Annotated in this window: 53 protein-coding genes and 1 pseudogene (2 of these 54 cut by a window edge); 47 read left to right on the top strand and 7 right to left on the bottom strand. The window is 61.0% G+C overall.

Annotation, left to right across the window (positions count from 1 at the left end):
* On the bottom strand, positions 1-217 hold the 5' portion of the coding sequence (locus AC07R1_RS14785) for an ArsC family reductase (protein ID WP_011059519.1). Its footprint begins 146 nt before the window's first position; only the first 217 of its 363 coding nucleotides appear in the window; the start codon lies at positions 215-217; its stop codon lies off the left edge, out of view.
* 237 nt (positions 218-454) lie between these two features.
* Here AC07R1_RS14785 and AC07R1_RS14790 point away from each other — a divergent pair, with 237 nt between their 5' ends.
* Entirely contained in the window at positions 455-2101 is a 1647-nt protein-coding gene (locus AC07R1_RS14790) for a Na+/H+ antiporter (protein WP_495110647.1), read from the top strand.
* Between the two features lie 55 nt (positions 2102-2156).
* On the opposite strand, the gene dapC is transcribed toward AC07R1_RS14790, so the two are convergent.
* The 3 genes from dapC to map are packed head-to-tail and all read right to left on the bottom strand — an operon-like array spanning position 2157 to position 6928.
* Positions 2157-3356 carry a succinyldiaminopimelate transaminase gene (gene dapC, locus AC07R1_RS14795; protein WP_495110648.1) on the bottom strand — a complete coding sequence of 400 codons (1200 nt, stop codon included), beginning with the start codon at positions 3354-3356 and terminating at the stop codon, positions 2157-2159.
* A gap of 38 nt (positions 3357-3394) precedes the next feature.
* Entirely contained in the window at positions 3395-6097 is a 2703-nt protein-coding gene (locus tag AC07R1_RS14800; protein WP_011059522.1) for a [protein-PII] uridylyltransferase, read from the bottom strand.
* Positions 6098-6145: 48 nt separating this feature from the next.
* Complete coding sequence (gene map / locus AC07R1_RS14805; RefSeq protein ID WP_011059523.1) at positions 6146-6928, bottom strand: type I methionyl aminopeptidase; 783 nt, start codon at positions 6926-6928, stop codon at positions 6146-6148.
* A gap of 407 nt (positions 6929-7335) precedes the next feature.
* Between map and rpsB the strand changes: the two genes are divergently transcribed.
* From rpsB to ispD, 23 genes are all read left to right on the top strand, one after another.
* Complete coding sequence (rpsB, locus tag AC07R1_RS14810) at positions 7336-8073, top strand: 30S ribosomal protein S2 (RefSeq protein ID WP_011059524.1); 738 nt, start codon at positions 7336-7338, stop codon at positions 8071-8073.
* A 203-nt stretch (positions 8074-8276) separates the two neighbouring features.
* Entirely contained in the window at positions 8277-9143 is an 867-nt protein-coding gene (gene tsf, locus AC07R1_RS14815) for a translation elongation factor Ts (RefSeq protein ID WP_011059525.1), read from the top strand.
* Between the two features lie 209 nt (positions 9144-9352).
* Positions 9353-10096, top strand: coding sequence for a UMP kinase (gene pyrH, locus AC07R1_RS14820; RefSeq protein WP_011059526.1), 744 nt, complete (start codon positions 9353-9355; stop codon positions 10094-10096).
* Positions 10093-10650: a ribosome recycling factor gene (gene frr / locus AC07R1_RS14825; RefSeq protein ID WP_011059527.1), complete on the top strand. Its 558-nt coding sequence runs from the start codon at positions 10093-10095 to the stop codon at positions 10648-10650. The genes pyrH and frr overlap by 4 nt, the downstream gene beginning before the upstream one ends.
* Positions 10651-10665: 15 nt before the next feature.
* Positions 10666-11421, top strand: coding sequence for a polyprenyl diphosphate synthase (uppS, locus tag AC07R1_RS14830; protein WP_011059528.1), 756 nt, complete (start codon positions 10666-10668; stop codon positions 11419-11421).
* The gene (locus tag AC07R1_RS14835) at positions 11421-12227 is read left to right on the top strand and encodes a phosphatidate cytidylyltransferase (protein ID WP_011059529.1); all 807 of its coding nucleotides are present in this window, start codon (positions 11421-11423) and stop codon (positions 12225-12227) included. Before uppS ends, AC07R1_RS14835 begins: the two co-directional genes overlap by 1 nt.
* A complete protein-coding gene (gene ispC, locus AC07R1_RS14840; protein WP_125062630.1) occupies positions 12224-13414 on the top strand; it encodes a 1-deoxy-D-xylulose-5-phosphate reductoisomerase in 1191 nt (396 codons plus the stop codon). The genes AC07R1_RS14835 and ispC overlap by 4 nt, the downstream gene beginning before the upstream one ends.
* Positions 13415-13463: 49 nt before the next feature.
* Positions 13464-14816 carry a sigma E protease regulator RseP gene (gene rseP, locus AC07R1_RS14845; RefSeq protein ID WP_495110649.1) on the top strand — a complete coding sequence of 451 codons (1353 nt, stop codon included), beginning with the start codon at positions 13464-13466 and terminating at the stop codon, positions 14814-14816.
* A 74-nt stretch (positions 14817-14890) separates the two neighbouring features.
* Positions 14891-17281 carry an outer membrane protein assembly factor BamA gene (gene bamA, locus AC07R1_RS14850; RefSeq protein WP_495110650.1) on the top strand — a complete coding sequence of 797 codons (2391 nt, stop codon included), beginning with the start codon at positions 14891-14893 and terminating at the stop codon, positions 17279-17281.
* 45 nt (positions 17282-17326) lie between these two features.
* Complete coding sequence (locus AC07R1_RS14855) at positions 17327-17830, top strand: OmpH/Skp family outer membrane protein (protein WP_011059533.1); 504 nt, start codon at positions 17327-17329, stop codon at positions 17828-17830.
* Positions 17831-17833: 3 nt separating this feature from the next.
* Positions 17834-18889, top strand: coding sequence for a UDP-3-O-(3-hydroxymyristoyl)glucosamine N-acyltransferase (gene lpxD, locus AC07R1_RS14860; protein ID WP_495110651.1), 1056 nt, complete (start codon positions 17834-17836; stop codon positions 18887-18889).
* 109 nt (positions 18890-18998) lie between these two features.
* Positions 18999-19439, top strand: a complete 441-nt coding sequence (gene fabZ / locus AC07R1_RS14865; RefSeq protein ID WP_007924058.1) for a 3-hydroxyacyl-ACP dehydratase FabZ — start codon at positions 18999-19001, stop codon at positions 19437-19439.
* Entirely contained in the window at positions 19436-20212 is a 777-nt protein-coding gene (gene lpxA / locus AC07R1_RS14870; RefSeq protein WP_011059535.1) for an acyl-ACP--UDP-N-acetylglucosamine O-acyltransferase, read from the top strand. The genes fabZ and lpxA overlap by 4 nt, the downstream gene beginning before the upstream one ends.
* Before the next feature lie 2 nt (positions 20213-20214).
* Positions 20215-21339: a lipid-A-disaccharide synthase gene (lpxB, locus tag AC07R1_RS14875; RefSeq protein WP_065364546.1), complete on the top strand. Its 1125-nt coding sequence runs from the start codon at positions 20215-20217 to the stop codon at positions 21337-21339.
* A 17-nt stretch (positions 21340-21356) separates the two neighbouring features.
* Complete coding sequence (gene rnhB / locus AC07R1_RS14880) at positions 21357-21989, top strand: ribonuclease HII (RefSeq protein ID WP_015634336.1); 633 nt, start codon at positions 21357-21359, stop codon at positions 21987-21989.
* 69 nt (positions 21990-22058) lie between these two features.
* Positions 22059-25580, top strand: coding sequence for a DNA polymerase III subunit alpha (gene dnaE, locus AC07R1_RS14885; RefSeq protein WP_053149264.1), 3522 nt, complete (start codon positions 22059-22061; stop codon positions 25578-25580).
* A 139-nt stretch (positions 25581-25719) separates the two neighbouring features.
* A complete protein-coding gene (locus AC07R1_RS14890; protein WP_011059539.1) occupies positions 25720-26667 on the top strand; it encodes an acetyl-CoA carboxylase carboxyltransferase subunit alpha in 948 nt (315 codons plus the stop codon).
* Positions 26668-26800: 133 nt separating this feature from the next.
* Positions 26801-28117 carry a tRNA lysidine(34) synthetase TilS gene (gene tilS / locus AC07R1_RS14895; protein ID WP_495110652.1) on the top strand — a complete coding sequence of 439 codons (1317 nt, stop codon included), beginning with the start codon at positions 26801-26803 and terminating at the stop codon, positions 28115-28117.
* 274 nt (positions 28118-28391) lie between these two features.
* On the top strand, positions 28392-30023 hold the full coding sequence (gene pyrG, locus AC07R1_RS14900; RefSeq protein ID WP_011059541.1) for a CTP synthase: 1632 nt from the start codon (positions 28392-28394) through the stop codon (positions 30021-30023).
* Positions 30024-30028: 5 nt separating this feature from the next.
* Positions 30029-30874: a 3-deoxy-8-phosphooctulonate synthase gene (gene kdsA / locus AC07R1_RS14905; protein ID WP_011059542.1), complete on the top strand. Its 846-nt coding sequence runs from the start codon at positions 30029-30031 to the stop codon at positions 30872-30874.
* Positions 30875-31029: 155 nt separating this feature from the next.
* Positions 31030-32319 carry a phosphopyruvate hydratase gene (gene eno, locus AC07R1_RS14910; RefSeq protein ID WP_011059543.1) on the top strand — a complete coding sequence of 430 codons (1290 nt, stop codon included), beginning with the start codon at positions 31030-31032 and terminating at the stop codon, positions 32317-32319.
* Between the two features lie 172 nt (positions 32320-32491).
* Entirely contained in the window at positions 32492-32770 is a 279-nt protein-coding gene (gene ftsB / locus AC07R1_RS14915; RefSeq protein WP_011059544.1) for a cell division protein FtsB, read from the top strand.
* On the top strand, positions 32767-33474 hold the full coding sequence (gene ispD, locus AC07R1_RS14920) for a 2-C-methyl-D-erythritol 4-phosphate cytidylyltransferase (protein WP_404673838.1): 708 nt from the start codon (positions 32767-32769) through the stop codon (positions 33472-33474). Before ftsB ends, ispD begins: the two co-directional genes overlap by 4 nt.
* A gap of 117 nt (positions 33475-33591) precedes the next feature.
* On the opposite strand, the gene AC07R1_RS14925 is transcribed toward ispD, so the two are convergent.
* A complete protein-coding gene (locus AC07R1_RS14925) occupies positions 33592-34491 on the bottom strand; it encodes a LysR substrate-binding domain-containing protein (protein WP_011059546.1) in 900 nt (299 codons plus the stop codon).
* Positions 34492-34595: 104 nt separating this feature from the next.
* Here AC07R1_RS14925 and AC07R1_RS14930 point away from each other — a divergent pair, with 104 nt between their 5' ends.
* From AC07R1_RS14930 to rpoS, 8 genes are all read left to right on the top strand, one after another.
* On the top strand, positions 34596-35708 hold the full coding sequence (locus AC07R1_RS14930; RefSeq protein WP_011059547.1) for an S-(hydroxymethyl)glutathione dehydrogenase/class III alcohol dehydrogenase: 1113 nt from the start codon (positions 34596-34598) through the stop codon (positions 35706-35708).
* Between the two features lie 86 nt (positions 35709-35794).
* Positions 35795-36640, top strand: a complete 846-nt coding sequence (gene fghA, locus AC07R1_RS14935; RefSeq protein ID WP_041116226.1) for an S-formylglutathione hydrolase — start codon at positions 35795-35797, stop codon at positions 36638-36640.
* Between the two features lie 52 nt (positions 36641-36692).
* Entirely contained in the window at positions 36693-37166 is a 474-nt protein-coding gene (ispF, locus tag AC07R1_RS14940) for a 2-C-methyl-D-erythritol 2,4-cyclodiphosphate synthase (RefSeq protein ID WP_011059549.1), read from the top strand.
* The gene (gene truD / locus AC07R1_RS14945) at positions 37163-38221 is read left to right on the top strand and encodes a tRNA pseudouridine(13) synthase TruD (RefSeq protein WP_011059550.1); all 1059 of its coding nucleotides are present in this window, start codon (positions 37163-37165) and stop codon (positions 38219-38221) included. Before ispF ends, truD begins: the two co-directional genes overlap by 4 nt.
* Positions 38209-38958 carry a 5'/3'-nucleotidase SurE gene (gene surE, locus AC07R1_RS14950; RefSeq protein WP_011059551.1) on the top strand — a complete coding sequence of 250 codons (750 nt, stop codon included), beginning with the start codon at positions 38209-38211 and terminating at the stop codon, positions 38956-38958. The genes truD and surE overlap by 13 nt, the downstream gene beginning before the upstream one ends.
* 41 nt (positions 38959-38999) lie before the next feature.
* Entirely contained in the window at positions 39000-39635 is a 636-nt protein-coding gene (locus AC07R1_RS14955; RefSeq protein WP_169892832.1) for a protein-L-isoaspartate(D-aspartate) O-methyltransferase, read from the top strand.
* Between the two features lie 212 nt (positions 39636-39847).
* Positions 39848-40708, top strand: a complete 861-nt coding sequence (locus tag AC07R1_RS14960; protein ID WP_041116230.1) for a peptidoglycan DD-metalloendopeptidase family protein — start codon at positions 39848-39850, stop codon at positions 40706-40708.
* 106 nt (positions 40709-40814) lie between these two features.
* Entirely contained in the window at positions 40815-41822 is a 1008-nt protein-coding gene (gene rpoS, locus AC07R1_RS14965; RefSeq protein ID WP_011059554.1) for an RNA polymerase sigma factor RpoS, read from the top strand.
* A gap of 511 nt (positions 41823-42333) precedes the next feature.
* Here rpoS and fdxA read toward each other — a convergent pair.
* A complete protein-coding gene (fdxA, locus tag AC07R1_RS14970) occupies positions 42334-42657 on the bottom strand; it encodes a ferredoxin FdxA (RefSeq protein ID WP_011059555.1) in 324 nt (107 codons plus the stop codon).
* Positions 42658-42800: 143 nt separating this feature from the next.
* Positions 42801-45380: a DNA mismatch repair protein MutS gene (gene mutS / locus AC07R1_RS14975; RefSeq protein ID WP_495110653.1), complete on the bottom strand. Its 2580-nt coding sequence runs from the start codon at positions 45378-45380 to the stop codon at positions 42801-42803.
* 186 nt (positions 45381-45566) lie between these two features.
* Here mutS and AC07R1_RS14980 point away from each other — a divergent pair, with 186 nt between their 5' ends.
* From AC07R1_RS14980 to AC07R1_RS15050, 15 genes and pseudogenes are all read left to right on the top strand, one after another.
* Positions 45567-46313 (top strand): LexA family transcriptional regulator, encoded by a 747-nt coding sequence (locus AC07R1_RS14980; RefSeq protein WP_495110654.1) that lies wholly within the window; start codon positions 45567-45569, stop codon positions 46311-46313.
* A gap of 517 nt (positions 46314-46830) precedes the next feature.
* Positions 46831-47181, top strand: coding sequence for a phage holin family protein (locus tag AC07R1_RS14985; protein WP_011059558.1), 351 nt, complete (start codon positions 46831-46833; stop codon positions 47179-47181).
* Between the two features lie 88 nt (positions 47182-47269).
* The gene (locus AC07R1_RS14990) at positions 47270-47791 is read left to right on the top strand and encodes a hypothetical protein (protein ID WP_495110655.1); all 522 of its coding nucleotides are present in this window, start codon (positions 47270-47272) and stop codon (positions 47789-47791) included.
* Positions 47788-48378 carry a phage baseplate assembly protein V gene (locus tag AC07R1_RS14995; RefSeq protein ID WP_495110656.1) on the top strand — a complete coding sequence of 197 codons (591 nt, stop codon included), beginning with the start codon at positions 47788-47790 and terminating at the stop codon, positions 48376-48378. Before AC07R1_RS14990 ends, AC07R1_RS14995 begins: the two co-directional genes overlap by 4 nt.
* A 92-nt stretch (positions 48379-48470) precedes the next feature.
* Positions 48471-48674, top strand: a complete 204-nt coding sequence (locus AC07R1_RS15000) for a hypothetical protein (RefSeq protein WP_125062637.1) — start codon at positions 48471-48473, stop codon at positions 48672-48674.
* A gap of 4 nt (positions 48675-48678) precedes the next feature.
* On the top strand, positions 48679-49005 hold the full coding sequence (locus tag AC07R1_RS15005; protein WP_015634349.1) for a GPW/gp25 family protein: 327 nt from the start codon (positions 48679-48681) through the stop codon (positions 49003-49005).
* Positions 49002-49883, top strand: a complete 882-nt coding sequence (locus AC07R1_RS15010) for a baseplate assembly protein (protein ID WP_053156560.1) — start codon at positions 49002-49004, stop codon at positions 49881-49883. Before AC07R1_RS15005 ends, AC07R1_RS15010 begins: the two co-directional genes overlap by 4 nt.
* Before the next feature lies 1 nt (position 49884).
* Entirely contained in the window at positions 49885-50490 is a 606-nt protein-coding gene (locus AC07R1_RS15015) for a phage tail protein I (RefSeq protein ID WP_019093190.1), read from the top strand.
* Positions 50487-50975, top strand: a pseudogene (locus tag AC07R1_RS15020) (phage tail protein); the annotation flags it as partial. The gene AC07R1_RS15015 and the pseudogene AC07R1_RS15020, both read left to right, overlap by 4 nt.
* A 737-nt stretch (positions 50976-51712) precedes the next feature.
* A complete protein-coding gene (locus tag AC07R1_RS15025; RefSeq protein WP_342401250.1) occupies positions 51713-52483 on the top strand; it encodes a hypothetical protein in 771 nt (256 codons plus the stop codon).
* Complete coding sequence (locus AC07R1_RS15030; RefSeq protein ID WP_141323252.1) at positions 52480-52932, top strand: phage tail assembly chaperone; 453 nt, start codon at positions 52480-52482, stop codon at positions 52930-52932. The genes AC07R1_RS15025 and AC07R1_RS15030 overlap by 4 nt, the downstream gene beginning before the upstream one ends.
* A 101-nt stretch (positions 52933-53033) precedes the next feature.
* A complete protein-coding gene (locus AC07R1_RS15035) occupies positions 53034-54200 on the top strand; it encodes a phage tail sheath subtilisin-like domain-containing protein (RefSeq protein WP_015634354.1) in 1167 nt (388 codons plus the stop codon).
* Between the two features lie 12 nt (positions 54201-54212).
* A complete protein-coding gene (locus tag AC07R1_RS15040; RefSeq protein ID WP_015634355.1) occupies positions 54213-54722 on the top strand; it encodes a phage major tail tube protein in 510 nt (169 codons plus the stop codon).
* Positions 54723-54731: 9 nt separating this feature from the next.
* Entirely contained in the window at positions 54732-55037 is a 306-nt protein-coding gene (locus tag AC07R1_RS15045; protein ID WP_015634356.1) for a phage tail assembly protein, read from the top strand.
* Between the two features lie 141 nt (positions 55038-55178).
* Positions 55179-57062, top strand: the 5' portion of a protein-coding gene (locus AC07R1_RS15050; RefSeq protein ID WP_495110657.1) for a phage tail tape measure protein. The gene runs 663 nt beyond the window's last position; only the first 1884 of its 2547 coding nucleotides appear in the window; its start codon is at positions 55179-55181; its stop codon lies beyond the right edge, outside the window.

Raw genomic sequence — 57062 nt, forward strand, 5'->3', positions numbered from 1 at the left:
CATCGAGTTTGCGAAAGGTCGTGCCCGCGCGGTTCAACACCACCTGCCAGCCGTGCTCGTCGCACCACTGATTCAGGTGCTCACGGTCAATGCCGGAGGTTTTGTAATCATGGAAGTCATAGCTGACAGCGTGTTCATCGAGCCAGGTGCGCGCCTTTTTCATGGTGTCACAGGCTTTGATGCCGAAAAGGTGCAACGTTTTGCTTGAAGCGGTCAAGGAATTGCCCCCTTTGGAGATGCTGGAGATGAAAGGTCACGGATTATGCCACGACCGCGCCGATTCGGCGTCGGCTGCTGCGGGGCTTTGTCGCATTGTGTTTCCACGCCCGGGCGCCGTTGCGACTTTTGTGCAGCGGCGTAAACGCAGCTTAAGCGGCTAATATGGCACTTCTGCGGTGAATTCCTGCCGCTGTTGTGTGTCTGCTTTGAAGTTTCAGATCGGGAAGCCCGCTTTATGCAAACCGCCTATACCGTCCTCATCCTGCTGATGCTGGTGAGCCTCTCGCGTCTTGTCGGACGGGTGATTCCACTGCCGCTGCCCCTGGTGCAGATTGCCGCCGGCGCCTTGCTGGCCTGGCCGACCCTGGGGTTGCACGTGGCCCTGGACCCGGAGCTGTTTCTCTTCCTGTTCTTGCCGCCGCTGTTGTTTTCCGATGGCTGGCGCATGCCCAAGCGCGAATTCTGGCGCCTGCGCGGGCCGATCCTGACCCTGGCAGTAGGGCTGGTGCTGTTCACCGTGGTGGGCGCCGGCTACTTCATCCATTGGCTGCTGCCGAGCATTCCGTTGCCGGTGGCCTTTGCCCTGGCCGCCGTGCTTTCGCCCACCGACGCCGTGGCGGTATCGGCGATTTCCCAGAACCGCTTGCCCACGCCCCTGATGCACATGCTCCAGGGGGAGGCGCTGATGAATGACGCCTCGGGCCTGGTGACCTTCAAGTTCGCCCTGGCAGCGGCGGTGACCGGGGTGTTCTCCCTGGCCAACGCCAGCCTGACCTTCGTCCTGGTGGCGGTGGGCGGCCTGGCGGTCGGGGTGGCACTGAGCTGGCTGGTGGGGCGCCTGCGGGCCTGGATGATCGCCCGAGGCTGGGATGACCCGGCGACCCACGTGGTGTTCATGCTGCTTTTGCCGTTCGCCGCCTATGTGCTGGCTGAGCGCCTGGGGGCCTCGGGCATTCTCTCGGCGGTGGCGGCGGGGATGATGCAGAGCTGGCTCGACCTGCTGCCGCGCCAGACCAGCACCCGGCTGCTCAATCGCAGCGTCTGGTCACTGCTGGAGTTCGCCTTCAATGGCCTGATCTTCCTGCTCCTGGGGTTGCAGCTGCCGGACATCATCAAGGCCGTGGTCAGTCACGAGACCTCGCTGTGGCCGACCCTGTTCTACCGTTGCCTGGATGTGGTGGCGATTTTCCTGGTGCTGCTGGTGTTGCGTTTCATCTGGGTGCAGAGCATCTGGCGCCTGTCCGGCCTGCTGCGGCGCTGGCGCGGCAAGGGCGAGTTGACCCTGGTGCCGACCGCCCGTTCCTGCTGGTTGCTGACGGTGGGGGGAGTGCGCGGGGCGGTAACCTTGGCCGGTGTGATGTCGGTACCGTTGTTTCTCGGTGCCGGCCAAGCCTTTCCGGAGCGCGACCTGCTGATCTTCATCGCGGCCGGGGTGATCCTGCTGTCCCTGGTGGCGGCCTGCATTGCCCTGCCGCTGCTGCTGCGTGGCATTGTGAAGAGCCCTGACGACAAGCGCCGTGGGGAAGTGCGGGATGCCTGGCGCAAAACTGCCGAAGCGGCGATCCATGCCCTGGAAGCCGAAGAGGTGGCTGACACCGGTGAAACCCCGGATGCCGCCCAGGCGGCCCTGGCCACCGAGCTCAAGGGGCGCTTGATGGCCGAGTACCGGCATCAGTTGGAGGTCTACAACGATTCCGCCGAGGCCCAGGCCCTGGCGTTCCAGATGGACTTGCTGGAGCGCCGCCTGCGGCTCAAGGCCCTGCGTGCGCAACGGCTGGAGCTGTATCGGCTGAGCCGCCTGCATCAGATTGGCGACGATGTGCTACGCGAAGTGCTGGCCGACCTGGATATGAGCGAGGCCAATCTGGGGCCGGTGAAGTGAGGCGTTCGCCAGCAGCCGACTCCTGTTGTGGGAGCCGGCTTGCCGGCGAAAGGCCTCAAGCGCGACGCAACACGAAATCGCGAATCCGTTCCGCGGCTTCCACGCACTCCGCCAGCGGCGCAACCAGCGCCATGCGTACACGTCCGGCACCGGGGTTGGTGCCGTCCACATCCCGCGACAGATAAGAGCCTGGAACCACGGTCACATGCTCCTGCTCGAACAGGTCGCGGCAGAAGGCGGCGTCATCCCCGGCCACGTTCGGCCACAGGTAGAAGCTGCCGTCCGGGCGCTGCACATCCATCACAGGCGCGAGGATCGCCAGCACCGCGTCGAACTTCTCGCGGTACAGGGCGCGGTTGGCGCGCACGTGCACTTCGTCGTTCCAGGCGGCGACGCTGGCCAGTTGGGTCTGCACCGGCATGGCGCAGCCGTGGTAGGTACGGTACAGCAGGAAGCCCTTGAGAATCTCGGCGTCACCGGCGACGAAGCCCGAGCGCAGGCCCGGCAGGTTGGAGCGCTTGGACAGGCTATGGAACACCACGCAGCGCTTGAAGTCCTTGCGGCCCAGTTCGACGCAGGCGCTGAGCAGGCCCGGCGGCGGGGTCTGTTCGTCGAAGTACAGCTCGCTGTAGCACTCGTCGGCGGCGATCACGAAGTCGTGCTCGTCGGCCAGGGCGATCAGCTTCTTCAGGGTGTCCAGTGGGATCAGTGCGCCGGTGGGGTTGCCCGGCGAGCACAGGAAGAGGATCTGGCAGCGCTGCCAGATCTCCTCCGGCACGGCGTCGAAATCCGGGTTGAAGCCGTTTTCGTCGAGGCACGGCAGGTAGTGCGGCTTGGCCCCGGCGAGGAAGGCCGCGCCTTCGTAGATCTGATAGAAGGGGTTGGGGCTGACCACCAGGGCGTCTTCGCCGCGGTTGACCACGGTCTGGGTGAAGGCGAACAGCGCCTCGCGGGTGCCGTTGACCGGCAGCACATTGCGCGCCGGGTCGAGCCAGCCCGCGGGCACGCCAAAGCGCCGTTCGCACCAGCCGGCGATGGCTTCGCGCAGGGCCGGGATGCCCAGGGTGGTGGGGTAGACCGCCATCTGATCGAGGTTGCTGGCCAGGGCTTCGGCGACAAAGCTTGGCGAGCGGTGCTTGGGTTCGCCGATGGACAGGGCGATGGCGCGCTTGTCCGGGTTGGGCGTCACGGTGCCGAGCAAGGCGCGCAGCTTTTCGAACGGGTAGGGCTGCAACTGGTTCAGAGCGTGGTTCATGGAGGCGGTATCTCACTCAAAGCGGTGGTTCGGACCCGTCAGATGCTCAGGCGGGTCATTTCGATAGTCGGTTCGTGGCTGACGCTCAACTGCTCGACGATCGCATCCTGCAAGCGGCTGCACAGCTGGGGGTCGGACAGGGGCTGGTTGTGCGCGTCGGTGATGAAGAACACGTCCTCCACGCGCTCGCCCAGGGTAGCGATCTTGGCGTTCTGCAACGACAGGTCGAACTCCAGGAAGATCTTGCCGATTCGCGCCAGCAGGCCCGGGCGATCTGGGGCGCTGAGTTCCAGCACGGTCACCGGGCGTTGGGCGTCGTTGTGGATAGTCACCTCGGGGGCGAAGGCAAAATGCTTGAGCTGGCGCGGCACCCGGCGCTGGATGATGGTCGGGTAGTCGTCGGGGTTGCGCAGGGCGTCGGTCAGGCCCTTGCGGATCTGCTCGACTCGCTGCGGGTTGTTGCCGATGGATTCGCCGTCGTTGTCCAGGACGATGTAGGTGTCGAGGGTGAACTGGCTGCTGGAGGTGATGATGCGCGCGTCATGGATGTTCAGGTTGAGCTGGTCCATGGCGGCCACGGTCACCGCGAAGAAGTCGTGCTGGTCCGGGGCGTAGATGAAGATCTGGGTGCCGCCCTCGAACTCGCGCTGGGTGATTTCCTTGATCAGCACCAGTGGCCCGCCGTCGGCCGGCTGCTGGAGGATCGCGTCGCTGTGCCAGGCCACGTCGCCGGCGGTGTGGCGCAGGAAGTAGTCGTCCCCCAGTTGGGACCAGAGTTGTTCCACTTCGTCCGGGTCGGTGCCGTTGCGCACCAGGATGTCCAGGGCGGCGCTCTGGGTCTGGCGGATCTGCTCTTCGCGGTCCACCGGGTTTTCCAGGCCGCGGCGCAGGGCTCGCTTGGTCTCGGTGTAGAGCTGGCGCAACAGGCTGGCGCGCCAGGAGTTCCACAGCGTCGGGTTGGTGGCGTAGATATCGGCGACGGTCAGTACGTAGAGGTAGTCGAGGCGGGTCTGGTCGACCACGATCTGTGCGAAATCGTGAATCACCTGCGGGTCGGACAGGTCCTTGCGCTGAGCCGTGGTGGACATCACCAGGTGGTTCTGCACCAGCCAGACGATCAGCCGGGTATCCCACTGCGGCAACTGGTGGCGCACGCAGAAGGCTTCGGCATCCACGGCGCCGATTTCCGAGTGATCGCCATGACGGCCCTTGCCGATGTCGTGGTACAGACCGGCCAGGTAGATCAGCTCGGGCTTGGGCAGCTTGCCCATGAGCTTGCTGGCCAGCGGGAATTTCTCGGAGATCGGCGTGTACTGCATTTTGCGCAGGTGCTTGATCAGGTTCAGCGTGTGGGCGTCCACGGTATAGATGTGGAACAGGTCGTGCTGCATCTGCCCGACGATGAAGCCGAACTCCGGCAGGTAGCGTCCGAGAATGCCGTAGCGGTTCATCCGCCGCAGGTTGCGGTGGATGCCGATTTCGCACTTGAACAGCTCGATGAACAGGCTGGTGTTGCGGATATCGTGGCGGAAGTCGTCATCGATCAGGTGCCGGTGTTCGCGCAGCAGGCGGATGGTGTCGGCGCGCACGCCCTTGATTTCCGGGTGCTGGGCCATCAGCACGAAGATCTCCAGCATGGCGAACGGCGTGCGCTTGAATACGTTGTCGTTGATCGCCTCGATGTAGCCGTCGTGCAGTTGGAAGCGCGCATTGATCGGCTGTGGCGGTGCCTCGTCCTCGGGGGCGAGGATCACCTCCTCGAAGTGCTGGATGATCAGGTCGCTCAACTGGGCGATGCTCATCACCACCCGGTAGTACTGCTGCATGAAGCTTTCGATGCTCTGTTTCGCATCTTCGCCCTCGAAGCCCAGCAGGGTGGCGATGGAGCGCTGGTGGTCGAGCAGCAGGCGGTCCTCGGCGCGCCCCGCGAGCATGTGCAGCGCGTAGCGGACCTTCCACAGGAACTCCTGGGACGAGGCCAGGAGCGCGTTTTCGCTTTCCACCAGGAAGCCTTCGCCGGCCAGGGCCCGCAGGTTCAGGGTGCCGTACTGGCGGCGCGCGACCCAGAGGATGGTCTGGATGTCCCGCAACCCACCCGGCGAGCCTTTGACGTTGGGCTCCAGGTTGTATTCGGTGTCGTTGTACTTGTGATGGCGGGCCTTCTGCTCGGCCCGCTTGGCCAGGAAGAAATCCTTGCTCGGCCACATGTGCTCGGTGCTGGTCACTTGCAGCATGCGCTGGCGCAGGTGCTCGGGGCCGGCAATGGTGCGGCTTTCCATCAGGTTGGTGATCACCGTCAGGTCGGCCCGCGCCTGTTCGGCGCATTCGTCCACCGAGCGCACGCTTTGCCCGACTTCCAGGCCAATGTCCCAGAGCAGGGTAAGAAAGCGTTCGATGGAGTCGCGGAAAATTTCGTGGTCGGCGCTGTCCAGGAGGATCAGCAGGTCGATGTCGGAATAGGGGTGCAGCTCGCCGCGACCGTAGCCGCCGACCGCCACCAGGGCGATGTCGGCGTCTTCGCTCCAGCTGAACTGGTCCCAGGCCTTTTGCAGGATGTTATCGATGAACCAGGCGCGGTCTTCGATCAGCCGGCGGATCTCCCGCCCACTGCGAAAGCGCGTATCGAGCACTTCCCGTGCCTGGCGGATGGCCTTCTTGAAGGCGGCGATAGGGCTGGCCTTCAGCGCCAGTTCCGCCTGGAACTGGCCGCGGTCGAAGAGTTCGGGGTCCACCTGCGGCATCGATTGGCTTTCCTTTCTATCTATAAGGTCGGGACGCAGCGTTGTGGATCAGGCAGATACCCGGGCGATGGTGTCATCGCTGCGCAGGGTGAAGATCTCGTAACCGGTTTCGGTCACCAGCAGGGTGTGTTCCCACTGCGCGGAGAGCTTGCGGTCCTTGGTGATGGCGGTCCAGCCGTCGCCCAGGACCTTGGTGTCGGCCTTGCCCTGGTTGATCATCGGCTCGATGGTGAAGGTCATGCCGGCCTTGAGTTCCATGCCGGTACCGGCACGGCCGTAGTGCAGGATCTGCGGCTCTTCGTGGAACACCTTGCCGATGCCGTGGCCGCAGAACTCGCGTACCACCGAGAAACCGTTCTTTTCCGCGTGCTTCTGGATCACTTCGCCGATGTCGCCCAGGCGGCAGCCCGGTTTCACCAGTTCAATGGCCTTGTACATGCATTCCTGGGTGATCTGCGACAGGCGCTCGGCCCAGACCGGCACGGTGCCGACGTGGAACATGCGGCTGGTGTCGCCGTGGTAGCCGTCCTTGATGACGGTCACATCGATGTTCAGGGTGTCGCCATCCTTCAGCGGCTTCTCGTTGGGAATGCCGTGGCACACCACGTGGTTGATCGAGGTGCAGATGGATTTGGGGAAGCCCTTGTAGTTCAGCGGGGCAGGGATCGCACCCTGCACATTGACGATGTAGTCATGGCAGATGCGGTCCAGTTCTTCGGTGGTGACACCGGGTTTGACATGCTCGGCAATCATTTCCAGCACGTCGGCGGCCAGTTTGCCGGCGACACGCATTTTGGCGATGTCCTCGGGAGTTTTGAGGGTGACGGTCATACAGGCTCTCTTGACGCCCAGGGGCGCGATAAACACGGAAATGGCTCGAAAACCCGCATGCGCAAGGCTTGGCCTACGATGGGCCAGCAAGGTTTTCAAAAGCCGCAAAGGTGCGATTCTAACAGAGGCTCAGCGCAAATCTGAGGTTCTGCTGGCGCTTCTCTCTATACAATGGTGCATTCTGGACCGATTCCAAGAGGCGGGCAAAATGCCTGCGGATCGTCAAGTGTGAATCCGGGTTCCGTTTTTGCCCTTGCTGTGGTATAAAATGCGCCGCTTTCCGGGGATGCCCCGAAAAGCTCAAACCCACACACGTGTCGACACGATGACCTGGGTGCCCTCAGCACAAGCTGTTGGTTGGTCATTGGGATACGTGGAGGCCTAACCCGACTTATTAAGGAACTATCATGTCCCAAGTCAACATGCGCGATATGCTGAAGGCCGGTGTGCACTTCGGTCACCAAACCCGTTACTGGAATCCGAAAATGGGCAAGTACATTTTCGGCGCGCGCAACAAGATCCACATCATCAACCTTGAAAAAACCCTGCCAATGTTCAACGAAGCTCTGACTTTCGTAGAGCGTCTGGCCCAGGGCAAAAACAAGATTCTGTTCGTCGGCACCAAGCGTTCCGCTGGCAAGATCGTTGCTGAAGAAGCAGCACGTTGCGGTTCGCCGTACGTCGATCACCGCTGGTTGGGTGGCATGCTGACCAACTACAAAACCATCCGTGCTTCCATCAAGCGTCTGCGTGACCTTGAAGTGCAAGCAGAAGACGGCACCTTCGCCAAGCTGACCAAGAAAGAGGCGCTGATGCGCACTCGCGATCTGGAAAAGCTGGATCGTTCCCTGGGTGGTATCAAGGACATGGGCGGCCTGCCTGACGCACTGTTCGTGATCGACGTTGACCACGAGCGCATCGCGATCACCGAAGCCAACAAGCTGGGCATCCCGGTCATCGGCGTTGTCGATACCAACAGCAGCCCGGAAGGCGTTGACTACATCATCCCAGGCAACGATGACGCCATTCGCGCCATCCAGCTGTACATGGGTTCGATGGCTGACGCCGTGATCCGTGGTCGCAACAACGTTGCTGGCGGCACCGAAGTGTTCGAAGAAGCTGCAGCACCGGCGGCTGAAGCCTGAGTAACTGACGCGTAGCGTTGACTCAGCACGCAAAAAGGGGGCTTGGCCCCCTTTTTGCCAACTCGAAAATCATTTCGTCGTCGCGCCCCGACAGTTTCTGTAATGCGGGGCTGTTATGAAGTGGTTTCGGGGCAATGCCCAAGAATTGAGCGCCCGTTCGATCGGGTGGAATGGTTGAAAACCTATCCAAGAGGATTTTGAAAATGGCAGAGATTACTGCAGCGTTGGTCAAAGAACTGCGCGAGCGTACCGGCGAAGGCATGATGGACTGCAAAAAGGCCTTGACCAAGGCCGGCGGCGACATCGAAAAAGCCATTGATGACATGCGTGCTTCCGGCGCCATCAAGGCTGCCAAGAAAGCAGGCAACGTTGCTGCTGAAGGCGCTATCGCCATCAAGGACGACGGTAAAGCCGCTGTCCTGCTGGAAGTCAACTCGCAGACCGACTTCCTGGCTCTGCAGGACGATTTCAAGGCATTCGTTGCCGCTAGCGTGGAAAAGGCTTTCGCTGACAAGCTGACCGACGCCGCTCCGCTGATCGAAGCTCAAGAAGCTGCCCGCCTGATCCTGGTTGGCAAGACTGGCGAGAACGTCAACATCCGTCGTCTGGCTCGCGTTGAAGGCGACGTGGTCGGCACCTACCTGCACGGCAACAAGATCGGTGTTGCGGTTGTTCTGAAAGGCGGTTCCGTTGAACTGGCCAAAGACATCGCCATGCACGTAGCGGCCAGCAACCCTGAGTTCCTGCTGCCATCGCAAGTTTCGGCTGAAGCGATCGAGCGTGAAAAGGCTGTGTTCCTGCAGCTGAACGAAGACAAGATGAAAGGCAAGCCAGCCGAAATCGTTGAGAAAATGATCGCTGGCCGTATCAGCAAGTTCCTGGCCGAAGCCAGCCTGGTTGAGCAAGCTTTCGTCAAGGATCCAGAAATCACCGTAGGTGCTCTGGCCAAGAAAGGCGGCGCTGAAATCGTTTCCTTCACCCGTTTCGCGGTAGGTGAAGGCATCGAGAAGAAAGAAGACAACTTCGCCGAAGAAGTTGCTGCACAACTGGCTGCTGCCAAGCAACAGTAAGACGGTTTTTTCAACTGTCGCCCAGAAGAGGCTGCCCGCTCACGCGCGCAGCCTCTTTTCAAATGGGCAGGGTAATTTAGTTGTTTATCCTCGGAACCGCCTTACAAAGTCGTGTTCTGATGGCGCTGTGACAGCGTCAAGCTAGAGTGAACGCAGGCTGTAAACAGCCCGCAAAGAATTTTTTAAATACGCCGCAGGAGAGATTCGCAATGGCTCAGCAGGGCAGTGGTTATCAAGCTCGCTATAAACGCATTCTACTCAAGCTTAGCGGCGAGGCCCTGATGGGCTCGGAAGAGTTCGGGATCGATCCCAAGGTGCTGGATCGCATGGCGCTGGAAGTCGGCCAACTGGTTGGTATCGGCGTCCAGGTAGGCTTGGTGATCGGTGGTGGCAACCTGTTTCGCGGCGCTGCATTGAGCGCGGCCGGGATGGATCGGGTCACGGGCGACCACATGGGCATGCTGGCCACTGTGATGAACGCCCTGGCCATGCGTGATGCACTGGAACGTGCGAATATCTCGGCCATCGTGATGTCGGCTATTTCCATGGTCGGCGTGACCGATCACTATGACCGTCGCAAGGCGATGCGCCACCTGAACTCCAAAGAGGTGGTGATCTTCGCGGCCGGTACCGGCAACCCGTTCTTCACCACCGACTCCGCAGCCTGCCTGCGCGCTATCGAGATCGATGCCGACGTGGTGCTCAAGGCAACCAAGGTCGATGGTGTTTACACTGCAGACCCGTTCAAGGACCCGCATGCCGAGAAGTTCGATCATCTGACTTACGATGAAGTGCTGGATCGCAAGCTGGGAGTGATGGACCTGACGGCAATCTGCCTGTGCCGCGACCACAAGATGCCGCTGCGGGTATTTAACATGAACAAGCCCGGCGCCCTGCTGAATATCGTGCATGGTGGCGCTGAAGGAACCCTGATCGAGGAAGGCGAGCAATGATCAACGAAATCAAGAAAGACGCTCAAGAGCGCATGAAGAAATCCCTGGAGTCCCTGGCCCATGCATTCGGCCAGATTCGCACCGGCAAGGCTCACCCCAGCATCCTGGGCAGTGTGATGGTGCCTTACTACGGTACCGACACACCGTTGAGTGGCGTTGCCAACGTTACCGTGAAGGACTCCCAGACCCTGCAGGTAGTGCCGTTCGAGCGCAATATGCTCGGAGCCATCGACAAGGCCATCGGCAGTGCCGGTCTTAACCTCAATCCGACCAACCTGGGTGAGCTGCTGCTGATCAAGATGGCACCGCTGACCGAGGAAACCCGCAAGGGCTTCACCAAGCAGGCGCGTGCTGCCGCCGAGGATGCGCGGGTTGCAGTGCGCAATATTCGCCGCGATGCCCTGGGTGAGTTGAAGAAGCTGACCAAGGACAAGGAAATCAGCGAAGACGAAGAGCGCCGTGGCAGCGCCGAAATCGATAAGCTGATCAAGGACTTTGAAGCTCAGATCGCCAAGGCGACTGAGGAAAAAGAAAAGGACTTGATGGCCGTATAAGGGTCAGGCGTTTTCATGGAAAAGACCAAGCAGTCCGTGTTGTCCTCGGTGCCGCGTCATGTGGCAATCATCATGGATGGTAATAACCGCTGGGCAAAAAAACGCTTTATGCCGGGTGTCGCCGGGCATAAGGCGGGTGTTGATGCGGTACGTGCAGTGATCGAAGTGTGCGCTGAGGCCAAGGTCGAGGTGCTGACCCTGTTTGCCTTTTCCAGTGAGAACTGGCAGCGCCCGGCTGACGAAGTCAGTGCCTTGATGGATCTGTTCTTCAAGGCCCTGCGTCGTGAAGCCAAGCGCCTCAACGAGAACAACATCAGCCTGCGGATCATTGGCGATCGTTCACGCTTCCATCCCGAGTTGCAGGCGGCGATGCGCGAAGCGGAAGCCATTACCGCGGGCAGTGATCGTTTCATCCTGCAGATCGCCGCCAACTATGGCGGCCAGTGGGATATCGCTCAGGCCGCCCAGCGCCTGGCACGCGAAGTCCAGGCCGGGCATCTGCGGCCCGAGGACATCACTCCGGGCCTGCTGCAGACCTGCCTGGCGACCGGCGACCTGCCGCTGCCGGACCTGTGCATCCGGACCGGTGGCGAGCATCGCATCAGCAATTTCCTGTTGTGGCAGCTGGCCTATGCCGAGCTGTATTTCTCCGACCTGTTCTGGCCGGACTTCAAACACGAAGCCATGCGTAACGCATTGGCCGATTACGCATCTCGCCAGCGGCGCTTCGGTAAGACGAGCGAGCAGGTCGAGGCTGGAGCCCGGGTTTAATGCTTAAACAACGAATCATTACTGCGCTGATCCTGCTGCCGATCGCCTTGTGCGGGTTCTTCCTCCTCGAAGGCTCGGGGTTCGCCCTGTTCATCGGTCTGGTGGTAAGCCTCGGTGCCTGGGAGTGGGCGCGCCTGGCGGGCTTCGAGGCGCAGCCGGCTCGGGTGGCCTTCGCCGTGGTGGTGGCGGCGCTGTTGTTCCTGATGCATCTGGTTCCGGGCGTTGCGCCCTGGGTGCTGGGTGCTGCGGTGCTGTGGTGGGCGCTGGCGACCTACCTGGTGCTGACCTATCCGCGTTCCAGCGAGCAATGGTCCGGTGCCGCACCCAAATTGTTGATCGGCCTGCTGATCCTGCTGCCGGCCTGGCAAGGGCTGGTGTTCATCAAGCAACTGCCACTGGGCAACTGGTTGATCATGGCGGTGATGGTGCTGGTGTGGGGTGCGGATATCGGTGCCTACTTCTCCGGCAAGGCCTTCGGCAAGCGCAAGCTGGCGCCCCAGGTCAGCCCGGGCAAGAGCTGGGAGGGCGTGTACGGCGGCCTGGCGTTGAGCCTGGTGATCACCGCGGTGGTGGGGCTGGTGCGTGACTGGACCCTGGGGCAGATGATCCTGGGGCTGCTGGGTGCAGCGATCGTTGTATTCATTTCGGTGGTCGGCGACCTGACCGAGAGCATGTTCAAGCGCCAGTCGGGTATCAAGGACAGTAGCAACCTGTTGCCCGGTCATGGTGGGGTGCTGGATCGCATCGACAGCCTGACCGCGGCCATTCCGGTGTTTGCCGTGCTGTTGTGGATGGCTGCGCTGTGACTGCTGTACAGCAGATCACGGTTCTGGGGGCTACCGGCTCTATCGGTCTGAGCACCCTGGATGTGATTGCCCGTCATCCGGATCGTTATCAAGTGTTTGCCCTGACGGGCTTCACGCGTCTGGCCGAGTTGCTGGCGTTGTGCGTAAAGCATGAGCCCCGTTTTGCGGTGGTGCCCGAGGCCGCGGCCGCCAGCCGCCTTCAGCAAGATTTGCGCGCCGCCGGCCTGGCTACCCAGGTGCTGGTGGGGGAGCAGGGGTTGTGCGAGGTGGCCTCGGCTCCGGAAGTCGATGCCGTGATGGCGGCGATTGTCGGTGCGGCGGGGTTGCGCCCGACTCTGGCGGCGGTTGAGGCCGGCAAGAAGATCCTGTTGGCCAACAAGGAAGCGCTGGTGATGTCTGGCGCGCTGTTCATGGAGGCAGTGGGCAAGAGTGGTTCCGTGCTGTTGCCTATCGACAGTGAACACAATGCGATCTTTCAATGCATGCCCGCGGATTTTTCCCGCGGGCTGAGTCGGGTCGGTGTGCGACGTATTCTTCTGACGGCTTCGGGCGGTCCTTTCCGTCAGACGCCTCTGGAAGAGCTTGAGCATGTTTCCCCCGAACAGGCCTGTGCCCATCCGAACTGGTCCATGGGGCGCAAGATCTCCGTGGACTCGGCAAGCATGATGAACAAGGGGCTGGAACTGATCGAGGCCTGCTGGCTATTTGATGCCAGGCCTTCCCAGGTCGAAGTGGTGGTGCACCCGCAAAGCGTGATCCACTCGCTGGTGGATTACGTCGACGGCTCGGTCCTGGCGCAGTTGGGTAATCCGGATATGCGCACCCCGATCGCCAATGCCCTGGCCTGGCCGGAGCGCATTGATTCCGGTGTAGCGCCGCTGGATCTGTTCGCCATTGCTCGCCTGGATTTCCAGGCACCCGACGAGCAGCGGTTCCCTTGCCTGCGCCTGGCACGGCAAGCTGCCGAGGCGGGTAACAGCGCTCCGGCCATGCTGAATGCGGCCAATGAGGTGGCGGTATCGGCGTTTCTCGAGCGGCGCATCCGCTACCCGGAGATCGCGAGTATCATCGATGAGGTTTTAACCCGTGAGCCTGTGGTCGCAGTCAATGAACTCGACGCAGTGTTTGCGGCAGACGCCAGGGCTCGAGTCCTGGCGCAACAATGGTTGCAGCGTAACGGGCGATAGGATTCGCGACCGGGGCGAGTGGCGGCGAATAGGATTGCGGAGAAAGTAGATGAGCGCGCTCTATATGATTGTCGGCACCCTGGTAGCCCTGGGTGTGCTGGTCACCTTCCATGAATTCGGTCACTTCTGGGTCGCCCGTCGTTGTGGCGTCAAGGTTCTGCGCTTCTCCGTGGGCTTTGGCATGCCCTTGCTGCGCTGGCATGATCGTCGCGGCACCGAGTTCGTCATCGCCGCTATCCCGCTGGGCGGCTACGTGAAGATGCTGGATGAGCGTGAAGGCGAGGTAGCTACCGAGGAGCTCGATCAGTCCTTCAACCGCAAGTCGGTTCGCCAGCGTATCGCGATTGTTGCTGCCGGTCCGATTGCCAACTTCCTCCTCGCACTGGTGTTTTTCTGGGCCCTGGCGATGCTGGGCAGCCAGCAGGTGCGACCGGTCATCGGTGATGTAGAGGCTGGCAGTATTGCTGCCAAGGCCGGGCTCAGTGCCGGCCAGGAAATCGTCGCCATCGACGGCGAGCCGACTACCGGCTGGGCGGCCGTGAACCTGCAACTGGTGCGGCGCCTGGGTGAAAGCGGTGCGCTGCAGGTGCTGGTGCGTGAGCAGGGCGCCACTGTGGATTCGCCACGCCAGCTGGAATTGGATAAATGGTTGAAAGGGGCTGATGAGCCGGATCCGATTCGCTCCCTGGGCATTCGTCCGTGGCGTCCGGCCCTGCCGCCGGTGCTGGCTGAACTTGACCCCAAGGGCCCGGCCCAGGCCGCTGGCCTGAAGACCGGCGATCGTCTGTTGGCCCTTGATGGCCAGCCCCTCAATGACTGGCAGCAAGTGGTGGATTGGGTCCGTGTGCACCCTGATACGAAAATTGTGCTGCATGTCGAGCGCGATGGTGCTCAAATCGACGTCCCCGTGACCTTGGCCAGCCGCGGCGAAAGCAAAGCGCCAAATGGCTACCTGGGGGCCGGGGTGAAAGCGGTAGATTGGCCGCCGCAGATGCTTCGCGAGGTCAGCTACGGGCCGTTGGAGGCGATTGGTGAAGGGGCCCGACGGACCTGGACCATGAGCGTCCTGACCCTCGAATCGCTGAAGAAAATGTTGTTCGGCGAGCTCTCGGTAAAAAACTTGAGTGGACCGATAACCATTGCTAAAGTGGCGGGCGCTTCTGCCCAGTCGGGCATTGCTGATTTCTTGAATTTCCTTGCTTATCTGAGTATTAGCCTGGGTGTTCTGAATTTGTTGCCCATCCCAGTGCTGGATGGGGGGCATTTGCTGTTTTATCTGATCGAGTGGGCGCGTGGTCGTCCCTTGTCGGATCGGGTGCAAGGTTGGGGGATACAGATCGGTATCAGCTTGGTGGTCGGAGTCATGTTGCTTGCTCTGGTCAACGATCTGGGTCGTCTGTAACGCTTCGCTGAATTGCGAATCTGCCGCATTTTGCGGCAGTTTGTTTATTGCCAGTTGGAATAAGAAAGGACTTCATGAAACGTCTGCTGCTAACTGCGGTTCTCACCGTATTGATGATCGCCGAAGTTCACGCCGAGTCCTTCACTATCTCCGATATCCGCGTCAACGGCCTCCAGCGCGTTTCCGCGGGTAGCGTCTTTGGTGCCTTGCCGTTGAACGTCGGCGAGCAGGCGGACGACCGTCGCCTGGTGGAATCCACTCGTGCGCTGTTCAAAACCGGTTTCTTTCAAGACATCCAGCTGGGCCGCGATGGCAACGTCCTGGTCATCACGGTAGTCGAACGGCCGTCGGTTGCCAGTATCGAGATCGAAGGCAACAAGGCGATCTCTACTGAAGACCTGATGAAAGGGCTCAAGCAGTCCGGTCTGGCGGAAGGTGAAATCTTCCAGCGCGCGACCCTCGAAGGCGTGCGCAACGAGCTGCAGCGTCAATATGTCGCTCAGGGTCGTTACTCGGCCAGCGTTGAAACCGAAGTCGTGCCGCAGCCACGTAACCGGGTTGGCCTGAAGGTCAAGATCAACGAAGGCACAGTCGCAGCCATCCAGCACATCAACGTGGTAGGCAACACCGTCTTCCCCGATGAAGACCTGATCGGCCTGTTCGAACTCAAGACCACCAACTGGCTGTCGTTCTTCAAGAACGACGACAAGTACGCCCGTGAAAAACTCTCCGGTGACCTGGAGCGCCTGCGTTCCTACTACCTGGACCGTGGCTATATCAACATGGATATCGCCTCGACCCAGGTGTCCATCACCCCGGACAAGAAGCATGTCTACATCACCGTCAACGTCAACGAAGGCGAGAAGTACAGCGTTCGTGACGTGAAGCTCAGCGGTGACCTGAAAGTCCCTGAAGACCAGGTCAAGGCGCTGCTGCTGGTGGAGAAGGGCCAGGTGTTCTCGCGCAAGCTGATGACCACCACTTCCGAACTCATCACTCGCCGCCTGGGCAACGAGGGTTATACCTTCGCCAACGTCAACGGCGTGCCTCAGCCTCACGATGAAGACCACACCGTGGACATCACCTTTGTGGTGGACCCGGGCAAGCGTGCCTACGTCAACCGCATCAACTTCCGTGGCAACACCAAGTCCGAGGACGAAGTGCTGCGCCGCGAGATGCGCCAGATGGAAGGCGGCTGGGCTTCGACCTACCTGATCGATCAATCCAAGACCCGTCTTGAGCGCCTGGGCTTCTTCAAGGAAGTCAACGTCGAGACCCCGGCCGTGCCGGGTGTGGATGACCAGGTAGACGTGAACTACGCGGTTGAAGAGCAAGCATCCGGTTCGATCACCGCCAGCGTCGGCTTTGCCCAGAGCGCGGGCCTGATCCTCGGTGGTTCGATCACCCAGAACAACTTCCTGGGTACCGGTAACAAGGTCAGCATCGGCCTGACACGCAGCGAATACCAGAGCCGCTACAACTTCGGCTACGTAGACCCCTACTGGACCGCCGATGGCGTGAGCCTGGGCTACAACGCCTTCTATCGCACCACTGACTACAAAGACCTCGACGTCGACGTGGCCAGCTATGCGGTGGACAGCCTGGGTGCCGGCGTCAGCGTGGGCTACCCGATCAGCGAGACCTCGCGTCTGACCTTCGGTCTGACCGCGCAGCAGGACAAGATCAAGACCGGCCTGTACACCGTCGACGAAATCTTCGACTTCGTGAACAAGCAGGGCGACAGCTACCTGAACTTCAAGGCCTCGGCCGGCTGGTCCGAGTCGACCCTGAACAAAGGCGTATTGGCGACCCGCGGTCACTCGCAAAGCCTGGTGCTGGAAACCACTACCCCGGGCAGCGACCTGTCGTTCTTCAAGCTCGACTACCGTGGCCAGTTGTTCACGCCGTTGAGTGAGAACTACACCATGCGCTTCCATACCGAGCTGGGTTATGGCGACGGCTTTGGCGATACCAAGGGCTTGCCGTTCTACGAGAACTACTATGCTGGTGGCTTCAACTCGGTACGTGGCTTCAAGGACAGCACTCTGGGCCCACGCAGTACTCCTAGTCGTGGTGTTGGTGTAACCGGTAACGTCGGTACGGCTGAAGACCCGGATCGGGATCCACTGCCATTCGGCGGTAACGTATTGATCCAGGGTGGTGCCGAGTTGCTGTTCCCGTTGCCTTTCGTCAAGGATCAGCGCTCGCTGCGTACTTCCTTGTTCTGGGATGTGGGTAACGTCTTCAACTCTCGCTGTGAAAGCACGTCCAACACCATTGCGGCGTCGAACGTGAAAACGCAGTGCAACGATATCAGCCTGAGCAATCTGGCCAGTTCGGTTGGTGTCGGTGTGACTTGGGTCACCGCTCTGGGGCCATTGAGCTTCGCCCTGGCGATGCCGATCAAGAAACCGGATGACGCTGAAACTCAGGTGTTCCAATTCTCTCTCGGTCAGACTTTCTAATAGCCTGATCCAAGATAACGACAATGGATTTTGTAGGAGTGCATCGTGCGTAAGTTGACTCAATTGGTTCTCCTGGCCACCGTTCTGGTCGCGAGCCCGGCATTTGCCGAAATGAAAATCGCCGTCCTGAACTATCAGATGGCCCTGCTGGAATCTGACGCAGCCAAGAAGTACGCCGTGGATGCCGAGAAAAAGTTCGGCCCTCAGTTGACCAAGCTGAAGACTCTGGAAAGCAGCGCCAAAGGCATCCAGGACCGTCTGGTGGCCGGTGGCGACAAGATGCAGCAGGGCGAGCGTGAACGCCTGGAGCTTGAGTTCAAGCAAAAGGCCCGTGACTTCCAGTTCCAGTCCAAGGAGCTGAACGAAGCCAAAGCCGTTGCCGACCGCGAAATGCTCAAGCAGCTGAAGCCGAAGCTGGACAGCGCTGTGGAAGAAGTCATCAAGAAAGGCGGTTTCGACCTGGTCTTCGAGCGTGGCGCAGTGATTGATGTCAAACCTCAGTACGACATCACTCGCCAGGTTATCGAGCGTATGAATCAGCTGAAGTAAGCCATGACCGCGACCATAAAGCTCGGCCAGTTGGCCGAGTTCCTCGGCGCCACCTTGAGTGGCGACGGGGAGAAGGAAATCACTGGGCTAGCCACCTTGCAGGAGGCTGGCCCAGCTCAGTTGAGCTTTTTGGCAAATCCCCAGTACCGCAAGTACCTGGTGGATTGTCATGCCGGCGCGGTGCTGTTGAAGGCCGCGGATGCCGAAGCCTATGCCGGTGATGCACTGGTAGTGGCCGATCCCTACCTGGCCTATGCGCGCATTTCCCATTTGTTCGATCCCAAGCCAAAGGCACAGGCAGGTGTTCATCCTTCTGCGGTGATTGCCGCTGATGCGCAGGTAGATCCTGCGGCCAGCATTGGCCCCTTTGCCGTGATCGAGAGCGGTGCGCGGATTGCTGCAGGTGTGACCATCGGCGCTCACTGCTTTATCGGCGCCCGCTGCGAAATCGGCGAAGGTGGCTGGTTGGCACCACGGGTGACCCTGTATCACGACGTGCGTATCGGCAAGCGTGTGGTCATTCAGTCAGGTGCTGTGCTGGGGGGGGAAGGCTTTGGTTTTGCCAATGAAAAAGGCGTCTGGCAGAAAATCGCCCAGATTGGCGGCGTGACCATCGGTGACGATGTGGAAATCGGCGTCAACACGGCGATCGACCGCGGTGCCCTGGCCGATACCGTCATTGGCAATGGCGTGAAGCTGGACAACCAGATCCAGATCGCCCACAACGTCCAGGTCGGTGATCACACCGCCATGGCTGCTTGTGTGGGGATCTCCGGCAGTACCAAGATCGGCAAGCACTGTATGCTCGCCGGTGGCGTGGGCCTGGTTGGGCATATCGATATTTGCGACAACGTATTCCTCACCGGGATGACCATGGTGACCCACTCGATTACCGAGCCGGGCGCCTACTCTTCCGGTACGGCCATGCAGCCTGCTGCCGAGTGGCGCAAAAGCGCGGCACGCATCCGCCAGCTGGATGACCTTGCACGGCGCTTGCGTCAGTTGGAAAAGCGCGTTGGGGACGTGACCCCCGGCGGCAATGCTTCATCTGATGGCTGATACCATTTCCATATCAAGTGTGCACAGCCGCTAGACTGCCTCCTTGATTTGCTAGAGGAGCGTGCGTTAGTCGCGCGCTCCCACTCTTTACTACAGGCTTCCCCCCGAAATGATGGACATCAACGAGATTCGCGAATACTTGCCTCACCGTTACCCTTTCCTGTTGGTGGATCGGGTAGTGGACCTGGATGTTGAAGGCAAGTGCATTCGTGCCTACAAGAATGTCAGCATCAATGAACCGTTCTTCAATGGTCACTTCCCTGCGCACCCGATCATGCCGGGCGTGCTGATCATCGAGGCCATGGCTCAGGCTGCGGGCATTCTCGGTTTCAAGATGCTCGACGTGAAGCCCGCCGACGGCACCCTCTATTACTTCGTCGGTTCCGACAAGCTGCGCTTCCGCCAGCCGGTGCTGCCGGGCGACCAGTTGATCCTTGAAGCCAAGTTCATCAGCTGCAAGCGCCAGATCTGGAAGTTCGAATGCCAGGCTTCGGTCGACGGCAAGCCGGTGTGCTCTGCCGAGATCATCTGTGCGGAACGCAAACTATGAGTTTGATTGACCCTCGCGCAATCATCGATCCGACGGCCGTCCTGGCCGACGACGTTGAGGTTGGCCCGTGGTCGATCGTCGGCGCTGGTGTGGAAATCGGCGAGGGTACAGTGATCGGGCCCCATGTGATTCTCAAGGGCCCTACCCGGATCGGTAAGCACAACCGCATCTACCAGTTTTCGTCGGTAGGTGAGGACACGCCTGATCTGAAATACAAGGGCGAGGAAACCCGCCTGGTGATCGGTGACCACAACGTGATCCGCGAAGGCGTGACCATTCACCGTGGCACCGTCCAGGATCGTTCCGAAACCACTCTGGGTGATCACAACCTGGTCATGGCCTATGCCCACATCGGCCATGACAGTGTTATCGGCAACCACTGCATCCTGGTCAACAACACCGCCTTGGCCGGCCATGTGCATGTGGATGACTGGGCGATTCTCTCCGGTTTCACCCTGGTGCATCAGTATTGCCATATCGGCGCCCACAGCTTTTCCGGCATGGGCACCGCCATCGGCAAGGACGTGCCGGCATTCGTCACCGTATTCGGCAACCCCGCCGAAGCCCGCAGCATGAACTTCGAAGGCATGCGCCGTCGCGGCTTCAGCGAAGATGCGATCCACGCGCTGCGTCGTGCCTACAAGACGGTCTATCGCCAGGGGCTGACGGTTGATCAGGCCTTGGCCGAGCTGGCCGAGCCGGCTGCACAGTTTCCTGAAGTCGCGGTCTTTCGTGACTCGATCCAGTCCTCGACTCGCGGCATCACCCGTTAATCATGAGCACTCTGCGTATTGCGCTGGTGGCTGGCGAAGCCTCCGGCGACATTCTCGGCGCCGGTTTGATGCGAGCTCTCAAGGTTCAGCACCCGGCCGTCGAATTCATAGGGGTCGGTGGTCCGCTGATGGAGGCCGAAGGCCTTGTTTCCTACTTCCCCATGGAGCGCCTGGCGGTCATGGGGCTGGTAGAGGTGCTTGGGCGCCTGCGTGAGCTTCTGGCTCGACGCAAGAAGCTGATCCAGACCCTGATTGCTGAAAAGCCGGATGTGTTTATCGGTATCGATGCCCCGGATTTCACCCTGAATATCGAACTCAAGCTGCGTCAGGCCGGGATCAAGACCGTGCACTACGTCAGTCCTTCGGTCTGGGCCTGGCGGCAGAAGCGGGTGCTGAAGATCCGCGAAGGCTGCGACCTGATGCTGACCCTGTTCCCCTTCGAAGCCCGCTTCTATGAAGAGAAGGGGGTACCGGTGAAGTTCGTCGGTCACTCTCTGGCCGATGCCATTCCGCTGGAGGCCGACCGAGCCGCTGCACGCGCGGAGCTGGGGTTGCCAGAAGGGCCGTTGGTGGCCTTGATGCCCGGTAGTCGCGGTGGCGAAGTAGGGCGCCTGGGCGCCTTGTTCCTCGATGCCGCTCAGCGCCTGCGGGCCATGCGCCCCGGCGTGCGTTTCATCATGCCTTGCGCCAGCCCGGAGCGGCGGGTCCAGCTGGAGCAGTTGCTGGCCAATCGTGATCTGCCACTGACGTTGCTCGATGGCCAGTCCCACAAGGCGCTGGCTGCTTGCGATGCGGTGTTGATCGCCTCCGGTACCGCGACCCTGGAAGCCTTGCTCTACAAGCGCCCGATGGTCGTGGCTTATCGCCTGGCGCCGCTGACCTTCTGGATTCTCAAGCGCATGGTCAAGAGCCCGTACATTTCCCTGCCGAACCTGCTGGCCCAGCGCCTCCTGGTGCCTGAGCTGCTGCAGGACGATGCCACGGCCGATGCTCTGGCCCAGACTTTGTCGCCGCTGATCGAAGGTGGTGAGGAGCAGACTCGCGGCTTTGACGAGATCCACCGAACCTTGCGTCGCGACGCATCCAACCAGGCCGCGCAAGCCGTGCTTGGTCTGATCGGTAAATGACTGTGAGTAATCCGAAAATGCAAATGGGCCTGGATTTCACCCTGGTGGCGGACGCCGAGGACCTGGTGGCCGGGGTCGATGAGGTCGGCCGTGGCCCTTTGTGTGGTGCAGTGGTCACCGCGGCAGTGATTCTCGACCCGACGCGGCCGATTCTCGGCCTCAACGACTCGAAGAAGCTCACCGAAGCCCGGCGCGAGAAGCTGTTCGACGAAATCTGCGAGAAAGCCCTGAGCTGGTGCATCGCCCGGGCTGAGGTCGAGGAAATCGACGAGCTGAATATCCTCCATGCCACCATGTTGGCCATGCAGCGCGCGGTGGAGGGGCTGAGTGTGACCCCGAAGCTGGCGATGATCGATGGCAACCGTTGCCCGAAGCTGGCGATGCCGGCTGAAGCGGTGGTCAAGGGCGATAGCAAGGTTCCGGCGATTGCCGCGGCATCGATCCTGGCCAAGGTCAGCCGTGACCGAGAAATGGCCGCTTTCGAGCTGATCTATCCGGGATATGGCATCGGTGGCCACAAGGGCTACCCGACCCCGGTGCATCTGGAGGCCCTGGCCCGCCTGGGGCCGACACCGATTCACCGGCGCTCTTTCGCTCCGGTGCGGCAAGCCTACGAAGCCCGCGAGGCGCTGGGCGAGATTCAGTCCTGAGGCTGATGTTTTAGTCGAGGCCCGGTACAATCCGGGCCTTGTTGTTTTCGCGCTTAATACAGGATCACTATGCCGGCTTCATTCGTTCACCTGCGCCTGCACACTGAATATTCCCTGGTCGACGGTCTGGTGCGGATCAAGCCGCTGGTCAAGGCGCTGGCCGGCATGGGCATGCCGGCGGTGGCGGTCACCGACCAGAACAACATGTGTTCCCTGGTCAAGTTCTATAAAACCAGCATGGGGGCGGGGATCAAGCCGATCTGCGGCGCCGACCTGTGGCTGTCGAACAAGGACCCGGATAACCCCCTGAGCCGCATCAGCCTGCTGGTGATGAACGCCGTGGGTTATCGCAACCTGACCGAGCTGATTTCCCGCGGCTTCATCGATGGCCAGCGCAACGGCCAGATCATCATCGAGCGTGAGTGGGTGGCGGAGGCCGCGGAAGGCCTGATCATGCTCTCGGCGGCCAAGGAGGGCGAGATCGGCATGGCCCTGATTGCCGGCGATCTCGAGGTTGCCGAGACCCTGGCCCGGGAGTGGATGGCCGTATTCCCCGAGCGCTTCTACCTGGAAGTGCAGCGTACCAACCGCCCCAACGACGAAGAGCAATTGCACGCTGCGGTGGCCCTGGCCGACAAGATCGGCGCGCCGCTGGTGGCTACCAACGACGTGCGTTTCATCAAGCAGGAAGACTTCGAAGCCCACGAAACCCGGGTTTGCATCGGTGAAGGCCGGGCCCTGGACGATCCGCGTCGCTCAAAGAACTACAGCGACCAGCAGTACCTGAAAAGCGCCGAAGAAATGGCCGAGCTGTTCAGTGACCTGCCCGAGGCGCTGGAAAACACTGTCGAGATCGCCAAACGCTGCAACATCGAGGTCAAGCTGGGCAAGCACTTCTTGCCTGACTACCCGATTCCCGATGGCATGACCATCGATGAGTATTTTCGCAAGGTTTCCTTCGACGGCCTGGAAGAGCGCCTCAGCGTGCTGCTGCCCAAGGACACCACCGAGGACTACGAGGCCAAGCGTCAGGTCTACGTCGACCGGCTGAATTTCGAACTGGATATCATCATCCAGATGGGCTTCCCCGGTTACTTCCTGATCGTTATGGACTTTATCCAGTGGGCCAAGAGCAACGGCGTACCGGTAGGTCCGGGCCGGGGGTCGGGTGCCGGTTCCCTGGTGGCCTATGTGCAGAAGATCACTGACCTCGATCCGCTGGAATACGACCTGCTGTTCGAACGTTTCCTTAATCCGGAACGGGTCTCCATGCCCGACTTCGACGTCGACTTCTGCATGGACGGTCGCGACCGGGTGATCGACTACGTGGCCGAGAAATACGGCCGCAACGCGGTGAGCCAGATCATCACCTTCGGTTCCATGGCGGCCAAGGCGGTGGTCCGTGACGTGGCGCGGGTGCAGGGCAAGTCCTACGGCCTGGCCGACCGTCTGTCGAAGATGATCCCCTTCGAAGTCGGCATGACCCTGGAAAAAGCCTACGAGCAAGAGGAGATCCTGCGGGACTTCATCAAGGTCGATGAAGAGGCGGCGGAAATCTGGGAGATGGCGCGCAAGCTCGAGGGCGTGGTGCGTAACGTCGGTAAACACGCCGGGGGCGTGGTGATCGCGCCCACCAAGCTTACCGACTTCTCGCCGATCTACTGCGACGAAGAAGGCGGCGGCCTGGTGACCCAGTTCGACAAGGATGACGTCGAGGCTGCTGGCCTGGTGAAGTTCGACTTCCTCGGTCTGCGGACCCTGACCATCATCGACTGGGCGCTGAAAACCATTAACCGCGACCGCGCCAAGGTCGGCGAGGAACCGCTGGATATCGCCTTTATCCCGCTGGACGACAAGCCGACCTACAGCCTGTTGCAGAAAGCAGAAACCACCGCGGTATTCCAGCTTGAATCCCGGGGCATGAAGGAGCTGATCAAGAAGCTCAAGCCCGACTGCCTGGAAGACCTGATCGCACTGGTGGCCCTGTTCCGTCCGGGGCCGCTGCAATCGGGCATGGTGGATGACTTCATCAACCGCAAGCACGGCCGCGCCGAGCTGGCCTACCCGCACCCGGACTATCAGTACGACGGCCTGCAGCCGGTACTGGCGCCGACCTACGGCATCATCCTGTACCAGGAACAGGTGATGCAGATCGCCCAGGTCATGGCCGGCTACACCCTGGGCGGTGCGGACATGCTGCGCCGGGCCATGGGTAAGAAAAAGCCCGAGGAGATGGCCAAGCAGCGTGGCGGCTTCATTGAGGGTTGCGCCAGCAACAACATCGATGCGGACCTGGCGGGCAACATCTTCGACCTGGTGGAAAAGTTCGCCGGCTACGGCTTCAACAAATCCCACTCCGCCGCCTACGGCCTGGTGTCGTACCAGACCGCCTGGCTCAAGGCGCACTACCCGGCGCCGTTCATGGCGGCGGTACTCTCCGCGGATATGCACAACACCGACAAGGTCGTGACCTTGATCGAGGAAGTGCGGATCATGAAGTTGCGCCTCGACGCGCCGGACGTGAACACCTCCGAGTTCAAGTTCACGGTGAACGACGAAGGTCGCATCGTCTACGGCCTGGGGGCGATCAAGGGCGTCGGCGAGGGGCCGGTGGAAGCCATCACCGAAGCCCGCGAGGAAGGCCCTTTCAAGGATCTGTTCGATTTCTGCGCCAGGGTCGACCTCAAGCGCATCAACAAGCGGACCCTGGACGGCTTGATTCGAAGCGGCGCCCTGGACCGCCTGGGGCCGCACTTCTTCGATGAGCCCAAGGCCTACCAGGCCAATATCGACCAGAACCGCGCCGTGCTGCTGGCGGCCATGGAAGAAGCGATCAAGGCTGCGGAGCAGACCGCCCGTACCCACGACAGTGGCCACGCCGACCTGTTCGGCGGGGTCTTCGTCGATGAGGATGCGGATGTCTACGCCAACCATCGCAAGGCCAAGGAACTGACCCTCAAGGAACGCCTGAAAGGCGAGAAAGACACCCTGGGGCTGTACCTGACCGGGCACCCGATCGACGAATACGAAGGCGAGATCCGTCGTTTCGCCCGCCAGCGCATCATCGACCTGAAGCCGGCCCGGGATACCCAGACCGTGGCCGGCATGATCATCGCCCTGCGGGTGATGAAGAACAAAAAGGGCGACAAGATGGGCTTCATCACCCTCGACGACCGCTCGGGGCGGATCGAAGCTTCGCTGTTTGCCGATGCGTTCCATTCGGCGCAGTCGCTGCTGCAGACCGACGCCATGGTGGTGGTGGAGGGCGAGGTCAGCAACGACGACTTCTCCGGCGGCCTGCGCCTGCGGGTCAAGCGGGTGATGAGCATGGAGGATGCGCGGACCAACCTGGCGGAAAGCCTGCGCCTGAAGATCCACAGCGATGCCCTGAAGGGCGATCAGCTACGCTGGCTGGGTGATCTGTTCAAGCGCCACCGCGGCGCATGCCCGATCACCATGGAGTACACCCGGGATGACGCCAAGGCCCTGCTGCAGTTTGGCGAGAACTGGCGGATCGATCCGGCGGACAGCTTGATTCAAGCCCTGCGTGACCAGTTCGGGCGAGACAACGTCTTCCTCCAATACCGTTGACGGTGAGGTGCCATCATTGCGCCTCATCGTCACTTGAATTTTTAATCTCGACCTCAACGCGTCCGTCCCTTAAGGTAGGGCGCGAATAGACAACCGGCCGGCCCAAGCTCCCTTGGACGTCGAGCCCAGACGGACGCCTATGAACCCGAATTTTCTTGATTTCGAACAGCCGATCGCCGACCTGCAAGCCAAGATCGAAGAGTTGCGCTTGGTCGGTAATGACAATTCGCTGAATATCGGCGATGAGATTTCCCGCCTGCAGGACAAGAGCAACACCCTGACCGAGGACATCTTCGGCAAGCTCACCAGCTGGCAGATCGCACGTCTGGCGCGGCACCCGCGTCGCCCGTACACCCTGGACTACATCCAGCACATCTTCACCGAGTTCGACGAGCTGCATGGCGATCGCCACTTCTCTGACGACGCCGCCATCGTAGGCGGCGTTGCTCGCCTGGACGAGCAGCCGGTAATGATCATCGGGCACCAGAAAGGCCGTGAAGTACGCGAGAAGGTCCGCCGCAACTTCGGCATGCCGCGTCCGGAAGGCTACCGCAAGGCCTGCCGCCTGATGGAGATGGCCGAGCGCTTCAAGATGCCGATCCTGACCTTCATCGACACACCCGGCGCCTATCCGGGCATCGATGCTGAAGAGCGCAACCAGAGCGAGGCCATTGCCTGGAACCTGCGGGTCATGGCGCGCCTGAAGACCCCGATCATCGCCACCGTGATTGGTGAAGGTGGTTCTGGCGGTGCCTTGGCCATCGGTGTCTGTGACCAGTTGAACATGCTGCAGTACTCCACCTACGCGGTGATCTCGCCGGAAGGCTGCGCCTCGATCCTGTGGAAAACCTCGGAAAAGGCTGCCGATGCCGCCGAAGCCATGGGCATTACCGCCGAGCGCCTCAAAGGCCTGGGTATTGTCGACAAGGTCATCGGCGAGCCATTGGGCGGTGCCCATCGGGATCCGGCTGCCGCGGCGGCCTCGATCCGTGCCGAGCTCAGCACGCAGCTGGCCATGCTCAAGGAAATGGACAACGACACCTTGCTGGCCCGTCGCTATGACCGCCTGATGAGCTACGGTCTCTGATCGAGCACTGCCTCCCCTTGTAGGGGCACGCTCGTTCGCGACCCAGGCGCCGCCATCGATTCGATGGCGGCGTTGTTGCTTATGCGGGCAAGCAGTACGCCACCCGGCCGCTCCTACAGGTCTTGAACACGTCATGAACGCTCTCTCCGCCAAACTACTGCACAGCCTCGCGCCCTGGCGCGACTCCAGGAGTTGGCGCGTGGCTTTCTCCGGTGGCCTGGATTCCACCGTCCTGTTGCATCTGCTCGCCGATCTGGCGCAGCACCATCGCCTTCCTCCACTTTCGGCTGTGCATATCCATCATGGGCTTCAGGCTGCGGCCGACGCCTGGCCGGAGCATTGTCAGGCCTTCTGTGATGCGCTGGGGGTGCCGCTGCAGGTGCTTCGCGTCCAGGTGCCAGCCGGTGCCAGCCTGGAGCGCGCCGCCCGCGAGGCACGCTATGGCGCTTTCGCGCGGCTTACGGCGAGCACTGAAGTGCTGCTGACGGCGCAGCATCGTGACGACCAGGCGGAAACGCTGCTGTTCCGCCTGCTGCGCGGTGCCGGAGTCAGGGGCTTGTCGGCAATGCCGTCAGCGCGGCCGTTGGGCGACGGGCACCTGCTGCGACCCTTGCTTGATGTGTCACGTGCCGAACTGCAGTGCTACGCCGCGGAGCATCAGTTGAGCTGGGTCGAAGACCCATCCAACGCCGATCATCAGTATTCGCGCAATTACCTGCGCCACCAGGTCATGCCGGCGATTACCGCGCGCTGGCCCCAGGCGGCACTCAGCATGAGCCGCAGTGCCGCGCACTTGAATGAAGCCCAGGGCCTGCTCGCTGAGCTGGCGCTCATGGACCTGGATGCAGCCCGCGGTGCTAGCGTCTGGCCCTGGCTGGATCTGCCCTCACTGGCCCTGGCACCTTTGCAGTCTTTGTCGGGCGCGCGCCAACGCAATGCCTTGAGCCATTGGTTGAGCCGGTTTGGCCGTCTGCCGGATACCGATCACTGGCGCGGCTGGGACAGCCTGCGAGACGCGGGTGCCGAAGGGCGACCGGTGTGGCGTTTGGCCGATGGCGAGTTGCATCGTGCGGCAGGGCGAGTCTGGTGGCTGTCCGGCAGCTGGCTGCAACCGGTCGACGGACGGTTGCAGTGGCTCGATCCGCAAAAGCCCTTGCATCTGCCAGGCAACGGTCAGGTGTCGTTCCCTGGGCCAGTGCCGACCGGGTCGCTGCATATCCGCTATCGCCAGGGGGGCGAGATCATGCACCTGGCCGGCCGCGGCCATCGGGACTTGAAGCGTTTGCTCAATGAAAGCGGGCTGCCGGGTTTCGTCCGTGGCAGATTGCCGCTGCTGTATCAGGACGACCGCTTGCTCGCGGTGGCGAACCTGCCGGCACTTGCGACAAACCCCCAGGGTGGCTGGCCATTGCAATGGCTGCCACCAACCAGCGATCAAGGTTTGAGCTGAAAGGGGCTTTCCGGTAGACTACGCTCCCTTCTTGATACAACTTCTGTGGATTCGCCTGAATTGCAGGAGTTGCCGATTACCAAGCAGTCTTTGCTGGGCGATTCCAAAAAATGTGTAGCGAGCAACCTACCGGTGTTTTTGCATCCGGTCTGTCACCACGCGGCGGTTTTTTTGAAAGGTGCACTGTGATTAATGCAGGTGATCGGGGGCTTCGGCCTTCCTTCGCTTTCCCCGGCGGCACTGACCGCTTTAACGCAGACTTCTAGGGTTTTTCATGACGCGCTACATATTCGTCACGGGCGGTGTTGTTTCTTCATTGGGGAAAGGCATTGCCTCGGCTTCATTGGCGGCCATCCTGGAGGCGCGGGGGCTTAAGGTCACCATGCTCAAGCTGGACCCGTACATCAACGTCGACCCGGGCACCATGAGCCCGTTCCAGCACGGTGAAGTGTTCGTCACCCACGACGGCGCCGAGACCGACCTGGACCTGGGCCACTACGAGCGGTTCATCCGCACGACCATGACCCAGAACAACAACTTCACCACCGGCCGCGTGTACGAGCACGTGCTGCGCAAGGAGCGCCGTGGTGATTATCTGGGTGCCACCATCCAGGTGATTCCGCACATCACCGACGAGATCAAGCGTCGCATCATCAAGGGCGCCGGCGATGCCGACGTGGCCCTGGTGGAAATCGGCGGTACCGTGGGTGACATCGAGTCGCAACCGTTCCTCGAAGCCATCCGTCAACTGCGTGTGGAAGTCGGTTCCAAGCGCGCGATGCTGATGCACCTGACGCTGGTTCCGTACATCGCCACCGCTGGCGAGACCAAGACCAAGCCGACCCAGCACTCGGTAAAAGAGCTGCGTTCGATCGGCTTGCAACCGGACGTGCTGATCTGCCGCTCCGACCATCCGGTGGATGTGTCGTCGCGCCGCAAGATCGCGCTGTTCACCAACGTTGAAGAGCGTGCGGTGATCTCCCTGGAAGACGTCGACACCATCTACAAGATCCCGGCCGTGCTGCACGCCCAGGGCCTGGACGATTTCGTCGTCGAGCGTTTCGGCCTGCAGTGCAACGGTGCTGACCTGTCCGAGTGGGAAAAAGTGGTGGACGCCAAGCTCAACCCAGAGCACGAAGTCACCATCGCCATGGTCGGCAAGTACATGGAACTGCTGGACGCCTACAAGTCGCTGATCGAAGCGATGAGTCATGCCGGCATTACCAACCGTACCAAGGTCAACCTGCGCTACATCGATTCCGAAGACATCGAGAACCAGGGCACCGCGCTGCTGGAAGGCGTCGACGCGATCCTGGTTCCAGGCGGTTTCGGCCTGCGCGGCGTGGAAGGCAAGATCACCGCGGTGCAATACGCTCGCGAGAACAAGGTGCCGTACCTGGGTATCTGCCTGGGCATGCAAGTGGCGGTCATCGAGTTCGCCCGTAATGTCATGGGCTGGAAAGACGCCAACTCCACCGAGTTCGATCGCACCAGCGGCCATCCGGTCGTCGGCCTGATCACCGAGTGGGAAGACGCCACCGGTGCCGTTGAAGTGCGTACCGAAGCTTCCGACCTGGGCGGCACCATGCGTCTGGGTGCTCAGGAATGCTTGCTGGAAGCGGGCTCCAAGGTCCACGACTGCTACGCCAAGGACGTGATCATCGAGCGTCACCGTCACCGCTACGAAGTGAACAACAAGCTGCTGCCGCAACTGATCGAAGCTGGCCTGAAGATCTCCGGTCGCTCGGGTGACGGCGCGCTGGTTGAAGTGGTCGAGGCCCAGGATCATCCATGGTTCGTCGCTTGCCAGTTCCATCCCGAGTTCACCTCGACTCCCCGTGACGGCCACCCACTGTTCAGCGGTTTCGTCAAAGCAGCATTGGCTCAACACCAGAAGAAGGCGTGACCCTGATGGCGCAGAAGATCATCCGCGTAGGCAACATCGAGATCGCCAACGACAAGCCGATGGTGCTGTTCGGCGGCATGAACGTGCTGGAAAGCCGCGACATGGCGATGCAGGTTTGTGAAGAATACGTGCGGGTCACCGAGAAGCTCGGTATCCCCTACGTGTTCAAGGCCAGTTTCGACAAGGCCAACCGTTCGTCTGTGACCTCCTACCGTGGCCCGGGCCTGGAAGAAGGCATGCGGATTTTCGAAGACGTGAAGCAGGCCTTTGGCGTGCCGATCATCACCGACGTCCACGAGCCGGCCCAGGCTGCCGTGGTCGCCGAAGTCTGCGACATCATCCAGCTGCCGGCCTTCCTTTCGCGGCAGACCGACCTGGTGGTGGCCATGGCCAAGACCGGCGCGGTGATCAACATCAAGAAAGCCCAGTTCCTCGCACCCCAGGAAATGAAACACATCCTGAGCAAGTGCGAAGAGGCGGGCAACGATCAGTTGATCCTCTGCGAGCGCGGTTCCAGCTTCGGCTACAACAACCTGGTCGTGGACATGCTCGGCTTCGGCATCATGAAGCAGTTCGAATACCCGGTGTTCTTCGATGTGACCCACGCCCTGCAGATGCCGGGTGGTCGCGCCGACTCCGCTGGCGGTCGCCGGGCCCAGGTCACCGACCTGGCCAAGGCCGGCATGAGCCAGTCTCTTGCCGGGCTGTTCCTCGAAGCCCATCCGGATCCGGACAACGCCAAGTGCGACGGTCCTTGCGCCCTGCGCCTGGACAAGCTCGAGCCGTTCCTGGCCCAGCTCAAGGCCCTGGACGAGCTGGTCAAGAGTTTTCCGACGGTAGAAACCGCGTAAAACCGATTTCTCCGGTAAAGTACCGCACGATTATTGCTCAGGCCCCCGGGCCTGAGCCTTATCGTCTGCAAGACTGCCCGCTTTCCCCGCCTTGCCGACGGTAAAAGATTTCCTACAGCTGCGTCGTTTTCGTCAACTTTGGAGTGTTTACAACAATGGCAAAAATCGTCGACATCAAAGGTCGTGAAGTTCTCGACTCCCGTGGCAACCCCACTGTCGAAGCGGACGTGCTTCTCGACAACGGCATCATCGGCAGTGCATGCGCGCCGTCCGGTGCTTCCACCGGCTCGCGCGAAGCGCTGGAGCTGCGTGATGGCGACAAGAGCCGTTACCTGGGCAAGGGCGTGCTCAAGGCGGTAGCCAACATCAACGGCCCGATCCGCGACCTGCTGCTGGGTAAAGACCCGATCGATCAGAAGGCCCTGGATCAGGCCATGATCAAGCTCGACGGTACCGAGAACAAGGCCACCCTGGGCGCCAACGCGATCCTCGCCGTGTCCCTGGCTGCTGCCAAGGCCGCCGCTCAGGACCAGGACCTGCCGCTGTACGCCCACATCGCCAACCTCAATGGCACTCCGGGCGTCTACTCGATGCCGGTACCGATGATGAACATCATCAACGGTGGCGAGCACGCCGATAACAACGTCGACATCCAGGAGTTCATGGTGCAGCCGGTTGGCGCCAAGTCCTTCTCGGAAGGCCTGCGCATGGGCACCGAAATCTTCCATCACCTCAAAGCCGTGCTGAAGGCCCGTGGCCTGAACACCGCAGTGGGTGACGAAGGCGGTTTTGCACCGAACCTGGCTTCCAACGAAGACGCTCTGAAAGTGATCTCCGAAGCCGTGGCCAACGCCGGTTACACCCTGGGCACCGACGTGACCCTGGCCCTGGACTGCGCTGCAAGCGAATTCTATGAAGATGGCAAGTACAACCTGTCCGGCGAAGGCCAGGTGTTCACCGCCGAAGGTTTCGCCGAGTACCTCAAAGGCCTGACCCAGCGCTACCCGATCATCTCCATCGAAGACGGCCTGGACGAGTCCGACTGGGCCGGCTGGAAAATCCTTACCGACAAGATCGGCGAGAAGGTTCAACTGGTCGGCGACGACCTGTTCGTGACCAACACCAAGATCCTGAAAGAAGGCATCGACAAGAAGATCGCCAACTCGATCCTGATCAAGTTCAACCAGATCGGCACCCTGACCGAAACCCTGGAAGCCATCCAGATGGCCAAGGCTGCCGGCTACACTGCGGTGATCTCCCACCGTTCCGGTGAAACCGAAGATTCGACCATCGCCGACCTGGCCGTGGGTACCTCGGCTGGCCAGATCAAGACCGGCTCCCTGTGCCGTTCCGACCGCGTTTCCAAGTACAACCAATTGCTGCGTATCGAAGAGCAATTGAACGGCAAGGCCAAGTACAACGGTCGCGGTGAGTTTCGCGGCTAAGCAGTAGATGGTAAAAAGACACCGGATTGTGTCGGGAAAATCGCTACAGCGAGTTTTTTGCCACTAATCTGATGCCTTAAGAGCACAAGCCTGGGTCTTCCAGGCTTCGTGCTATCAGTAGGTCCGAAGTTGTTGGCATGGCTGTCTTTTTTCACTGGATACCCGATATTCGATGCGCAGTCCCAATTGGTTGTTCCTGGTCTTGCTCTTGCTGCTGGCTGGCTTGCAGTACCGCCTGTGGGTGGGGAACGGCAGCTTGGCCCAGGTTGCTGACCTGACTCAGCAGATTGCCGACCAGCACGCTGAAAACGAGCGTTTGCTGGAACGAAATCGCGTACTCGATGCGGAAGTCATGGAGCTGAAAAAAGGCATGGAGACCGTGGAAGAACGGGCTCGCCATGAGTTGGGTATGGTCAAGGAGGGTGAAACCCTCTACCAGTTGGCCCAATGAGCGACGTATTGCCGGCCTTCTGGGCCGTGATTCCTGCCGCGGGCGTTGGTGCCCGCATGGCCGCGGACCGCCCCAAGCAGTACCTGCAACTGGGTGGACGCACAATTCTTGAACACAGCCTGGGCTGCTTTCTCGACCACCCCGCCCTCAAGGGGCTGGTGGTCAGCCTGGCGGTTGATGATCCTTACTGGCCGGCCCTGGCTTGCGCCCATGATTCGCGGATCCAGCGGGTCGAAGGTGGTGCTGAGCGTTCCGGCTCGGTGCTCAATGCCTTGCTCCATCTGCATGCCCAGGGCGCTGCCGATGACGACTGGGTGCTGGTTCACGATGCCGCCCGGCCCAATCTTTCCCGGGATGACCTGGACAAACTGTTGGGTGAGTTGGTGGATGACCCTGTGGGAGGGCTACTCGCAGTTCCGGCCCGGGACACCCTGAAACGTGTGGACAAGCACGGTCGAGTGCTGGAAACCGTTGACCGCAGTTTGATCTGGCAAGCCTACACACCGCAGATGTTCCGCCTCGGTGCCCTGCATCGTGCCCTGGCCGACAGCCTGGTGGCCGATGTGGCGATTACCGATGAAGCTTCGGCGATGGAATGGGCCGGCCAGGCGCCGCGCCTGATCGAAGGCCGCTCGGATAACCTCAAGGTCACCCGTCCCGAAGACCTGGAATGGTTGCGCCAGCGCTGGTCCAACCGCCGCTGACTGCTGGCTTGCGCTGCACCTTGTAGCTGCTGGTGCAGGCTGCGAACGACTCCGAAGGAGGCGCCGCTCTTGAGGCCCTGAAGGCCCTGCGGGCCTTGTCACAGCCTGCGGCAGCAGCTACAGGTCGCGGTATTCCGGGCGCTGCGCCAGCCCTTGTTTCAGATAATCCACCAGCTTGCGCACTTTCGGTGACAGGTGCCGTTGCTGCGGGTACAGCGCCCAGACTGCGGTGTTGGGCGGTTGGTGAGCTTCCAGCAAGGAAATCAGCGTACCGTTCTGCAAGTGCTCCAGGACGTAGTAGTCCGGCAACTGGCACAGCCCCACCCCTTGCAAGGCCGCATCCAGCACCGCCTGTCCGCTGTTGCAGCGCCAATTACCCTGCACCCGTTGCGAAAATTCGCGCCCATCCAGTTCCAATTGCCAGATATCCGAGCTGCCGATCAGGCAGTTGTGCCGGCTCAACTCCGACAGGCTGTGTGGGCGTCCATAACGTTCCAGGTAGGAGGGCGAGGCGCATAGGTACATGCGACGTGGGGCCAGGCGAGTGGCGACCAGGCGCGAGTCCTGCAGGCGCCCAAGGCGAATCGCCAGGTCCAGCCCTTCATGCACCAGGTCCAGGGGGCGGTTGCTGAGCTCTATATCCACTCGCAACTGCGGATAAAGACTCATGAACCGGGTAACCAGCGGCACGATAAAGCGCTCGCCGTAGGCCACTGCACAGGTCATGCGCAGCATGCCCTTGGGCTCGCTGGTCAGGTCGCCTACGGCCCGAAGGGCCTCCTCGCGACCATCCTGCAGACGTTGGCAATGCTGGAGAAAGGTCTGCCCGGCCTCGGTCAGGGTCACCCGGCGGGTACTGCGATACAGCAGGCGAGTCTGCAAGCGCTCCTCAAGCCGTGCCACCTGACGGCTGATATGGGACGAAGAGACCCCCAGGCGCTCGGCGGCAGCGGTGAACTGGCTGCATTCGGCGACCGCGACAAATTCGTCGATACCTTCCCAACGGTTGTCATTCATTGATTGTCCCCATACAGCAATAATGTTTTGCTTTGGCCTGGATTATTCATCGCATTGCGCTGTTTTACACTCTGTGCCTCGTTTTTATTCGCTGGAGAGTCAGGATGATCAAGTCACGTGCTGCCGTAGCCTTCGAGGCCAAGAAGCCGCTGGAAATCGTCGAAGTGGATGTCGCCATGCCCAAGGCGGGCGAGGTGCTGCTGCGGGTCGTCGCCTCCGGCGTCTGCCACACCGACGCCTACACGCTGTCTGGTGCCGACCCTGAAGGCATCTTCCCGGCGATCCTCGGTCATGAAGGCGGTGCGGTGGTTGAGGCGGTGGGCGAGGGCGTGACCTCGGTGGCTGTGGGTGACCATGTGATCCCGCTGTACACCCCGGAATGCGGCAAGTGCAAATTCTGCCTGTCGGGCAAGACCAACCTCTGTCAGGCCATTCGCGCCACCCAGGGCAAGGGCCTGATGCCTGATGGCACCACGCGTTTTTCCTACAAGGGTCAGCCGATTTTCCACTACATGGGTACCTCGACCTTTTCCGAGTACACCGTGCTCCCGGAAATCTCCGTGGCCAAGATTCCCAAGGAAGCCCCGCTGGAAAAGGTCTGCCTGCTGGGGTGCGGCGTGACCACCGGGATCGGAGCGGTGATCAACACCGCCAAGGTCAAGGCCGGTGACACCGTGGCCATCTTCGGCCTGGGCGGCATTGGCCTGTCGGCGGTCATCGGTGCGGTCAAGGCCAAGGCCGGGCGTATCATCGCCATCGATATCAACCCGGCCAAGTTCGAGATCGCCAAGCAACTGGGCGCCACCGACTGCGTCAATCCGAAGGATTTCGACCGTCCGATTCAGGAGGTCATTGTCGACATGACTGATGGCGGCGTGGATTTCTCCTTCGAGTGCATCGGCAATGTGCAACTGATGCGTGCGGCCCTGGAGTGCTGCCACAAGGGCTGGGGCGAATCGGTAATCATCGGCGTGGCCGGTGCCGGCCAGGAAATCTCCACCCGTCCCTTCCAACTGGTGACCGGCCGGGTATGGCGCGGCTCAGCCTTTGGTGGCGTGCGCGGGCGCAGCGAGCTGCCAAGCTACGTGGAAATGTCCCAGACCGGCGAGATCCCCCTGGATACCTTCATCACCCACACCATGGGCCTGGAAGATATCAACAAGGCGTTCGACCTGATGCACGAAGGCAAGAGCATTCGCTCCGTCATTCACTTCTAAGAGCAGCGGCAAGCGGCAAGCCACAGGCGCCAAGCGGGAGTTCCGCTTGCGGCCCATGGCTTGCGGCGTGCCGCTGGAGGTCTGCCATGAGTCTGGAAAACCTTTCCTGCCAGAAAAGCTTCGGCGGCTGGCATAAACGCTACAAGCATCATTCCCGGGTGCTGGGCTGTGACATGGTGTTCGCCGTGTATTTGCCGCCCCAGGCCGAACAGGGCGGCAAGCTGCCGGTGCTTTACTGGTTATCCGGCCTGACCTGTACCGACGAGAACTTCATGCACAAGGCCGGGGCTCAACGCATGGCTGCCGAGCTGGGCTTGATCATCGTCGCTCCGGATACCAGCCCGCGTGGCCCCGGCGTGCCCGGTGACCCGGACGGTGCCTGGGATTTCGGTCTGGGTGCCGGGTTCTACCTGAACGCGACGCAGGAGCCCTGGGCCCAGCATTACCGGATGCACGATTATGTGGTGAACGAGCTGCCGGAGCTGGTGGAGGCGCATTTTCCCGCTTCGCACAAGCGTGGGATCAGCGGGCACTCCATGGGCGGCCACGGGGCATTGGTGTGCGCGCTGCGTAATCCGGGGCGCTATCAGTCGGTTTCGGCCTTCGCTCCCATCAGCAACCCGATGGATTGCCCCTGGGGGCAGAAGGCGTTTTCCCGTTACCTGGGGGAGGAACGCTCACGCTGGCGCGAGTGGGATGCCAGCGTGCTGATCGCCGAAGCCACCGAGAAGCTGCCGTTGCTGGTGGATCAGGGGGATCGTGACGACTTCCTTGCCGGTCAGCTCAAGCCTGAAGTGCTGCAGCAAGCGGCAAAGAATGCCGGGCATGAGCTGACGTTGCGGATGCAGCCGGGGTACGACCACAGCTACTTCTTTATCGCCAGTTTCATAGACGACCACTTGCAGCACCATGCACGTGCTCTTAACGCCTAATACCTGCCAAAGCAGGTAGAATCACGCCCTGACTTTTTCGGGGCGTTTTTTTATGCGTATTGGCCACGGCTACGATGTGCACCGTTTCGCTGAGGGCGACTTCATCACGTTGGGGGGGGTGCGTATTGCCCACCATTTCGGGCTGCTCGCGCACTCCGATGGTGATGTGCTGTTACACGCACTCAGTGATGCCCTTCTGGGCGCTGCCGCGCTGGGTGATATCGGCAAGCACTTTCCGGACACCGATCCGCAGTTCAAGGGCGCCGACAGCCGTGTCCTGCTGCGTCATGTTGTCGCGCTGATTCATGCCAAGGGCTGGAAGATCGGCAACGTCGACAACACCATCGTCGCCCAGGCACCGAAAATGGCACCTCACATTGAAACCATGCGGGCCTTGATTGCCGAGGACCTGCAGGTCGAGCTGGACCAGGTGAACGTGAAGGCAACCACCACCGAAAAACTCGGCTTTGTCGGCCGCGAGGAAGGCATCGCCGTGCATTCCGTGGCCTTGTTGCAACGCCCATGAATGAACTGCAATTGTTGGGCCCGCGGGCCTATGGCGATGCCCTGGGCAGCGCCGTACTCAAGGCCACTGCCGAAGACTTCCAGGTTGATGAAGTACTCGATATCCCGCTGAGCGGGGAAGGCGAGCATCTGTGGCTGTGGGTGGAAAAACGCGGCTTGAACACCGAGGAAGCGGCGCGGCGGATCGCCAAGGCGGCGGGGGTGTCGTTGCGCACTGTCAGCTATGCCGGGCTCAAGGATCGCCAGGCGCTGACCCGCCAGTGGTTCAGTGTGCAACTGCCGGGCAAGGCCGATCCGGATCTTGGCGCAGCGGAAAATCACACTCTGAAGATCCTCGAGGCCACCCGCCACAAGCGCAAATTGCAGCGTGGGGCCCATGCCGCCAATGGCTTTACCTTGCGCCTGACAGAGCTCAAGGCGGATCAGGCAGCCATCGATGAGCGCCTGAAGAGAATTGCCGCTCAAGGTATTCCCAACTATTTCGGCGCCCAGCGCTTCGGCCACGACGGTGGCAACCTGGTGGACGCCCGTAGCTGGGCTGCCCGCCAGGCGCTGCCGGAGCAGCGCAATGTGCGTTCGCGCCTGTTGTCCACCGCCCGCAGCTACCTGTTCAACCAGGCACTGGCAGCGCGAGTGGCGGACGGCACTTGGCAGCAGGCGCAAGTGGGCGACTTGCTGGCATTTACCGACAGCCGCAGCTTTTTCATGGCCGGCCCGGATGAATGCACGGATCCGCGCCTGGCAATTCTTGACTTGCATCCCACAGGCCCGTTGTGGGGCGAAGGCGAGTCTCCGGCGGGTGGTGCGGTTCATGAACTTGAACAGCAGATGGCCGACCGCGAGGCGGCACTGTGCGAATGGCTGATAAAAGCCGGCATGAGCCACGAACGACGCATCCTGCGGCTGCCCATTGGCGGTTTGACGTGGCATTATCCCGAGCCTGATATTCTGCAACTGGAATTCGTCCTCCCGGCCGGATGTTTCGCCACCGCCTTGGTGCGTGAACTCGTCGATCTGGTGCCGGTGGGGCAGACGGACAGCTCATGCGCATTCTGATTTCTAACGATGATGGGGTAACTGCACCCGGTATCGCGGCGTTGCACGCTGCGCTGGCGGATTACGCCGAGTGCGTGGTTATCGCTCCGGATCAAGACAAAAGCGGCGCCAGCAGCTCGCTGACGCTCGACCGTCCGTTGCATCCGCACACCCTTGGCAACGGCTTTATCAGCATCAATGGCACCCCCACCGACTGTGTTCACCTGGGGCTCAACGGCCTGCTGGAGCATGACCCGGACATGGTGGTGTCGGGCATCAACCTGGGGGCCAACCTCGGTGATGACGTGCTGTACTCCGGGACGGTCGCCGCTGCATTGGAAGGGCGCTTCCTGCAACGCCCTGCGATCGCCTTTTCGCTGGTCTCGCGCCAGGTGGAGAACCTTGCGACCGCAGCCTATTTCGCGCGCAAGCTGGTGCAAGCCCAGGGCTTGCTGGATTTACCACCACGGACGGTGTTGAACGTGAATATTCCCAACCTGCCGCTTGATCATATTCGGGGCATCCAGTTGACCCGCCTGGGCCATCGCGCCCGTGCTGCGGCACCGATGAAGGTGGTCGACCCCCGCGGCAAGGCGGGTTACTGGATCGCTGCCGCCGGCGACGCCGAGGATGGCGGGCCCGGTACCGACTTTCATGCAGTGATGCAGGGCTACGTGTCTGTCACGCCGCTGCAGCTGGATCGCACCTTCAATGACGCGTTCAGGAGTCTGGATGGCTGGTTGGAGGGGCTGCGCTGATGGCTCGCGAGCAAGACGATCTGCTGCGGCGGGGAATCGGCATGACTTCCCAGCGTACCCGCGAACGCCTGATCCAGCGCCTGTATGACGAGGGGTTGTCCAACCCTCAGGTACTGGAAGTGATTCGGCGCACACCGCGGCATCTGTTTGTCGATGAGGCCCTGGCCCATCGTGCCTATGAAGACACGGCGCTGCCGATCGGCCACAACCAGACCATCTCCCAGCCTTATATGGTGGCCCGCATGAGTGAGCTGCTGCTGGCGGCCGGGCCGCTGGACAAGGTACTGGAGATCGGTACCGGCTCGGGCTACCAGACGGCGGTGTTGTCGCAGCTGGTGGAGCGGGTGTTTTCGGTGGAGCGGATCAAGGTCCTGCAAGACCGGGCCAAGGAGCGCCTGCAGGAATTGAACCTGCGCAACGTCGTGTTTCGCTGGGGCGACGGCTGGGAAGGCTGGCCGGCGCTGGCGCCCTATAACGGCATCATCGTCACTGCCGTCGCCACCGATATCCCCCAGGCCCTGCTCGATCAACTCGCGCCTGGCGGGCGCCTGGTGATTCCGGTGGGGGCAGGGGAGGTGCAGCAGTTGATGCTGATCATCCGTGAAGAACAGGGCTTTGCCCGGCACGTCCTGGGGGCGGTGCGTTTTGTGCCGTTGCTCAATGGTCCCCTGGCCTGAAGGCATTTATCAGGCTGGGGTGAATTCTGTCTGGCGGGCTGTGTCTTAGTGCCGTATCGATCGTCAATGAGTGATACGACGGTCAGAGGCAGGTTCTTGCGGCTGTCCTTGTGCTGGGCCAGCGGTAAAGCGCCTGTGTCCAGTTATACTTGCGTCACTTCACGCCTGAGTCAGGCAATCTATATCGTCAACCACCACAAAGGGAGCGGCGGGTGAGTCTCACAGTCATTGCGCAGCGTATAGGTACAACAAGCTTTCAGCGACTGATGATTGGCCTTGCCTTGAGTTCCTTGTTGGTCGGTTGCTCCAGCACCAAATCCAGCAGCGTGGGGGTGGTCGAGCGCAGTAACACTGTTGCGCCGCAGCGCCCCACGGTGACCACCGGGCAGTACGCGGTGCGTCGCGGAGACACCTTGTTTTCCATTGCCTTCCGCTATGGCTGGGACTACAAGGCGCTGGCCGCTCGCAACAACATCGCCGAGCCTTATACCATCCATCCCGGGCAGGTCATTCGCTTTGACGGCCGTACTGGCACTACGCCGGCGACGGTTGTTACCAGCACCCAGTCCAGTGCCTCTTCCTCCAGCAAGACCACGGTCATTCGTCGCCCGGCAGGCACCACGACAACGCCTGCAACTGCGACCACCACCAGCCCTGCGAGCAAGCCGGCGCCTGCTCCGGCTACCCCCGCGGGCCCCGCTCCTACGGGTTGGGGATGGCCTTCGAACGGTGTTCTGATTGGAAAATTTTCTTCAAACGGTAGTTTGAATAAAGGCATTGATATCGCCGGAGATTTGGGACAGCCTGTTTTAGCTGCGTCTGATGGGACGGTGGTTTACGCCGGGAGTGGCTTAAGGGGCTACGGCGAATTAGTCATCATCAAACACAACGAAACCTACGTCAGTGCTTACGGCCACAACCGCAAGCTATTGGTTCGGGAGGGACAGCAGGTCAAAGTCGGACAGACAATTGCCGAGATGGGATCAACTGGTACAGACCGGGTGAAACTGCACTTTGAGATTCGCCGACAAGGTAAACCTGTAGATCCGCTGCAATTCCTGCCACGTCGTTGATCCGTTACCAGCCTGTTCCGCTCACGTAGAGGGAACAGGCTCCAGCGTTGCCAGGGATAAAGGCGCCGCTTGAGCCTGAGGTCGAACTCACCAAAGGACTATAACAATGGCTCTCAGTAAAGAAGTGCCGGAGTTTGACATCGACGATGAGGTTCTCCTTATGGAGAGCAGCATCGATATGGATTCGATGTCGAATAATGAGGGGGCAACTCCACCTTCCGTTCGCACCAAATCCAAAAGCTCCGCTTCATTAAAGCAACACAAATACATTGATTACACGCGTGCACTCGATGCGACGCAGCTGTACCTCAATGAAATCGGTTTTTCTCCATTGCTCTCCCCCGAAGAGGAAGTGCACTTTGCGCGGTTGTCGCAAAGTGGTGATCCGGCCGGGCGCAAGCGCATGATTGAAAGCAACTTGCGGCTGGTGGTGAAAATCGCCCGGCGCTATGTCAATCGTGGCCTGTCGCTGCTGGACCTGATCGAAGAGGGCAACCTCGGGCTGATCCGAGCGGTGGAGAAGTTCGATCCGGAACGCGGCTTCCGCTTCTCGACCTATGCCACCTGGTGGATTCGTCAGACCATCGAGCGGGCCATCATGAATCAGACCCGGACCATCCGGTTGCCGATCCATGTGGTCAAAGAACTCAACGTCTACTTGCGCGCCGCCCGTGAGTTGACGCAAAAACTCGATCATGAACCCTCCCCCGAAGAAATCGCCAATCTGCTGGAGAAGCCGGTGGCCGAAGTCAAGCGCATGCTCGGCCTGAACGAGCGGGTTTCTTCGGTTGATGTCTCCCTGGGCCCGGATTCGGACAAGACCCTGCTGGATACCCTGACCGACGACCGTCCGACAGATCCTTGTGAGCTGTTGCAGGACGACGATCTGTCACAAAGTATCGATCAGTGGCTTTCCGAATTGACCGAGAAGCAGCGCGAAGTGGTGGTTCGACGTTTCGGCCTGCGAGGACACGAGAGCAGCACCCTTGAAGATGTGGGCCTGGAGATCGGTCTGACCCGTGAACGGGTTCGGCAGATCCAGGTTGAAGGGCTCAAGCGCCTTCGGGAAATTCTCGAGAAGAATGGATTGTCCAGTGAGTCGCTGTTTCAGTAGCCACTGGATCGATTCACAAGAGCCCCGATCGACTCGGGGCTTTTTATTGCACGCAGCTTGTGGTTTTGAATGGGCTATTGCCAGAGAAGTTGGCTTAACTCTCAACCGTCATGTAAGCCAAAGATTACTTTTTCGTACGCATTCGGTTCTCGGCTACTTCTGCGTTGTCTAGTTTTGCGTAGGCTGTTTTTTATATTATTGATTTATATAATATTTTTTATGAAAGGCTATGAGTTTCGACAAAGTTTCACACGAATAGTGCGATTGCTCTTGCCGGGGAACTCTCTAATATCAGCCCTGTGTCGACGGATAGACACAGCCATCAAGGACGATGGTCAGGACATCGCAGGAAGCGATTCATCAGGACGATGAAAAGGAACACAGGGACTAGGGAAAAATGTGGGCGGGTCATACCGCCCCTTTTTTTCGTCTGTCGAAAAGTCCCGCCGGCATTTCCTTGCCCCAGAAACGCAAAAAGGCCCGCAAGGGGCCTTTGGGAACGCAGCTGCAATCAGCGTTCGAGATCCTTGATCTTGCCTTTGACGCCATCCCACTCTTCGGCATCCGGCAACGGATCTTTCTTTTCAGTGATATTCGGCCAGATCTCTGCCAGCTCGACGTTCAACTGAATGAATTCTTGCATCTCTTCCGGGACTTCATCCTCGGAGAAAATCGCTACAGCGGGGCATTCAGGCTCACACAGTGCGCAATCAATGCACTCATCCGGGTGAATCACCAGGAAGTTCGGGCCTTCGTAAAAGCAGTCCACCGGACAGACTTCTACGCAGTCGGTGTACTTGCACTTGATGCAGTTGTCGGTGACGACGAAGGTCATTTCTAATTCTCTCCTCAGGCGGCGGCAGCGGAGCCCCTACATGACGGGGTCGCCAGGTTTGGGAGCGATAGTCTGCGCAACCAGGCTAATAGTCCGCAGCATCCCAAACCGCGCGAGATTCTAACAGCTTGAAGACGTTCGCGTTAGATGCGTGTCTTCAATGTATAGAGCATTTCCAGCGCTCGGCGTGGCGTCATGTCATCCAGATCCAGCTTGGCCAGGTCGTCGAGCACCGGGTGCGGCAGGCTGGCGAACATGTCGCTTTGTTGCGGAACCGAGGGTTTGCCCGGCGCTTGAGGCGCCACTTCATGGGGCAAGCTGGTGGTTTCCAGGCGGCTCAAGTGCTCCCGGGCGCGGGTGATGACTGCGCTGGGAACCCCGGCCAGCTGGGCTACCGCCAGCCCATAGCTCTGGCTGGCTGGGCCTGGAAGTACATGGTGCAGGAACACAATGCGCTCATTGTGCTCGGTGGCATTGAGGTGCACGTTGGCCACCAGCGGCTCGCTTTCCGGCAGTACCGTCAGTTCGAAATAGTGGGTGGCGAACAGGGTATAGGCGCGCAGGTGGGCGAGACGTTCTGCCGCAGCCCAGGCCAGGGAAAGTCCGTCAAAGGTGCTGGTACCGCGTCCCACTTCGTCCATCAGCACCAAGCTGCGTTCCGTTGCGTTGTGCAGGATGTTCGCGGTTTCGCTCATTTCCACCATGAAGGTCGAACGGCCGCCGGCCAGGTCGTCGCTGGAGCCGATACGGGTGAAGATCCGGTCCACCAGGGACAGCTCGCAGCTAGCCGCCGGGACGAAGCTGCCGATATGGGCCAGCAGCACGATCAGGGCCGTCTGGCGCATATAGGTGGATTTACCGCCCATGTTCGGACCGGTGATCACCAGCATCCGCGTGTTGTCGTCCAGGCTCAGGTCGTTGGCCACGAACGGCGTGGTCAACACTTGCTCCACCACCGGGTGACGACCCTGGGTGATGCGCATGCAAGGTTCGCTGACAAAACGTGGGCAGTTGAGGTCCAGGTTCAAGGCGCGCTCGGCCAGGTTGCTCAGCACGTCCAGCTCAGCCAGGGCACCAGCGGTATCCTGCAACGGCGGCAAATGGCTGATCAGGGTTTCCAGGAGCGCGTCGTAGAGCATCTTCTCCCGGGCCAGGGCACGGCTCTTGGCCGATAGCGCCTTGTCTTCGAACTCCTTGAGTTCCGGAGTGATGAAGCGCTCGGCGCCTTTCAATGTCTGGCGGCGAATGTAGTCCGCCGGGGCCTGTTCGGCCTGCTTGCTTGGCAGCTCGATGAAATAGCCATGGATACGGTTGTAGCCGACCTTGAGGTTGGCCAGGCCGGTACGGGCTTTCTCGCGGGCTTCCAGGTCAATCAGGAACTGTCCGGCGTTCTCGCTCAGCGACTGCAGCTCGTCGAGCTCGGCGTCGTAGCCGGTCTTGAGTACACCGCCGTCACGGATCACCGCCGGCGGGTTGTCGATGATGGCCTTGGCCAGCAGAGCGGCCAGCTCCGGGTAGGTGCTGGTGGTGGCAGCCAGCTGATTGAGGTGAGTGGCCTCCAGTTCGGTCATGGCTTTTTGCAGCTCCGGCAGTGCAGCCAGGGCATCACGTAGACGGGCCAAGTCCCGCGGACGGGCATTGCGCAGGCCGATCCTCGCCAGAATCCGCTCGATATCGCCGATTTCCTTCAACTGCGGTTGCAACCGTTCGAAACGGTAGCCGTCCAGCAGGCAAGTAATGGAGGACTGGCGCGCTTCCAGGACCTTGAGGTCGCGCAGCGGGCGGTTCAGCCAGCGGGTCAGCAAACGGCTGCCCATGGCGGTCTGGCAGCGATCGACCACCGATTGCAGGGTGTTGTCGCGCCCGCCCGCCAGGTTGGTGTCCAGTTCCAGGTTGCGACGGCTGGCACCGTCCAGCACCACGGTGTCATCCAGGCGCTCATGACGCAGGCTGCGCAGGTGGGGCAGGGCGGTACGCTGGGTTTCCTTGGCATAGCTGAGCAGGCAACCGGCGGCGCCGATGGCCAGGGTCAGGGTTTCGCAGCCAAAGCCCTTGAGGTCCTGGGTAGAGAACTGCTGGCAGAGGCTCTTGTGCGCCGAGTCCCGCTCGAAATCCCAGGGGGCACGGCGTCGCACACCGCGGCGTTTTTCTGCCGGCAAGCCTTGTGGCCAGTCGTCGGGGATCAGCAGCTCCACTGGGTTGATCCGCTCCAGCTCGGCCAGCAGATTCTCCCAGCCCCTGATCTCCAGGACGCTGAAGTTGCCGCTGGTGATGTCCAGCACCGCCAGGCCGAACAGACGCTCGTCGCCCAGCACGGCGGCGATCAGGTTGTCGCGGCGCTCATCCAGCAGAGCCTCGTCACTCACGGTGCCTGGCGTGATGATACGCACCACCTGGCGTTCCACCGGGCCCTTGCTGGTCGCCGGGTCCCCCACCTGTTCGCAGATCACCACCGACTCGCCGAGCTTTACCAGCTTGGCCAGGTAGCCCTCGGCGGCGTGGTAAGGAATACCGCACATGGGAATCGCCTGGCCGGCCGACTGCCCGCGCGCCGTCAGGGTGATGTCCAGCAGCTTGGCGGCCTTCTTCGCGTCTTCATAGAAGATCTCGTAGAAGTCGCCCATGCGGTAGAACATCAACTGATCAGGGTGCTGGTTCTTGAGGCGCCAGTACTGCTGCATCATCGGCGTGTGGGAGGACAGATCGGAGGTATTTTTACTCATCGGTATTCAGGCGGATTCGTTGAATGGGTGAAGCAAAGGAGCGCTGGGCTCGGCTTTTTGCAGATGGCGGCAAGGTTACCATGGGTGCCCCGGCCTCGCAGGCACCAAGGCGCTCCTGTGGTTGTCCGGTAAATGCATTACATATATGCAAATCAGCATTTGTCATTGCGCAAAAGATCAAGCAATATGCGTTCTATGCAAATACGCAATGTTTCTACTGTCTTAAGAGAGCTGCTGGATCGTGACGGAATCTCCCCCACGGAGCTTCACCGTCGCACCGGTGTGCCTCAATCCACCCTCTCGCGGATTCTCAGCGGGAAGATCGTCGATCCTTCGGATAAGCACATATCGCGGATCGCCGAATACTTCCAGGTGAGCACCGACCAGTTGCGTGGGCGCGTGGATATCGCGCCTGCCCGGGCTGCTGCGCCCCGTGACGAGATTCATTCGGAACTCAAGGACATAAGCCTGTGGGACGACGATACCCCTGTCGATGACGACGAGGTGTCGGTTCCTTTTCTGCGCGAGGTTGAATTGGCTGCTGGATCAGGAAGATTCGTCATCGAGGAAAGCGAACGCGCCAGCCTGCGCTTCGGCAAGCGCAGCCTGCGGCACAACGGCGTGCAGTTCGACCAGGCCAAGTGCGTCACGGTGCGTGGCAACAGCATGTTGCCGGTGCTGCGGGACGGCGCCACGGTGGGCGTCAATGCCGGCAAATGCGCAATTGGCGACATCGTTGATGGCGACCTCTACGCGATCAACCACAACGGCCAATTGCGGGTGAAGCAGCTGTATCGCCTACCTACAGGGATCCGCCTGCGCAGCTTCAACCGCGATGAACATCCGGATGAGGACTACAGCTTCCAGGAGACCCAGGAAGAGCAGATCAGCATCCTCGGTCACGTCTTCTGGTGGGGCATGTACGCCCGCTAAGCCAGCCCTCTTGAACAAAGCCCGCCCTTGAGCGGGCTTTTTTTTGCCCGCGAAAAATCCCCAGCCCTTTGTTTATGCGCCTTCCATGCATTTCAGCAAATCTTGCGCATAAATAAATGCATTTACGCATTGACTGCATATGCATGAATGCATAATATGAGCCTCAAGCCGCGCAACAGCGGCTGCAAAGACGCTCTTTAGTGGCAAAGCAAAGGCAGCGATGAACCGGCCTCGACGGTTCAGAGGGTTGGCAACTGGCCCGGGTGTGCAGCGTAAAGCACCAGAAGCAGTTATCCGGCGGACAGGGTCGCGGTCGGAGGAACAATTTGAATGGGTCCGTACCGCACCAGTAGTGCCGAAAGACCAAGGTTTGCATTACTGAAAAGCCCGGGCGACCGGGCTTTTTGGAATGCCTGCCTAACGTGGGCCACCAACAGACAGGGACCCTTTGAAACATCGTTATCAGCCTTCTATCAACCGGCCATTTCGCTGGCCTCAATCCGCACGGGAGACGTGAATGACAAACGAGCAACAAGCGTTGCTGGACATGCCGATCTGGCTGGTCATCGTCCTGGCCCTGGTCGGTGGCGTTTCCGGCGAAATGTGGCGCGCCGACAAGGAGGGCGCCCGTGGCTGGTCGCTGCTGCGGCGCCTGGCGCTGCGCTCCGGGGCCTGCGTGGTCTGTGGGGTCTCGGCGATCATGCTGCTGTATGCCGCCGGCGTGTCGATCTGGACCGCCTGCGCCTTCGGTTGCCTGACCGCCATGGCCGGCGCCGACGTCGCCATCGGCCTTTATGAGCGCTGGGCGGCCAAGCGCATCGGGGTATGCGAACCGCCTTCCCGGGATTCCCATTCGGACCAGCCTTGACTCACCGGGCGGCTACCGCCCTCAACACGGTCGTGCGCCCCGGGCTTTCGCCGCCGGGGCCGCTTCGGCCTGATTCTGGAAGCAGACAATGAGCGTACTGACGCAGCTACCCGAGGCCATCACCTCCACGATCAAGTCGGCCATGCCGCATCTGCATAGGGTCGAGGCATTTCCCGAGACTGTTGATGGCTCCGCCGAGACAGCGATCTACTTTGCAATCACCGGCATGGACCCGGGAGCTGATCCGGGCGACGGCCGTAGTTGCCTGCAGGCGACCTTCGAGGCCCGGGTGCGGGTTGACCCGAGCCTTGCGCAAGCCTCCTTGCAGGCGGTCGTTCTGGCAGCGCAGCTCATGGACCTGCTGCGTTGCCAATACTGGAATCTTGATTCTGTCGATAGTGCGAAGGCGGTGTGGGCCAAACCTACCGGCACGGCCGTGGATTCGGCGCCGAAAACCGAGTGGACCGTGCAATGGCAGCAGTCCATCTACCTGGGCCAGGAACAATGGCCCTGGCCCGATCAACCCCCGGGAACACTGGTATTGGGTTTCAGCCCCGACACCGGCCCCGGTCACGAGGGGCACTATCAGGCGCCGGAGCAGATGTCGTGAATTACGTCACCGCAACTCACGACCGAATGCTTTCTGGCCTGATCCTGCCTTGCGCTGTGGTCGGCGTGGACCTTGCCGCGGGCAGACTGCGGGTATCCGATGGCGCGGGCTGGACCAGCGCCTGGGTTCGCTGGCACAGCCAGGCCGCCGGCAAGGCCCGGCACTGGCGGGCGCCGAGCCTGGGGGAACAGGGCGTACTGATCAGCCCCAGTGGCGAGCCGGCGCAGGGCACCTTCGTTCCCGGCCTGTATGGCGATGCCGGTGCCCAGCCGGATAACCGCGAGCACGTCGAGGTCTGGCGCTTCGATGATGGCGGCTCGCTGATCTACGACTGGCAGGCCAAGAGCTACAGCATCTCCCTGCCCAGCGGCACGGTGACGATTCAGGTCGGCACCAGTTCGGTCTTGGTGACGGACAGCAGCATTACCGGCAACGCCGACAGCATCACCCTGACGGGGGCAATCACCTTGAATGGCGAGGTGCAAATCAACGGTGCGAGCTTGAAGCACAACGGGGTGAATGTCGGCTCGACCCACATCCACCCAGCCGTGATGCCCGGCCCTGGAGCAACCGCTCCACCGCAGTGACGCCTTGGCGATCAACGCCGGCCACCCAACCTACAACCCCGATAAACCCGATCAATCTGCCGAATGCGGATTTTTTGTACCCGGAGAAAAGCATGGCAATCCCGAAAAAAAAGCCCGGCCGCACGGCCACCAGTGGCGCTGCGGTCTTTCGCGACACCCTCTACACCTCGCGCATTCTGATCCTGGCGGATGGCCGCGCGCTGTCGGTGGCCCAGGGCGAGGTATCGGTACCGGTCAGCGACACCATCGCCCGAGACTACCTGGAGCAGCATCCGGACTTTCAGTTGCAGGAGTAACACGATGATCGGAATGGATCGCCGTACCGGCTTGCCGCTGTCCGGCATCGAGCATTTGCGGCAGTCCATCGAGGACATCCTGACCACGCCCTTGGGCAGCCGGCGGATGCTTCCTGAATACGGCAGCAACCTGCGCCGTTATGTCGACTTGCCGGTGACCGGTGGCTGGAAAAGCGCGGTTCAGGCAGAAGTCGCCCGGGCGCTGTTGCGCTGGGAGCCCCGCTTGAAGCTGGAGCGGGTAAAGGTTGTAGCGGTGGTGGAGGGCCAGGTCAGTTTCCAACTGACGGGCCGCTACCTGGGTAATGACGCGGTTTTGGAGGTGACGGCATGAGCATGCTGGATTTATCGGCACTGCCGGCGCCGCAGGTGCTGGAAACCCTGGATTTTGAAGCGCTGTATCAGGGCAAGCTGGCGACCTTTCGCCGCTATATGGGCGACAACTGGACGGCCAATCTGGAAAGCGATCCGGTCACCAAGCAACTGGAGCTGTCGGCCTACGGCGACATGCTGTTGCGGGCCCGGGTCAACGATGCGGCCAAGGCGCTGCTGCTGGCCCATGCCCAAGGCACGGACCTGGATCAGTTGGCCGCCAACGTCAACCTGCAGCGCCTGGTGATCCAGGCCGGTGACCCGCAAGCGGTACCGCCTGTGGCGCAGGTCAAGGAAGCCGACGACGCACTGCGTGAGCGTGTCCAACTGGCCTATGAAGGCCTGACCACCGCCGGGCCGCGCAACAGCTACATCCTGCATGCCCGCAATGCCTCGGCCCGGGTGGCGGACGCCGAGGCCGAAAGCCCGTCACCGGCCTGCGTCACGGTTACGGTGCTGAGCCTGGAAGGTGACGGCGCAGCGGCGCCGGAACTGCTGGCGACGGTCGCCGCGGCCCTCAATGATGAGGACGTGCGACCGCTAGGCGATCGGGTCACGGTGAACAGCGCCCAGATACTGCCGTATCGCATCGACGCGGTGCTGCACATGAAAGGGCCGGGCCCGGAAAGCGATGCCGCCCTGGCAGAGGCCGAGCGCAAGCTGGCCGCCTGGGTCAACCCACGCCGGCGCCTGGGCATCGAGGTGGCGCGTTCAGCCATAGATGCCCAGCTGCATGTGGCCGGCGTGGCCCGGGTTGAACTGCGGGGTTGGCAGGACATAGTCCCGAGCAAGGCCCAGGCCGCGTATTGCACCGGCTACAGCGTTACCTTGGGGAGCTGATATGACCAGCCTGCTGCCAAGCAACAGCACACTCTTGGAACGCGCCCTGGAGGCGACCAACAGCAGCGACACCGCCACCATGTTGCGCACCCTGTACAACCCCTCGACCTGCCCGGTGCACCTGCTGCCACAGCTGGCCTGGGCCTGGTCGGTGGATCGCTGGGACCCGCGCTGGAGCGAGACGGTCAAGCGCAATGCCATTCGCGCCTCGTTCTTCATCCATGCCCGCAAGGGCACCATCGGCGCTTTGCGCCGTGTGGTGGAACCGCTGGGCTACCTGATTGAAGTGGTCGAGTGGTGGCAGATGGCTCCCCAAGGCGAGCCAGCCACCTTTGCCCTGAAAGTCGGGGTGCTGGATACCGGCATCACCGAACAGATGTACCAGGAACTGACCCGGCTGATCGATGACGCCAGGCCGGTGAGCCGGCACATGACGGGCCTTGCCATCAGCCTGGAAACCTCCGGTGTCATCGGTTACGGCGCTTATGTGGACCAGGGTGAAGTACTCGACGTTTACCCCCCGACCCCTCGCGATATTGAAGTGATCGGCCGTTACGGCCAGGTCATGTGCATTGATGAAACAGACACCCTGGATGTGTACTCATGATCGATTCCAACAGTCAGTTCTTCGCCATCCTCACTGCGGTGGGCGAGGCGAAACAGGCCAACGCCACTGCCCTGGGCACGCCCTGGACCTTCAAGGAAATGGCGATCGGCGATGCCAACGGCACCGACCCCATCCCGAACAGAACCCAGACCAAGCTGATCAACGAATGGCGACGTGCCCCGGTCAATCAGGTGCGTACTGATCCGGCCAACCCCAACATCATCATCACCGAACAGGTGATTCCGCCTGATGTCGGCGGGCGCTGGATCCGTGAGATCGGCCTGCTCGACGCAGACGGCGACCTGGTGGCGGTGGCCAACTGCGCACCAAGCTTCAAGCCCCTGCTGGCCCAGGGTACCGGCAAGACCCAGGTCATCCGCATGAACTTCATCGTCGCCAACACTGCGCAGATCGTGTTGAAGATTGATCCGGCGGTGGTGCTGGCCACCCGTCAATATGTGGATGATTCCCTGGGGGCAGCCCTTCCGGCGGATAAGGTTGCCGGCGCTTATCGGCAAGTCACTATCGATAAGCGAGGCATAGTTGTCAGTGGCACCAACCCCACAACGCTATCCGGTTATGGCATTGCTGATGCATTTACCAAGTCAGAGACCAGTTCAGCCATACAGGTTTCAAAGGAGAGCATCGTAGCGGCGGCGCCTGTTGCACTCGACACACTAAAAAAGCTGGCTGGCGCAGTGGGCGATGACCCTGGCTTTTCAACGACAGTGACGAATGCGCTTGCCGGCAAAGCAGTAAAAGCCACCACTCTCGGTGGATATGGGATTACAGACGGGGTAACAAAAACTGACCTGGCGAGCGCAGTCAGCAATTTGCTTCCCACAACGGGTGGACGGTTGACGGGATCGGTATTGCTGTCGAGTGACAATAACGACTCGCCGGAGTTTGGCTGGGTGACGCCCACCTGTGACGCTCGCATGGATGTTCTAAATAACAACGTGAGGGTTTTTGCAAGTTATGGCGGTGAAACGTCAACACCGCTTCTTTTGAGTCTTGCCGACAGGACCGCCACCGTCTTTGGTAACTTGCTATGGAATACTGGCAACTTTGACCCGACGCGAAAAGCAGACAAAGCGACCACGCTTGCAGGATATGGCATCACTGATGCTTTACCGGCGAATCGGCTGATCTACTCTCCAAATGCCCCTAAACCCACTGAGGGTGCGGTCGGTACGCTTTGGCTGCAATACGAGGAGCCATGATGAACTTCCACGTAAAACTGGATGGCGGTTACCGGCCTGGTGTCATGCCTTATGTAAAGCTTGCAGACGGCTGGCGAGAGGGTGCGGAACTGTTCATCAAAACCGAAAGTGGGTGGCGCACGGTCTGGCGGCGAACGTTTGTGTTTATCAACACGGTGGAGCGAGCAGGTGCGAGCATTTTTGAGCTCATGGGCAGTCCCGCCAAAGCCCGGAATTATCTCTTTATCAATCGCGCAATGATCTACGGCGGTGGCGCTGGATACTCACTGAGAACGGGAGTATTTCCCCCAGGCTCCACACTGAAAATCATCAATGAACACTACATCCGTGGTGCGGGCGGCGCGGGGGCTTATCCTCCTCGCCCTTTGCCAGGCGCTACAGCCTTTGTTCTGGATTACCCAGCAACGTTGGACAACCGTAACGGGTACATTTTCGGTGGCGGCGGGGGCGGTGGGGATGCCTATTGGCCCAACGTACTGCACACCGGCGGTGGCGGCGGCGCGGGGCGTCCTGGTGGCGTGGGTGGAGGGATGTATCAAGTCTCGACTTACGGCTATGGCTCTCCAGCGGCCGGCACTTTGGATGCTGGCGGCGCTGGCGGCTGGTACACCGCCGGGTGGAATGGTGGTGCCGGCGGAGCACCGGGCAGCCCTGGTGTCGGCTCGTCCAATCCCGCTGGTGCTGGCGGTTATTCGATTGAGAAAAATGGCAACAACTTGATCTTTGAAGCGGGCAACAGCCCTGATCGAGTAAAGGGGAATATCTTGTGAATGGATTTAAAGTTCTCTCTGTGTCGGCGACCGCTGGCACCATGCTTGTCGACTGGGGCGATGTGACGCTGAACCACTATATCCCCCAGGAGATTCTGACCACCCCCGACATCGATGCCGTGGCCTTGGCCCAAGTCATCGAGAGTATGCGCCCAGCTCCAGCTGTCGCCTTGGAGTTGCCTCAAGCACTCCAGGCAATGGTTGAACCTTCCAGCCTTGGAGACGATGAGCGACTCTGGCGTGCCGCGCAGTTGACGACGGTGACCTGGCTGCGCGATCGCCATTACGATCAGCTTGAAATGAAGGTATCCACCAATCTTTCGGAGCAGCAGTTCAACGAGCTTCTGATGTACATGCAATCCCTACGCGACTGGCCCCAATCCCCACACTTCCCACAGACCGAACACCGCCCGGCAGCTCCATCCTGGATCGCCGAACAAACTCGATAAACGCCCCGCACCGCCGGGGCGTTTTCTTTCCCGCTTCCCACTAATCAATCATCCCTACGAGCCCCCTTCACCCGGGGCTTTTTCATGTCTGGAGTTTATCCATGAGTGGTTTTTTCCACGGCGTTACTGTCACCAACGTCGACACCGGCGCACGCACCATCTCGCTGCCCACGTCTTCGATCATCGGCCTGGTGGATACCTTCACCGAAGGCCCTGACTTCAGCGCCAAGGCCAACGACCTGCTGCTGATCACCAACGAGCGTGAGGCTATCGCGGCCTGGGGCCCGGATGCGGCCATCACCAAGGCCTGCCAGGCCATCTACCAGCGGGCCAAGGCAGTGATCGTCGCTTGCGGCGTGGCCAAGGTGGCGGATGCGGCCGAGCAGACCTCGGCGATCATCGGCGGGGTGCTGGCCGACGGCAAGCGTACCGGCCTGCAAGCCTTGCTGGATGGCAAGAGCCGTTTCAACGCCCAGCCGCGATTGCTGGTGACCCCCAAGCACAGCTCGACCCAGGCGGTCGGTACTGCGCTGGTGGCCCTGGCCGACAAGCTGCGTGGCCTGGCGATCATCGATGGCCCCAACAGCACCGACGAAGCGGCCATGGCGTATGCCAAGCACTTCGGCGCCAAGCGCGCCTACATGGTCGACCCGGGCATTCAGTACTGGGACAACGGCGCCAGCGCCACCGTCGATGCGCCGGCTTCGGCCTGGGTCGCGGGCCTGTTTGCCTGGACCGACAACGAGTACGGCTTCTGGGCCTCGCCGTCGAACAAGGAGTTTGTCGGCATCACCGGCACTGCGCGTGCCATCGAGTTCCTGGACGGCGATGAAACCTGCCGCGCCAACCTGCTGAACAACGCCAACATCACCACCATCATTCGTGATGAAGGTTTCCGCCTGTGGGGCAACCGCACGCTCTCCAGCGATCCGAAGTGGGCCTTTGTCACCCGGGTACGGACCATGGACATCGTCATGGACGCGATCCTCTACGGCCACAAATGGGCAGTGGACCGCTCGATCACCGCGACCTACGTCAAGGACGTCACCGAGGGCCTGCAGGCGTTCATGCGTGATCTGAAGAACCAGGGCGCGATCATCAACTTCGAGGTCTACGCCGACACCGAACTCAACACCGCCAGCCAGCTGGAGCAGGGCAAGGTGTACTGGAACATCCGCTTCACCGACGTGCCACCGGCCGAAAACCCCAACTTCCGCGTCGAGGTCACCAACCAGTGGCTGACCGAAGTCCTCGAACACACCGCTTAAGGAGCAGCAGCAATGGCAATGATTCCCGAAACCCTGGCGAACATGAACCTGTTCGTCGATGGCATCAGCTTTCAAGGCGACGTGCCGAGCCTGACCCTGCCCAAGTTGACCCTCAAGACCGAGGAACATCGGGTCGGCGGCATGGATGTGCCCGTCGAGCTGGACATGGGCATGGAGAAGCAGGAAGCCGGCTTCACCACCACCGGTGTGCGCCGCGAGTCGCTGAAGATGTTCGGCCTGGCCGACGGCAGCGGTTTCAACGGCGTGTTCCGTGGCGCCTTCAAGGGCCTCAAGGGCAAGGTCACGCCGGTGATCGTGACCCTGCGCGGCTTGCTCAAGGAAGTCGACATGGGCGATTGGAAATCCGGCGACAAGGCCGAGGTCAAGCACAACGTGGCCCTGACCTACTACAAGCTGGAAGTCGATGGTCGCTTGATCTACGAGATCGATGCCCTGGGCATGAAGCGCGTGATCAACGGCGTCGACCAGCTGGCCGCGCAACGTTCTGCCCTGGGCCTGTAAGGAAAAAACATGTCTCAAGCAATCGACAAGACCCCGTCCTGGATGACCCTGAGCAGCGACAGCGTGGTGCTGGCGCTGAGCAAACCGGTGGAGATGAATGGCGTGGTCTGCGACAAGGTCACCTTGCGCGCCCCCACCGTGCGTGATGTGCGTGCGGCCAACTCCGGGGCTGCCGGCGATGATGAACAGCGCGAACTGATGCTGTTCGCCAGCCTGGCGCAAATCAGTGCCAAGGATCTGGAGGGCATGGCGCTCAAGGACTATCAGCGCCTGCAGGCCGGCTATTTTCGCCTGGTGCAAGACGACGAGCTTTGACCCTGCGGTGATGAAGATGGCGGCGAAGCGGCTCGCCAGCGAGCTGCATTTCGCCGCCGAGGAAATCATGATCATGAGGTTTTCTGACATGGTCTGGTGGCTCACGGATTGAGCCCGTCACCCAAGGAGCAGGAGAAGCAGATGGCGAACAAGCTGGAATCAGGGCTGGTGGTGGTGGGTACCGCCCTCAGTTCGACGTGGGACGCCGCCTTCAAGACGGTGGAAGGCCGGATCAAGCAACTGGAGCAGCAGGGCAGCAAGGCCCGGGTACTGGAAAAGACCATTGGCCAGACCCTGCGCCTGCAGGATGAATGGAAAAAGGCCCATGACACCGGTGCTGCTTCTGCCGCCGGGCTGTTGCGCCGGTTGGAACAGAGCCGTGATGGCCTGCGCCAGCAAGGTGTGCAGGTACATAAACTGCGTCAGGAATATCAGGCGCTGGGTAAGGTGGCCCGGGGCTCCGCTCTGCAGGCCCGGGGGCACCAGCAGATCGACCAGGGCAAGGCCGACTTCAAGGCGGCGTATGGCTTGGCCAAGGACGGGGTCGGCAAGCTGGCCATTCCGGTCAAGATCAATGCCGACTATCAGGCGCTGATCCGTGACATCGCGATCAAGTCCGGTGTGGCCAATCAACCTCAGGAAGCGCAGCTGAGCCGCAGCGTCGTTCAGACTTCACGGAATACGGGAATGGCCCGCAACGAGGTGGCGGCTCTGGTGGGGCAGATGACTGCCAAGGGCATGTCGCTGGACAAGGCGCAAGGTTACGCGGGGCTTGCGGCCAGGTTCGCGGTGGGGCAGGGCGCGGGTATCGAAGATACGGCGAACCTGATGCGGGCCCTTGAGCTGAAGGCCGGGATCAGCGATCCCAAGGTCATGGAGCAGGCCCTGGAGGCCATCGCCTTGCAGGGGCAGGCGGGCAATTTCGAGGCCGCCGACATGGCGCGCTTGCTCCCGGCGCTGCTCGAGAGCGCGAGCGGGGAGGGGCTCACCGGCATGGATGCGGTGAGCCAGCTGGGCTCGATGCTGCAAGTGCAGATGAACACCGCGGGCGGTGCTGATCAGGCCGCCGGTCAACTGCAGAACTGGATCGAGAAAATCGGTTCCAGTGAGGCGGTCAAGGCTTACGAAGATGCCGGCATTGATTATCAGGCGTCGCTGAACACCGGTATCCAGAAGGGTATGTCGAGCCTGGAGGCGAGCTTTGCCCTGGCCATGCGCTATGTCAGGGCCATCGACCCGGCCAAGGCCGCGAAGATGGCCGAGGCCCAGGCGCAGATCAGCAAGGAAACCGATCCGGCGAAGGCCAAGTCCATGCTCGAGGCTCTGGAAGAGTCCCTGCGTACCGGTGACCTGTTCACCGATATGCAGATCAAGGCGGCCTTGCTGGCTCACACCCAGGGCCGGCAGCAATACGAGCAACTGAAGAAGGACTCGTTGAGTGCTTCGGGGGTTATCGACAAGAACCTGGCTGAGCGTCGGCAAGCCTCCGCCCAGCTGTGGAAGGAAACCGCGCAGGCGGTCGACGGTGGCATGCTTGCCGTGGGGAAGGCCCTGCAACCAGCCACGGATCTGGTGGCCCAAAGCATCACGCTGGTGGTCGGCAAGCTGACCGAACTGGCGGAGAAGGCACCCTCATTGGTACTGGGGGTGACCGCCCTGGGCGCCGCTTATGTCGCGGTGAAAAAGCTGATGGCTGTCTACACCATTGGCAAGGGCCTGCTGAATGTCGCTCGAGGTTCACTGCAGGTTGGCCGCAAAATGGTGAAGCGCTCCTCTGGTGGCACTGCGAGCGGTATCGACTGTTGTGCGCCCATGCTCGATTGCGGCCCGGACAAAAAACGCCGCAAGAGTCGTGGCGGGCGCAAGACGCCCAGGCGCGAGCCTCGTTCGAGGGGCATGGGCAGCAAAGGCTTCAAGAGCCCTTTGACGCCCAGCGGCCTGGAGAGAGTGGCCAGAGGGGCTGCCACCTCTGGTGCCGTAATGAAAGGCGCCGGTTCCCTGGCCAAGGGAGTCGCGCCCTTGCTC

Source organism: Pseudomonas sp. GW821-FHT07F01 (assembly GCF_059418825.1).

Coding starts and splice junctions, on each gene's coding strand:
- AC07R1_RS14990 (WP_495110655.1), top strand. CDS start 47,270: ATGAGCGTACTGACGCAGCTACCCGAGGCCATCACCTCCACGATCAAG.
- AC07R1_RS14835 (WP_011059529.1), top strand. CDS start 11,421: ATGCTTAAACAACGAATCATTACTGCGCTGATCCTGCTGCCGATCGCC.
- dapC (WP_495110648.1), bottom strand. CDS start 3,356: ATGAACCACGCTCTGAACCAGTTGCAGCCCTACCCGTTCGAAAAGCTG.
- bamA (WP_495110650.1), top strand. CDS start 14,891: ATGAAACGTCTGCTGCTAACTGCGGTTCTCACCGTATTGATGATCGCC.
- AC07R1_RS14800 (WP_011059522.1), bottom strand. CDS start 6,097: ATGCCGCAGGTGGACCCCGAACTCTTCGACCGCGGCCAGTTCCAGGCG.
- eno (WP_011059543.1), top strand. CDS start 31,030: ATGGCAAAAATCGTCGACATCAAAGGTCGTGAAGTTCTCGACTCCCGT.
- rpoS (WP_011059554.1), top strand. CDS start 40,815: ATGGCTCTCAGTAAAGAAGTGCCGGAGTTTGACATCGACGATGAGGTT.
- AC07R1_RS14790 (WP_495110647.1), top strand. CDS start 455: ATGCAAACCGCCTATACCGTCCTCATCCTGCTGATGCTGGTGAGCCTC.
- AC07R1_RS14890 (WP_011059539.1), top strand. CDS start 25,720: ATGAACCCGAATTTTCTTGATTTCGAACAGCCGATCGCCGACCTGCAA.
- tilS (WP_495110652.1), top strand. CDS start 26,801: ATGAACGCTCTCTCCGCCAAACTACTGCACAGCCTCGCGCCCTGGCGC.
- pyrH (WP_011059526.1), top strand. CDS start 9,353: ATGGCTCAGCAGGGCAGTGGTTATCAAGCTCGCTATAAACGCATTCTA.
- fabZ (WP_007924058.1), top strand. CDS start 18,999: ATGATGGACATCAACGAGATTCGCGAATACTTGCCTCACCGTTACCCT.
- ispD (WP_404673838.1), top strand. CDS start 32,767: ATGAGCGACGTATTGCCGGCCTTCTGGGCCGTGATTCCTGCCGCGGGC.
- surE (WP_011059551.1), top strand. CDS start 38,209: ATGCGCATTCTGATTTCTAACGATGATGGGGTAACTGCACCCGGTATC.
- dnaE (WP_053149264.1), top strand. CDS start 22,059: ATGCCGGCTTCATTCGTTCACCTGCGCCTGCACACTGAATATTCCCTG.
- lpxB (WP_065364546.1), top strand. CDS start 20,215: ATGAGCACTCTGCGTATTGCGCTGGTGGCTGGCGAAGCCTCCGGCGAC.
- AC07R1_RS15035 (WP_015634354.1), top strand. CDS start 53,034: ATGAGTGGTTTTTTCCACGGCGTTACTGTCACCAACGTCGACACCGGC.
- AC07R1_RS15045 (WP_015634356.1), top strand. CDS start 54,732: ATGTCTCAAGCAATCGACAAGACCCCGTCCTGGATGACCCTGAGCAGC.
- rnhB (WP_015634336.1), top strand. CDS start 21,357: ATGCAAATGGGCCTGGATTTCACCCTGGTGGCGGACGCCGAGGACCTG.
- ftsB (WP_011059544.1), top strand. CDS start 32,492: ATGCGCAGTCCCAATTGGTTGTTCCTGGTCTTGCTCTTGCTGCTGGCT.
- uppS (WP_011059528.1), top strand. CDS start 10,666: ATGGAAAAGACCAAGCAGTCCGTGTTGTCCTCGGTGCCGCGTCATGTG.
- map (WP_011059523.1), bottom strand. CDS start 6,928: ATGACCGTCACCCTCAAAACTCCCGAGGACATCGCCAAAATGCGTGTC.
- pyrG (WP_011059541.1), top strand. CDS start 28,392: ATGACGCGCTACATATTCGTCACGGGCGGTGTTGTTTCTTCATTGGGG.
- AC07R1_RS15015 (WP_019093190.1), top strand. CDS start 49,885: ATGACCAGCCTGCTGCCAAGCAACAGCACACTCTTGGAACGCGCCCTG.
- fdxA (WP_011059555.1), bottom strand. CDS start 42,657: ATGACCTTCGTCGTCACCGACAACTGCATCAAGTGCAAGTACACCGAC.
- AC07R1_RS15040 (WP_015634355.1), top strand. CDS start 54,213: ATGGCAATGATTCCCGAAACCCTGGCGAACATGAACCTGTTCGTCGAT.
- lpxA (WP_011059535.1), top strand. CDS start 19,436: ATGAGTTTGATTGACCCTCGCGCAATCATCGATCCGACGGCCGTCCTG.
- mutS (WP_495110653.1), bottom strand. CDS start 45,380: ATGAGTAAAAATACCTCCGATCTGTCCTCCCACACGCCGATGATGCAG.
- AC07R1_RS15005 (WP_015634349.1), top strand. CDS start 48,679: ATGATCGGAATGGATCGCCGTACCGGCTTGCCGCTGTCCGGCATCGAG.
- AC07R1_RS14980 (WP_495110654.1), top strand. CDS start 45,567: ATGCGTTCTATGCAAATACGCAATGTTTCTACTGTCTTAAGAGAGCTG.
- truD (WP_011059550.1), top strand. CDS start 37,163: ATGAATGAACTGCAATTGTTGGGCCCGCGGGCCTATGGCGATGCCCTG.
- AC07R1_RS15000 (WP_125062637.1), top strand. CDS start 48,471: ATGGCAATCCCGAAAAAAAAGCCCGGCCGCACGGCCACCAGTGGCGCT.
- AC07R1_RS14955 (WP_169892832.1), top strand. CDS start 39,000: ATGACTTCCCAGCGTACCCGCGAACGCCTGATCCAGCGCCTGTATGAC.
- AC07R1_RS14930 (WP_011059547.1), top strand. CDS start 34,596: ATGATCAAGTCACGTGCTGCCGTAGCCTTCGAGGCCAAGAAGCCGCTG.
- lpxD (WP_495110651.1), top strand. CDS start 17,834: ATGACCGCGACCATAAAGCTCGGCCAGTTGGCCGAGTTCCTCGGCGCC.
- kdsA (WP_011059542.1), top strand. CDS start 30,029: ATGGCGCAGAAGATCATCCGCGTAGGCAACATCGAGATCGCCAACGAC.
- tsf (WP_011059525.1), top strand. CDS start 8,277: ATGGCAGAGATTACTGCAGCGTTGGTCAAAGAACTGCGCGAGCGTACC.
- AC07R1_RS15025 (WP_342401250.1), top strand. CDS start 51,713: ATGAACTTCCACGTAAAACTGGATGGCGGTTACCGGCCTGGTGTCATG.
- ispF (WP_011059549.1), top strand. CDS start 36,693: ATGCGTATTGGCCACGGCTACGATGTGCACCGTTTCGCTGAGGGCGAC.
- AC07R1_RS15010 (WP_053156560.1), top strand. CDS start 49,002: ATGAGCATGCTGGATTTATCGGCACTGCCGGCGCCGCAGGTGCTGGAA.
- AC07R1_RS14925 (WP_011059546.1), bottom strand. CDS start 34,491: ATGAATGACAACCGTTGGGAAGGTATCGACGAATTTGTCGCGGTCGCC.
- rseP (WP_495110649.1), top strand. CDS start 13,464: ATGAGCGCGCTCTATATGATTGTCGGCACCCTGGTAGCCCTGGGTGTG.
- frr (WP_011059527.1), top strand. CDS start 10,093: ATGATCAACGAAATCAAGAAAGACGCTCAAGAGCGCATGAAGAAATCC.
- fghA (WP_041116226.1), top strand. CDS start 35,795: ATGAGTCTGGAAAACCTTTCCTGCCAGAAAAGCTTCGGCGGCTGGCAT.
- rpsB (WP_011059524.1), top strand. CDS start 7,336: ATGTCCCAAGTCAACATGCGCGATATGCTGAAGGCCGGTGTGCACTTC.
- AC07R1_RS14985 (WP_011059558.1), top strand. CDS start 46,831: ATGACAAACGAGCAACAAGCGTTGCTGGACATGCCGATCTGGCTGGTC.